Below are 57,671 nucleotides of genomic sequence, written 5' to 3'. Positions count from 1 at the left end.
AATGCTAAATATTTTTAATACTCATACTGATATTAAAAATATTTAGCATTTTTTAAAATAGAGAATATAATAATATTTAAAGAGTATTTAAGAGAAAGGATTGCCAAAGGTATGGAAAGAAAAATACTTCATGTAGATATGGATGCATTTTTTGCTTCTGTAGAAATAAAAGATAATCCCAAATTAAAAGGAAAGCCTGTTATTGTAGGTGGAATTAGTGAAAGAGGAGTAGTTGCAACTTGTTCTTATGAGGCAAGGGCTTATGGAATAAGGAGTGCTATGCCTGTCTATATAGCTAAAGCAAAATGCTCCAAGGCAATTTTTTTGCCTGTTAGAATGTATAGATATAAAGAAATTTCATCTAAAATATTTGATATATTTTATTCCGTAACTCCTTATGTAGAACCTGTAAGTATAGATGAAGCTTATTTGGATATAACTCATTTAAATAAAGATCCCATTAAAATAGCCCTTCTTATAAAAGAAAATGTTTTAAAAGAATTAGGACTTACACTATCCATTGGTATATCTTATAATAAATTTTTAGCAAAACTTGCATCAGATTGGAATAAACCAAATGGTATTAAAGTAATAACGAAGGAAATGGTACCCAAAGTACTTTTTCCACTTTCAATAAATAAGGTTCATGGACTTGGAAAAAAATCTGTTAAAAAACTTAATAATATAGGTGTTTTTAATATTGAAGAGTTATATGCATTATCAAAAGATTTTATTATTAATTACTTTGGAAAATCTGGATTGGAGATATATGATAGAATACGTGGAATAGATAATAGAAAGGTAAATACTTTTAGAGAGAGAAAATCTATAGGAAGGGAAATAACTTTAAAAAAAGATACAAAAAATAAACAACAATTAAAATGGTATATAGAAAATTTTGCTGAGTTTATAGAAAATACATTGGAAAAGGAAAATATGCAAGGAAAAACTATAACTATAAAATTAAAAACCACTTCTTTTGAAACTCATACTAAAAGTAAAACATTATTAAAATACATATGTAAAAGTAGAGAAATACAGGAATATGGGAATGAGATGTTAAATGAAATAGAATTGGAATAACTATATCATCTTTAGAACATAAAAAAGAAGAACAATTAAGTTTATTTTAAACTCAAGGAAATTTAATATGGATTCAAAATAAAAAAACCATACTTTAATAGTATGGTTTTTGGTTGCGGGAACAGGACTTGAACCTACGACCTTCGGGTTATGAGCCCGACGAGCTACCAACTGCTCCATCCCGCGTCATTATTAACTTTATAGTTCCAACTAACTTATGAACTAATTATAACCTATATATTAAAATAAGTCAAATAAAAAGAAAATTTATTAAAAGATTTAAAAGGTAAAAAAATATATAGATTTTATGTTTTAAATCTTTTATAATAACTACATAAATAAATATCTAGCTAGGGGTGCCGATTTTCATTAGGCTGAGAGATAGTAAAACTATTAACCCTTTTAACCTGATTTGGATAATACCAGCGTAGGAAAGCTTATTAATATAATACTAAGAGAAATTGTATATTCATATAATTTATTTTTATTAGTATTTTTATGTGTAATTAAAAGTTATGTTCCTAAATGGACATAACTTTTTTATTTTAAGATTTTTTTAAAATAAGTTTTTTCATTGTTGGAGCAGATATTAAAGAAAGGTGAAGTAATTATGAAATTTACACAGTATTTGTTTCAAAAATCAGAAAAAATATGGGAGGAGTATTTAAATCATCCCTTTATAAAAGAGTTAGCAGAAGGGTGTTTACCAAGAGAAAAGTTTCAATACTATCTTATTCAAGATTATTTATATCTTAAAGAATACTCTAAATCATTTTGTGTCGGAATTATAAAGGCTTCAACTATGGAAGAAATGAAATTTTTTTATAATTCCATAAAGGGAACTATGAATGATGAGACAGAAGTGCATATTAAATACTTAAAGAATTTTGGATTTGAACCATGGCAAGTTGAGAAGATGGAATCAAACATAGTTAATACTAGTTATACAAGCTATATGTTATCCAAATCATTAGAGGGAAATATAAGAAAATGCGCTATTGCTACATTGCCTTGTACATGGAGTTATAATTATATAGGAAAATATATTCAAAAAATTTATAAAGAAAAATTAGATAATAATTTTTATAAACCTTGGATAGATTCATATGCATCAAAAGAGTTTACTGATTTCACAAATGAATGGTTAGATTATGTAGATAAAATTTGCACTGATATAACTGAAGATGAAAAAAAAGAATTATTAAATATTTTTATAACATCTAGTAAATATGAAAAACAATTTTGGGATATGGCTTATAATAAATAAGACATTTAGAGTAATTAGGGAGAACAAAAGATGATTAATATTATTGGTTTGATAATATCTATAGGATTATTAGGAATTTATATAATAAATTTAATAAAATATAAATTTACAACTAATATGATAGTAAAAATAGGGGTAATTAGTTCTCTATCTTTTGTATTATATTTAATTCACTTTATAAGATATCCTCAGGGCGGGGGAATAACGTTGTTTTCTATGCTTCCTGTAATGATTCTTTCAATATTATATGGAAATATACCAGGAGTTACAGGTGGTTTAATTTTTGGATTACTTAAGTTGTTAAATGGAGCAGTTATAGTACATCCATTACAATTTTTGTTGGATTATATTTTAGGAACAATGGCATTAGGGGTAGCAGGAACTTTTGGAAAAGACAAAAAGTATAACATTATATTAGGAAGTTTATTTGCTACAGGATTAAGTCTTTTGTCCTCTGTAATATCTGGAGTATTATTTTTCGGGCAATATGCTCCAAAAGGAATGAATGTTTGGTTATACTCTATCATATATAACGGATCTAGTGCAGGAGTAGAGGCAGTATTAACTACAATACTTATAGCAATAATACCTATAAAAAAGTTTATAAAATAAATAATTGTATAAAGTTTATTTGTTATGATGTACATAAAGTTATAAATATATAGAAAGAGTAAGAAGTTAATTTTCTTATTCTTACTATATATTTTTTATTTTATGGCCAATATTATTTCAATAACTTATATGTAAAGTAATGTAGACAGAAATAATATATAATGTTAAAATATTCATAAAAAATTAACAGAATAATAATGGGGGAACAAATATATGATGGAAGAGGATGTAATAATAAAGATTCGAGATCTTTATATGATTTTTGGTACGAAACAAGTATTAAAAGGAATCAATCTAGATATTCATAAAGGGGAAATTATAGGATATATTGGTCCTAATGGGGCAGGAAAAAGTACAACAGTTAAAATAATGTTAGGACTTTTAAGAGATTATAAAGGAAGTGTTGAAATTTTTGGTGAAGATATTTTAAAAGGAAATGGAGAATATAAAAAACATATAGGATATGTACCTGAACTCTCAGAGTTATATGACAGCTTAACTGGTAAAGAATATCTTACATTTGTAGGAGAGTTATATGGTATAGAATATAATACAGCATTATATAAAAGTAGACAACTTATGAAAATATTAGGAATGGATAATGCTTTTAATTCTAGAATTTTAACATACTCTAAAGGTATGAGACAAAAAATATTACTAATAGCAAGTCTAATACATGATCCAGATATATTATTTTTAGATGAACCTTTAAGTGGATTGGATGCAAATAGTGTAATGATAATAAAAGAGATATTAGCTAATTTAGCAGCACAGGGGAAAACAATATTTTATTCATCACATATAATGGATGTGGTTGAGAAAATAAGCAGTAGGATATTACTTTTAAATAATGGTGTAATAGCAGCAGATGGAACTTTTGAAGAACTTAAGGAAAAATCTCATGAAGGATCATTAGAAAGTATATTTAATGAATTTACAGGTTTTACTGAACATAAAGAGATAGCAGAACAATTTACTTCTATTATACAAGGAGTGAATTAGATATGAAGGAATTTAAGAGTTTAAAGTTTATAGACAAGTTTAAAAGTGTTTATACTAAGTTTGGTGTAGATTATGATATTATGAGGTCTATTGTAAAAATTAAATTAACTATGGACAGAAGAAAGGTTCCAACAGTTTTTAATAGGCAAAAAAATAGTGATAAAGAAGAAAGTAAAATGGAATCTTCTATAGTTCTAAATGGTTTTATGGGGATTATCTTAGCCTTATTTATAGGATTTAAAATTAATATATTATGGCAGATGACTGTTTATTTTTTTATGCTTATGTTTTTTGTTCTAACAATATTTATGTCGGATTTTTCAACAGTTCTTTTAGATGTTCGTGATAAAATCTTAATAGGAACTAGAGGTGTAGATTCTAGGACATTAAATGCAGCTAAATTAACTCATATACTTATATATATGTTTAGTTTAACATTATCTCTTACAGGAGTTTCTATATTAGTTTCATTAAGATATGGTGTGTTTTTTACCTTAGTATTTTTACTAGAGATAATATGTATAGATATATTTATGATAATAATAACTACTTTTGTTTATTTCTTAGTTTTAAAGTTTTTTGATGGAGAGAAACTAAAAGACATGATAAACTTTGTACAAATTATTTTAAGTATATTTATAACACTTTTTAGTCAATTGGCAGGTAGAATTTTTGATGTTGTAGATATACAAGTTAATTTTACAAGTAAGTTATGGCATTACTTTGTAATTCCAATGTGGTTTGCATCACCGCTTACAATGATTGAATCAGGAGAAATTAAAGGATATTTAATAGCACATACATTATTGGCAATAATTATACCTATAGTTTCAATTATTATATATTGGCAACTGACACCTAAGTTTGAAGAATATCTAGAAAAATTAAACAATAATACATGCAAAAGTAAAAAAGAAAAAGAGAAATTTTCATTTAGAATAAGTAGAATAATATGTAGAAATAGACAGGAGAGAATATTTTTTAATTTTTCTTATAATTTATTTAGTAGTGAAAGAGAAATTAAATTTAGAATATATCCTAGTCTGGGTTTAGCTTTAGCTTTTCCATTAATAATGATCTTTCCAGCAAGTCATGAGAATATGGTTAAAGGCTTTGCACAATGGAAAACATCTATGAATAATTCAAAGACTTATTTATTGATTTATTTTGCTGTAATGTTGTTATGTACAGTTGCTACAAACATAAAATATTCGCAAAAATTTCAAGGTTCATGGGTTTATATAACTTCTCCAGTAGATGAAATTTCAAATATCTTCAAAGGTTGTTTCAAAGCTATATTTTATAAGTTTATATTTCCTATATTTATTTTACTTAGTATTTTGTGGGTATTTATTTTTGGGATAAAGGTTATTCCTCAATTAATAATAGTGTTCTTAGTAATTATTATATTAAATCTTTTCTCCTTTTATCTAATGGATAAGGCGTTGCCTTTTTCCGAAAGTGATAAAAGTATTAAGGCAGAAGGAGATGTGGCGCCTTATTTATTAGGAAGCATATTAACAGGTATTTTTGGAGGAGTTCATGCTGTATTTATATTTTTTTGGCCCATAGGTGTGTATATATATGGAGCAGTATTAATTTTAATAATTATTTTATCATGGAGAAAAATTTTTAATATACCTTTGGAGAAATTAATGAAATAAAATAAATAAAATTTTATAAATTACTTAAATAAAAAATATCTCTAGGAAATAATGACATTTCCTAGAGATATTTTTTTATTGAGCAGTACTAGTATTATTTGAATTATCTTGTGAAGATGTTGAAGTAGAAGTACTAGATTGTTTTTCTTTATTTGATTGTGGAGTACTTAAATTATTGGCAGAAGGTGATTTATTTCCATCTTCTGTTTTAGGAGAATCGCTATCTTTTTTAGTATCATCTGAACTACTAAAAAGATTTTTTATTGCATTCCAAATATCCACGAAAAATTGTTTTATTTTTGCCCAAAAACCTTTTGCTTCTTCACTTGTAAAAGTATCTTTTAATTTATTTGAGACATCATTTAGTTGATCTTTTAATTGAGAAAAATTTAAATCTAATTTATTAATTTTTCCCATTAATTTAGTAATACTATTAATATCTTCTTGACTTAAACTTTGTCCAACATTGTTTGTTACATTTACTACTATTTTTTCTATTTCTTTTTCAGTTTTAGGTTTTTCTTTAATTACATCTTTTTTTACTTCGTTTATTAAACCAGCTGCTTGATCTTGTCCAATTTTTTCACCTAATTTACCTGTAGTTACTAATTCTTCGTTAGCAACTTTCTTTTTATTCTCATCAAGTTTTTCTCCACCCTTACTGTTTTCAAAACCTTTTAATATTCCTGTAAGAGCGGCAGTACCTGATACATTAAAAGGTGCAGCAGCTTTAACATTAGCATTTTGTATACCAGCAGTAATCAACGCATTCTTTATCATGTTTTCAGTAACCCAATAAAGATTATGAGTAGATATAGTTAATCCATTTTTATTAGTTGGGTCTACATAAGAACAAGATATAGATTTTGTACCTAATTCTTTTTGAGATGCAACACCTTTTAAATATTTTTGTTCTTCTGTATTTGTAACTTCTAAAATATTAGCATCATTTTTGGTAACACCAAAGTATTTAAGCATTTCTTCCTTTTGTTCTTTACTTAAATCAGCTCCTATTGTAACAACTTTAAAAGCATCTGCATAAGCTTCCTTTACCGGTAAGGCTGTTAAAAAAGATAAAGAAAGTACGATAACTAAAAATTTGCTTATTAATTTGTTGAATTTCATTTTTAAGAAACTCCTTCCTTTTGTTGTCCATAATAAAAAATATTTAATTGTTAATAAAAAATATTATATCACATATGAAAATTAAAATAGTGTAAATAAGTTTACAAAAACTCTTAAAGTTATATTAAAAATATTACAATTAAATTAAGAAATTCTATAGGCACAAAACTTGTAAAGATTTCATATCATTAAAGTATAGGTCATTATAGATCTATAATGACCTATACAAATTTCATATTTTTAATTTCTAAATAAAACGGATAAGGAAGAGTGATATACAAATGAGCGAAAACGATAGTTCAATGGTACAATCATTTAATGATGATAATTGCGAAATAAATGTAGAGTCAAAGGTTTTAAGTACTAGTGATTGCGTAAAGGATAATGGCAAAGGGAAATATAAAATATCTAAAGTTTTAGGTAATGTAGAGACTAATACTGCAATTATCAATAAAGTAAATATACCTGGTGGATTTACTGAAATAAAAGGAATAAAAAGAGATGTCGTAGTTACACAAGCAAAATTAATAGGAGGACAATTATTTGTAGAGGGTTATATTATAAATAATATAAGTTATGTAACACCTTCACAAGGATATTCAAAATCTTGTTGTATGGCTCATAGAAATATATGGAATGATATAGATGTTAAAACACCATTCAGTATGGGTATCGATGCTTCTGACTTAGATGGAAAAATGCACATGAATAAATGTATAAAAACTGAATGTCCATATGCAAATAATACTATGAAAAATAATAGATGTGATACTGGTACTATGGGTTCATCTCTTTGTGAAAAGTTAAGCTATGAGAAAAAGGTATTTAATGAAATTCCTTATTGTGAATTAAATTCATTTGAAATTTCCGAATTAACTATAAATAAAATGCCTCAATGTGATAATTGTCATGATAAGTGTTGTGATGACTATAGAAAAGTATATTGTAGTATAGTTCAAAAAATAGTTCTTAAATTAGAGTTAAGTATACTAGTTGAAGGTTATAAAAAAATGCATCATTCTGAATACAATACAGAATTTTGTAATCCAGAAAGATGTCAAATGAACGTTGATACAGAATTTTAATAATAACTTTTAAAAGTTATTATTAATAAAATATTATAGCGCTGCTAACAAAGATATCTTTGTTAGCAGTTTTTTTATCTTTATTGTTAAAAAAAGTTTTATAAAAATACATAGTTAGAAATTAAAAAGTCTTAATAAGTTTAAATAAAAAGTATAATTTATGAATATAAAGTATATTTTTTTTATAAAATTAATTATAGTAATGAAATTAGAGGATTTTATGGATAACAACTTAAGTATTTTAATAATGATATTATTATATTATCAAGGAAGTAATAAAAAATTATTAAAAAATAAAATAAAAAGTATAGATAATTCAAAATGTAAATATCCATATGAAAATATGAGGGATATGAAAAAATTAAACGATAAATATAAAAACATTAAAAAAAATAGTGAAAATATAAGAAGCAATAAGGAAAAATATAAGCAAACAGATATTATAGATAGAGCTAAAAATAATAAATCAAATGGAAATAAAGATAAACAATATGAAAAAAGTTATGATAAAAAAATTGTATTTAAAGATAGAGAGATTGTTGATATTAAAACTAAAAGTAAGAAAGTACCTAAGGCAATAACAAAAAATTATACTAATATCAATAAATTAAAGTTAAACTTTATAAAAGATTTAAATATTAAAAATAAGGAAAGTTTATCTAAACAAAGTGAGGATATTGTAAAAGTACCAGTTTTGGTTACAGAGTTCAATATAAAAGAATTATTTACTATAGAAGTAGGGTTTAATAACAACAATATAATAGAAATATTAAGCACAAGTAATGAACTAAAAATTAAGCATGTTTATTTAAATATTAATAAATCAAATGGGTATAAAGGTGGAACTGTAATGTATGAGGGAGTATTGAAAACTACTATACATTATTTATCACCTACGTATGTAGAAAAAAGTTGTTTGGGGGGAGTACCTAAATATCATGTGGTTTTTACTAAATTTAATGGTTGTCAAAAAGTAAATATAAACAAATATACTGTAGAAAATCAAAATTATTTAAAAAATATTATAGTAAATATGACGAAGTCAGAGTTTTCAGTTCAAAGTATGGTGTGTAAACCTAAACATATAAATGAATATGTAGATTTTTATAATGAAGCAAAGTTATTGATATCAAGTAATTGTAAAATAGAAATTTATAGAGAAAAATTAGTTAAATTAAATGATAAAGGAGTTAAGAAAAAGTAAGAAACTTTATATCGAAATAATGGTATAATTTTGATAACTAACAGAATAAATAGGGGGATTTAAAATGAGAGTACTAGCAATTCAAGGGAGTCCAAGAGTTAATAAAAATACTGATATATTACTTGATAAGTTTTTAGATGGTATAAAAGATAAAAATGAAAAATGTAAAATTGATAAAATATTTTTACAAGAAAAAAATTTGCAATGGTGTAAAGCTTGTAATGCCTGTAAAAATAAAGAAATTGGACATTGTATTATAAATGACGATATGCAAGAAATATATCCATTAATTAGTGATGCAAACATACTTGTTTTAGCAACACCAGTTTATTGGTGGTCAATGTCTGCACAATTAAAAACTTTTATAGATAGAATTTATGGATTAAGCAATAAAAAACAACTCAAGGGGAAAAAATGTGTACTTTTAATGACTTACGGAGGAGCATTACCTAATGAAGGACCTAGAATTGTAGAAGAGACAATTAAAGAAATTTGCAATTATATAGGATTAAAACTTGTAGATGTATATGGGGTATGTACAGATGAGGAGGTGCAAGTTTCTGATAATCTTAAGGTCCAAGAGGAAGCTTATAAATTAGGGTATAATATTTAGAAAAAATTTATTTTAATATAAAAGAGATAAAAACTTAGAGTATGTTTTATTACACATTCTAAGTTTTTTTATTAAACTAATAAAATCTTAATAAAGATAATTATTTAATGAATCTTATATACAAGATGGAATGGAAAAATACATAAGTAAAACTTAATTTTGTAGAAAGTTAATTTTATAATATCAATAGCCAATGAAATTAACGTAATGAATAATATTAATATAATAAGAGGTTAGCTTACAATGTACCTATTATAAAACAAGGAATATATTATAATATATACTTTTAAATTAAGTACTATAAGACTTAATAAGGAGGAAGATCCTTGTTTGAAAAATTAATATATATAGTAGCCATAGTATTTACTATTTTTTCATTTTATAAAGATGATAAAAAGACTAAAGAGGCTCTTAAAGAAGCTATAAAATCTTTTGAAAATATATTGCCTACAGTTTTATGTGTAATGTCTATTGTAGGAGTAATGTTAGCAATTTTAGATAAGGAATTTATAGCTAAATTAATAGGTGATCAATCAGGAATTTTAGGAGTAATAATTTCTTCTATAATAGGTTCTATAACTATGATGGCTGGTTTTATAGCCTTTCCTTTAGGAGCCACATTAATAAAAAATGGAGCAGGAATGGCACAAATAGGGGCATTTATATCTACAATTATGATGGTTGGTATTTTAACTATGCCATTAGAAGCTAAGTATTTTGGTAAAAAAGTAACTTTTTTAAGAAATGGATTAGCATTTATGTTTTCATTTTTTGTAGCTTTAGTTATAGGAGTGATATTTAGATGAAAATAATAAAAAGATATAAAAATGTTATTATTATGGGAATAGTATTAATTTTATTAATTATATTTAAACCTGATTTTGGTAAGCATGCTATTAATATAACTTTTGATAATATATGGCAAATGTTAAAGGTTGTACCTCCAGTTTTTGTATTGATATCACTTATGGATGTATGGATATCTAAAGAGAAAGTTATAAAACACATAGGCTATGATTCAGGAATTAAAGGTATAATATTATCTTTTCTCTTAGGGTCAGCAACGGCAGGACCACTTTATGCATCTTTTCCTATAGCTAGAATGTTATTGAAAAAAGGAACTAAATTTTTAAATGTAATGATTTTTGTTGGATCTTGGTCTACGACAAAAATATATATGACTTTTATAGAAGGAGCTATTTTAGGATGGAAATTTACTTTAACAAGATTTTTTACAGATATACTAGGAATAATAATAATGGCATTTATTATAGACAAGTTTGTTAATGATAAAGATAAAAATAAATTATTAGAGGAAGTTTGATTTTCAGCATACAGTATCTTTAGCTTCTAAAAAGTAAATATTTCAATTATAATAAGAGAAATATTAGTTTTTTAGAATTTTTAACTTGGAGGAAAATATATGCTTAATAAGCTTACAGACAGAATTTATTATAGTGATTTTGTAGAAAAAGGTGATAGACCAGTTTTAGGATTAATTGTTGGAGATAAATATAGTTTAGTTATAGATGGTGGAAATTCAAGGGCACATGCACAAAAATTTTTAAATGAAGTTTCTAAGTTAGATATTTCACCATTGAAATATCTCGTACTTACACATTGGCATTGGGATCATGTTTTTGGTGTTACTACTATGGATTTAGTTAATTTGGTACAAGAAAAAACTAATGAAAAACTTAAATGGCTTAATACCCTAAAATGGACAAATGAGGATATTGATAAAAGGGTAAAAAGAGGAGAAGAAATAGAATTTTGTAGTGAAAATATAAAAATAGAATTACCTAATAATCATAGATGTGTAGAGATTCCTTTAGCAGATATAGTATTTAAGGAAAATATAAGGATGGATTTAGGAGGAATAAATATTAATATAGAACACTTTCCTTGTGATCATTCTGATGATTGTTGCATCATACATGTAGAAGAAGAAAAAGTAGTTTTTTTAGGAGATGCTATTTATCTAGATATGTATAATGAACCTTGGAGTTATAGTAAAGAGAAATTGTACCCTCTTTTAGATAAGTTAGAGCAATATAATGCAAATTATTATATACCAGCTCATCATCCTAAATATACAAAGGAAAGTTTTAAAAATTTTTCTAGATATATAAAAGATATAGGAAATATAGTAGGCAAAAGTGTTGAGTTAGAAGAATGTATAGAGAAATTCCAAAAAAGTTTTTGTAAAAGACCTACTGAAGAAGAAATAAATGATTTAAAAGTTTTTATAGAAGGAAATAGAAAAACTATAAAATAAAAAATTTATACACTAGGTATTATTAATTAGATTCTAGAGAAAACTATAATAGTAATTCTTATATTAAGTATTTAATTATTATAGTAATTGGAGGAATATAAATGATTAATAAAATATCAAGTGTATCAATTTATGTTGAAGATCAAGATATTGCTTTAGAATTTTGGAAATATAAAATGGGATTTAAAGTTAAAAAGGATGAAAAAATGGGTGAAAATTTTAGATGGTTAGAAGTAGCGCCAGAAGGAGCAGAAACACCTATAGTATTGTTCCCAAGAGAAGATTCAATAATAAAAGATTTAAAACCAATTATAATGTTTGAATGCGATGATCTTGAAAAAACATACAAGCAATTAAGTGAAAATGGTGTAGTTTTTGAGGGAGAACCTATAAAAATGCCATTTGGTAAGTTAACATATTTTCATGATGACTCAGGAAATAAATTCGGGTTAAAAGAAAAATAAATAATAAAATAAAGTAAAAATAAAAGCTATGGAATATAAAATAGAATTTATATATTTCATAGCTTTTATTAAGATTATTATATATCTATGTAAAAGTTAATTTATTTTTATAATACCATTTTCATGAATTCTTCCTTTATCAACAGTACCACTGCCACCTGATTGTATCATACTAAGATCTTTAGAAATAAATTCATAATATTCTTCATTAGTATTTTTATCTACATAAGGTTTTTTATTATCATCTGTAAAAAGAGTTATACCTAATCCTTGATTTTTGGAATTATTAGGATCAAGTAATTTAAAACTAAATGTATAGTCATCTTTACTTACTGAATAAATATTATATTTGCCTTTATAATAATGAATATTTATATATTGAGAAGCCTTTATAAAAGTAAAAGCATGTTCTTTTGTAGGTTTAGAAATGGTAGTTTTATTTGGTGTTTCTTTAAGGGCATCTTTCCTTTCATTAGTTTTAACAACATTTGTATCGTTTATTTTTTTTGTTTTAGATATAAGTGTTGAATTTTGTTTATTATTATGTAAATTATTTTTTGATACTTTAGAATTAACGTTAGTTTTGACTGAATTAATTTGTGAGGAGTTTGATTCTTCATAGTCAATGAATTTAGTATCTTTATTACAATCATTTTCTATAGTTTTGTAATTTTGTTTTATTTTAGTAGTATTTAAATTAGTATTTTTAGAAACTATATTTTTATAAATAAAGGTTCCTGCACATGAACTGATAATTACTACGCCTAAAATTATTAATGAAATCTTTCCTTTTGACATAAAAAAACCCCTTTGCTTTTTATTCTTATATAATTATACAACTAAGTTTACTGAAAAAAGTTACAATGAGGTAAAAAGGATTAAATGCTAATCATTACAGGTAATAAAAAAAATCTAAATCTTAATAATAGAGATAAAGAACATTTTAAAATTGTATTATGAAAGGGGATATAAAGATGAGAAAAGTACAATATAATGTATCAGGTATTGTTAATTCTACAACAAAAACACAATTACGTAATGCTTTAGACAAAATAGAAGGAGTTCAAGAAGTATCAGTGGATCAAGGTAGAGCATCAGTATGTGTTGGATATAATGAACCAGCTAATGAGGAAGAAATTAAAATGGCAATAGACAAAATAGAAGGTTGCGATATAGAATAATTAAAAAATATAAAAGCTCAGGATTTTTTTCTTGAGCTTTTATAAATTAATAAATTTTTACATAAATTAATTTATTTTAGAAAAAGATAGTGATATAATAAAATCTTGTTAAAATATGAACAAACCACTTCAAAAATAAAATGAAATTTATAAAATATATAATAAAATTTTGAAAATGTATAAATTTGAAAGGAAGTATGACCATGAAGATTTTAGCATATGGTGTAAGAAAAGATGAAATAGAAAGTTTTAAAAAATATGAAAAAGAATTCAATCATGAAGTTAAATTAGTAAAAGAACATTTTATTACTGATAATGCAGGACTAGCTAAAGGATATGAAGCTATTTGTGTTCTTGGAACTTCAGAAATTAATAGAGATGCAATGAGAATTTTAAAAGAATTAGGTGTTAAATATGTAGGTAATCGTTCAGCAGGAATTAATAATATAGATTTTAAAGCGGCAAAGGAATATGGCGTAAGAACATATAATGTGCCAGCATATTCTCCAAATGCTATAGGAGAATTTGCTGTAACTTTAGCATTAGCTTTAACAAGAAATATTCATAAGATTATAAGAAGAAGTGATATACAAGATTTTTCTTTAAACGGATTGATTGGTACAGAAATACAAAATCAAACCATAGGATTTATAGGAACAGGTAAGATAGGACTTAGTGCAATAAAAGCTTTTTCAGGATTTGGAGGCAAATTAATAGGGTATGATATATATCCTAATGAAGAAGCAAGTAAATATATTGAGTATAAGACTTTAGAAGAAGTATTTCAAGAATCTGATATTATTTCTATGCACTGTCCTTTAACAGAGGATAACAAACATCTTATAAATAAGAATACATTAACTATGATGAAAGATGGAATTGTGATAATAAATACATCTAGAGGTGCATTAATGAATACGGATGATATAATAGAAGGAATTAAATTAGGAAAAATTGGGGGACTAGCAACAGATGTATATGAAGATGAAGAAGGAATATTCCATGCTGATCATAAAAATGAAATTATAAAAGATGAGAGATTCCTAGCTTTAAAATCTTTCCCAAATGTTATAGTAACACCTCATTGTGCCTTTTATACCGATGAGGCAGTAGATAATATGGTTAAATATGCTTTAGAAAATTTATATGAATTTGAAACTAAGGGTTGTTGTAAAAATGAATTAAACAAATAAATATATAGTTTTTAGCATGTTATTTTATAAATTTATAGAATAACATGTTTTTTTATTGTAAAAAAATAAAAACTTGTATAAAGTATAGTAAACTGCAATAAATTATATTAATTTCAAGTAAAATGAATGAAAAACCTTCAAAATATTATTGTACTTACTTTAGAATATAGTGTATTATAAATGTGGTGAAAGAATTTATTCATTTAAAGATTTAATTAAGAAAAATGTGAAAAATTAAATAATTAAGATAAACTTATATTGGAGGGATTTTTTTATGGATTACAGAATAGAAAGTGATTCAATAGGGGAAAAGCAAGTTCCTAAAGAAGTTTATTATGGGGTTCAAAGCTTAAGAGGATGTGAGAATTTTAAAATAACAGGACGTAAAATGCATACTGAATTTATAAAAAGTCTTGCAGCCGTAAAAAAAGCATCAGCAGTTACTAACTATGAATCAGGAGTTTTAGACAAAGATAAGGCTAATGCTATAGTTGAAGCTTGTAATGAAATATTAGAAGGAAATCTACATGAACATTTTATAGTTGATCCAATTCAAGGTGGTGCAGGAACTTCAGCAAATATGAATGTAAATGAAGTTGTTGCAAACAGAGCAGGAGAAATTCTAGGTGGAGAGAGGGGAGCTTATGATATAGTTCACCCTAACGACCATGTAAATATGGGTCAATCTACTAATGATGTTATTCCAACAGCTGGGAAACTTACAACTTTTAGATTACTTTGTAAGGTTGTAGATAAGTTAAGAGAATTAGAAAAGGCTTTAGAAGATAAAGCAAAAGAATTTGATGATGTTATCAAAATGGGAAGAACTCAAATGCAAGATGCAGTACCTGTTAGATTAGGTCAAGAATTTAAAGCATATGGTTCAGCGATAAAAAGAGATATTAATAGATTAGAAAAAGCAAAAGAAGAAGTTAAAGTTGTAAATATGGGAGGTACTGCTATAGGAACAGGAATAAATGCTGATAGCAATTACTTCAAAAATATAGTTGCAAATTTAGCTAAAGTTACAGGTGTAGATTTTAAACAAGCTGATGATTTAATAGATGCAACTCAAAATCTAGATGCCTTTGTTTCAGTTTCAGGAATATTAAAAACTTGTGCAGTAAACTTATCAAAAATGTCAAATGACTTAAGATTAATGTCTTCAGGTCCAAGATGTGGTTTTGGAGAAATTAATCTTCCAGCAAAACAAAATGGTTCTTCAATTATGCCTGGTAAAGTCAATCCAGTTATACCTGAAGTTATGAGTCAAGTTGCATTTAATATTATAGGAAATGATGTTACTATAACTATGGCGGCAGAAGCAGGACAATTAGAATTAAATGCTTTTGAACCTGTAACATTCTATAATTTATTTGAATCTCTTGATACATTAACTCAAGGAGTAGACACTTTAATTAAAAATTGTATTCAAGGTATTACAGCTAATAAAGAAAGATGTACAGAGTTAGTTGAAAACAGTGTTGGTATTATAACTGCAATATGTCCACATGTTGGATATAAGGAAGCTGCTAAAATAGCAAAAACAGCTATTAAAACTGGAGAATCTGTAAGACAAATAGCAATAAAAGAAGCTATTTTTACAGAGGAACAATTAAATGAAATTTTACAGCCTAAAGAAATGACAGAACCAGGTATAGCAGCTAAAGAACTTATGCATAAATAAAAGTGTAAGCAATAAAACATAACGTATTATTAAAATATTATGAAAATTATATAAACCTAAAAAAAGGCTATGTTAGAAAAAGTAAACAGATTCTATTTACTTTTCACATAGCCTTTTTATATTAATTAGGAAGAGTGAGCATTTTTATAGTTTGAATTACATCTTCTCGTACTCCTGACAATATTAATAAATCTCCATTTTTTAATTTAGTATCAGCTGTAGGCATTATTTCAATATTATTACGAATGATTATAAAAATTCTACAACCTATAGGAAACTTACATTCTATTAGAGGTTTATTTAAATACTTTTCATTACAAGGGATAATTTCACGTGTTATTATTTTTTCTTCAGGAATAACTTCTGGTATTGTCAAATCATTATTCTCATATAATTTCTCAAAAAGAATAGGGAATAATATGCAAGATATAACTGTTGTTAATATAAATGCTGAGTAATCAGATGATGTAATAAATTTAAGGTTTAAAGCCATTTGAGCACCAACAATTATTAAACTTAATTGTGCTGATAATAACATAGATGATGCTAGTGCATTTCTAGTTCCAAATTTTTTTCTTAAAAGTATTGATGGAACTAATTTAACTAAAAAGAAAATTAATAATAGAATAGGAATTTTAATTAATGCACTAGGATTAGAGAATATAGTCTTTAAATCTAAATTTACTCCAACCATTATAAAAAATATAGGAATTAAAAATCCATATCCAATTACATCTAGTTTGTGGGTAATTTCTTCTTTTGCTTTACCAACTACTAAAGAAAATATTATACCAGCTAGAAATGAGCCTAGAATTATTTCAGTGTTTATTTTTTGTGCTATGGTAACTAATATAAGAATTAGTGCAAAGGCTCCTCTTATGCTAACATGTAAATTTTTAAATGCTAAAGTAGAAAAATCATGAATATGATATATTTTTTTAACTACTAAATATAATAAGAAAGCTGCACCAAAGACTATGAGAAATAAGAAATTTTTATAACTTAAACCATATAGTTCTGTGGATGCTATAAATGATAGTCCTATAAGACATATAAATTCACAAATAAGGGAATAAATTAGTAAAGTTTGTCCTAAATTACTGGTTAACATACGTTTTTGTTTTAAAAAGGGGACTATTAAACCAGGAGCAGATGCAGTAAATAATAATGTAAAGAATAATGTACCTTTAGTTATTCCGATAAATTTCAGTGTAAAAGATAAAAGTCCCGCTACTACAAAAGAGATAATGAACATTACAATTCCTAAGCTTAATTTTGAATTACCTTTATCTTTTCTGTCCTTTATGTGAACATCTCCAAAATCTATTTCTAGACCACTTAAGAACATTAAATAAGCTATACCTAAATCTGATAAAAATACAATCCAAACATCTTGATTTATTAAATTTAAAAAACTTTTACCGAAAATGATTCCAATGAATATTTCACCAACTTGATAAGGAATTTTTACTTTTTTTAACTTGTCAACTAAAAAAGGCGTTACAAATGCTAGTATAGTAAGAATTAATAACGAATCGTAGTTTATATGCATTTTCAATATGTCACCTACCTTAAAGGGTTTTTAAATTTTATATAATTGAAATTCTTTACATTGGTTATTATATTAGCATATTTTAAATTAAAAATTAAGTTTTTTTTGTTATATTAATTTAAATTTAAAATATATAAAAAGCTATAAGTTTAAAAGTAACTCATAGCTTTTTAAAGATATTTATTTTTGTCTTTGTTTAGGTACAATTCTTATTCTAAAAATTAAACTTTTTAAGGCCTTCCAATTAAAAGGAATAAGAGGATATAAATAAGGTTCTCCAGTAAAAGTTTTATTTGTGGCTATAAGTATTAAAGAAAGTATAATTCCTGCGAAAAAACCATAAGTACTAAATAAAGATGTTAATATTAAAATAAGGATTCTAAGAAATTTTATGGCATATCCTAATTCAACACTAGGTTGAGAAAAACTTCCCAAAGAAACTATAGCCATATAGAATATACTTTGAGGAATAAGCCATCCTGTGTTTATAGCAAATTCGCCTAAAATTAAAGCACCAATTACAGATAAGGACATACCTAAAGAACCGGGTGTATTCAATGATGCCAATTTTAAACCATCTATAGCTATTTCTAAAATTAAAAATTGAATTAAAAGAGGAACAGGATAAATCTTTTGAGGTAATAAAAATTTTAAAGCATCAGGCAAAATATTACCTTTTTCTACAATTAACATATATAATGGCGTAAGAAATAGTGTAATAAATAGTATAAAATTTCTAATAAATCTTAAAAAATTACCAGTTATAACTGGTAAATAATAATCATCTACATCTTGCAAAAAATCAAATAAACTCGTAGGTAATAGCATTGCAGTAGGAGAATTATCTACTAAAATTATAATTTTACCTTCAGTTATATGTGCAGCAGCCACATCAGGTCTTTCTGTGTATCTTACCTTTGGAAAAGGATTATACCATGTTGTATGAGCAATGGTTTCAACTAAACTTTGATCACCCATGGTTAAGGCCTCTATATCTAAATCATTAAGTTTTTTTACTATAAAATCTAAAGCTTTTTTATTTTCTATTCCATTCATATAACCAATGGCTACATCGGTTTTAGAAATTTTTCCAACAGAAAACATTTTAAACACAAGTCGAGAATCTCTTACCCTTCTTCTAATTAAAGCGGTATTAAAGACTATGGTTTCCACAAAACCATCTTTTGGGCCCCTTAAGGACTTTTCTTTATCTGGTTCTTGTGGACCTCGTGCAGGATAAGTTCTGAGATCAAGCATAATAGCTTTGTCAAATCCTTCTACTAACATGGCAGTTTGACCACTTAATACTTGATTTACTAAATTCATAACATCATTTTCTTCTGCTACTTCAACATAAGGAATGGAATGTTCCATAAACTTTTTAGGACTGTCTAAAAGATCCATTTCCTTTTCTGTTATATTAAAGAATCTAGTCATTAAAAATTGCATAATATCATCTTTAATAAAACCATCTATGTAGTACATATAAGTAGTTTTGCCACCAAACTTTAAAGTTCGTTCTATTATATCAAAACTTTCTTCAATTTTAAGTACGCCTCTTATGGCCTTTATAGTTTCATTGAGGTCTGATGAAATTTTCATTTTTTCACTTCCTTGATTGATATCTTAAAACAAATTTAGTATTTCCAATTGTATTAGGTAAATATTCAAAGTAGATAATAAAAAATCCTATAAAATAGATTTTTTAAAGTCGTCTATTCTATAGGATACATTTTAATTAATTAATATTTAAGAAATTTTTATTTTTATACTAATTTTATTTAGCAGGAAGAACTGCTTTACCATATTTACTTTCTATAAAAGTTTTACATTCATCAGAGTTTAAAACTTTTATAAGAGATGCAATTTTTTTATCATTTTTATTATCTTCTCTAGTAGCTAAAACATTTACATGCTTTTCTATATCTTTTATGTTTTCAAGAAATAATACATTTTTTGTATCTAATTTTGCTTCAAGTGCATAGTTACCATTAATTATAGCAATATCTACTTCATCTAATAATCTAGGTAATTGAGCTGCTTCAGTTGCTTTTATTTTAATTTGTTTTGGATTTTCAGATATATCTTTTTCTGTAATATTTTCAGCATTTTTATCTTTAAGTTTTATTAATCCTTGTTTTTCTAAAAGTTTTAAAGCCCTAGTTCCATTAGAATTATCATTAGGAATGGCTATTGTAGAACCATTTTTTAATTCAGTAATAGATTTTATTTTTTGTGAATAGGCAGATAGTGGTTCTGCATGAACTTTAGCAACAGGGACTAAGCTAGTACCATTTTTTTCGTTGAAATTATTTAAATAGGGTATGTGCTGAAAGTAGTCTGCATCAAGTTCTTTTTCATTAAGAGCTTTATTAGGAACCACATAATCAGTAAATTCTTTTATTTGTAATTCGATTCCTTGATTATGAAGTTTATCCTTTGCAAATTTTAAAATTTCTGCATGTGGGGCAGGGGATGCACCAACTATTAAAGTCTTAGATGAATTTTGACTTTCTTTATTAGTACCACATCCTACTAAAGTTATAGTTAATAAAAGTGTTGAGATTAAAGCTACGATTTTTTTCATATAAATTCCTCCTAAAATTTTATCTTTTATCAAATTTTTTTGTAAAATAGTTTCCTGTGCTCTGAATGATTTGCACTAGAATTATTAAAACAACTATAGTTATTAAAATTATTTCATTGTTATATCTCATATAACCTTCTCTTATGGCGTAATCACCAATACCTTCACCTCCTATAGCACCAGCCATAGCAGAATATCCTATTATGTTTATAATTGTTAAAGTTATTCCAGATATAAGGGAAGGCAATGCTTCTTTTAACATAACCTTAAATATAATTTCAAAATTATTGGCACCCATAGAAAGAGCTGCTTCAATGAGCCCATATGGAACTTCACCTAATGATGTATCTATGATTCTAGCTACAAAAGGAGTAGCGGCTATAGAAAGTGGAACAATTGCGGCTGTAGACCCAATAGTAGTGCCAACTAATATTTTAGATATAGGAAATAGTGCTACAATTAAAATAATAAAAGGTACTGATCTAAAGATATTTACAATAGTATCTAAAATTTTATTTATTCTAGAGTTTTCTAATATATGTCCTTTAGAAGTAACCCGCAAAATTATTCCTAAAGGTAATCCTAGAATCAGAGAAAATAAGGTTGATATAGATACCATATATAAGGTTTGTAGTAATGGCTTTGGTATAGAATATAAGATTTCTAAAATGTTTTTCATGTTAATCACCTCTTTTTTTAACAAATTTTTTATGAATATAATTTAGAATTTTGTATATTATTATTTTTAGTTTGGCAAGTTATTAGAAAATGTTTTGATGTTTTGCTTTTAGGATTAGTAAATACATCTGAAACATATCCATCTTCTGCAATGATTCCTGATTCTAAGACTGCTATTTTATTACAAAGTTTTTCTATAACGTCCATTTCATGTGTGATAACTATTATAGTAATATTAAGTTCTTTATTTATTTTTTTTAAAAGTTTTATTATAGAATCTGTTGTAATAGGATCTAATGCTGAAGTTGCTTCATCGCAAAGAAGGATTTTAGGATTGTTAGCAAGGGCACGAGCAATTCCTACTCTTTGTTTTTCACCTCCAGATAAATTTGATGGATACATGTCTTTTTTGTCTTTTAAATTAACTAAATCTAAAAGTCCTAAAACTTTATTCTCTATATCTTTTTTAGATAGCTTAGAAAGTTTTAGAGGAAAGGCTATATTTTCGTATATTGTGGAGTTCATAAGCAAATTAAAGTGTTGAAAAATCATTCCTATTTTTTTTCTTACACTTCTTAAATTTTTTTTAGGTAATTTATTTATATCAAAATAATCAGTGCTTTCCTCATATAGATTTTTTATTAATATTTCACCTGAAGTAGGTGATTCTAATGCATTTATACATCTTAAAAGAGATGATTTGCCTGCGCCACTTAATCCCATTATTCCAAAAATGTCTCCTTCTTTTATATGTAAGTTAATGTTTTTTAAAGCCTCAATTGAAGTATTTTTATGAGTATATACTTTGCTTAATTTTTTAATTTGAATCATAGGTTTATATCTCCTTTATAATAAAATTTGAAAATAAAAAAACCTCTTTGAAGAAGAGGTTTAAAAAAGTTTCTCATCTTCGGGTAATAAAATTACCACTCTGGAATTAGCACCTTACATAAAATATGTTGGTTGCTGGGTTTCATAGGGCCAGTCCCTCCACCTCTCTTGATAAGGGTAATATTAAATTTTTAGTAAAGTTCATTAATTTTTTTATGTAATAAAAAAATCCTCTTAAAAGATAAGAGGATGAATTATCGTTTTCTCTTATCTTTGGATAACAAGGTTATCACTCTGGAATTAGCACCTTGCATTAAATATGCGGGTTGCCGGGCATCATAGGGCCAGTCCCTCAGCCACTCTTAATAAGAGTCTTTATTAAATTAGTTTATATTATAATTGTTAAAAATTATTCTGTCAATAAATATTTTAAAAATTTAATTATTTAAATAACCATTGACTAAATTGCGATAATTAATTACAATTTAAAATGATAGTCATTATCATTGAAGGAAGGGAAAGTTATATGTTCAATAAAAGATTAATTGAGATGGCACGTGAGTCTAAAAAGTGGATTTTTTCAACGGTGTTTATGAATTGGATAAGCCTACTTTTAAATATAGTTATGATTATGAGTCTTGGATTTTATTTAGAGAATTTATATAAAAATTCAGTAACTAAAGAGCAAGGTATTCTTGTGTTTTGTGTTGTAATTGTAGCTATAATAGGAAGATATATTTGTGACTATAAGGCTACAAAATCGTCTTATAAAGCTTCAGCTAATGCTCGTATTAAACTTAGAAATAATGTTTACAGTAAATTAATATCATTAGGCGTTCATTACAATGATAAAATTTCTTCTTCAGAAATAGTACAAGTAGCAGTCGAAGGAATAGAACAATTAGAAGTGTATTTTGGAAGATATTTACCACAGTTTTTTTATAGTATGATAGCACCTTTAACATTATTTATAGTATTGTCTTTTATAAGCATTAAAACATCAGTAATATTAATTTTAAGTGTACCATTAATTCCAATTTCAATTGTACTTGTAATGAAACTAGCTAAAAAGCTTTTGAGGAAATATTGGGGTATTTATATAAACCTAGGAGATTCATTTTTAGAGAATCTTCAAGGTTTAACAACGCTTAAAATATATAGTAGAGATGAAGACAAAAATAGAGAGATGAACCAAGAAGCAGAGAATTTTAGAAATATAACAATGAAAGTTTTGTCCATGCAATTAAATTCTATAACTGTTATGGATTTGATAGCATTCGGAGGAAGTGCTTTAGGAATAATAATCTGCCTTATGGAAGCACAAAAAGGTAATATAAGTTTTGGGGGAGTATTTTCTATAATCTTATTATCATCAGAATTTTTTATTCCAGTAAGACAACTAGGTTCATTTTTCCATGTAGCTATGAATGGTATTGCTGCATCAGAAAAGATTTTTAAAATAATTGATCTTGAAGAGAAGTTATATAAAGATAATAAAATTATAGGTTTTTGTAACAACAATATAGAATTAAAAAATGTAAATTTTTCTTATGAAAAAAATAGAAAGATTTTAAAAAATGTTTCCATAAGTATAAAGGATAAGAATTTAACTGCATTGGTTGGAACATCGGGATGTGGTAAAAGTACGATAGTAAGTTTAATAATGGGGTTATTTAAAGAGTACGATGGAAGTATAACTATGGGAGAACAGGATTTAAAATTATTAGGAGATGAACAAAGATTTAATGATATAACTTTAGTTTCTCATAATAGTTATATATTTTCAGGGACTATAGAAGAAAATTTAAAAATGGGTAAAATGGATGCTACGGAAGATGAACTTATACAGGTTCTTAAAAAAGTAAATTTATATGACTTTGTATATTCTATGCCTAAAAAGTTAAAAAGTGAGATTAAGGACTCAGGAGCAAATTTATCTGGTGGACAAAGGCAACGTTTGGCCTTGGCAAGAGCTTTATTGCATAATAGTAGGGTGTATATATTTGATGAGGCTACTTCTAATATTGATGTAGAAAGTGAAAATAAGATTATGGAAATAGTTTATGAACTTTCAAAAATTAAGAATGTTATAGTTATATCACATAGACTTTATAATATTAAAGATGCGGATAACATATATGTTATGGAAAATGGTGAAATTATAGAACAAGGAATGCATAAAGAATTAATGGATAATGAAAAAGTATATAGTAAATTAGTTAATGAACAAGAAGAATTAGAATGTATAGGGGAGGAAAATTATGCGTAGATCAGGTATGACTATAATGGGTAAATTAATAGGATTATTAAAACCTCTATTACATATAATGTTTATAACTATTACAATGGGGGTATTAGGTTTTTTAAGTTCTATTTTTATAACCATATATGGAGGAAAAGGCATATTAAATATAATGGGTTTATATAAAGATACGACCTTAAAAAATATTTTTATAGTTATTATTACTTGTGGATTATTAAGAGGAGTACTACGATATTTAGAACAATATTCAGGACACTATATAGCTTTTAAATTATTAGCTTTATTAAGAGATAAGGTTTTTAAAAAATTAAGAGAATTGAGTCCGGCTAAATTGGATGGTGAAGAAAAAGGAAATTTAATTTCTATTATAACCAGTGATATCGAATTATTAGAAGTATTTTATGCACACACTATAGCACCTATATGTATAGGTTTTTTAACATCCTTGATAATGGTAATATATATTTCCAAAATTAATATAAGTTTAGGTATAGTTGCATTATTTGCCTATATTATAATAGGTTTTTTTATTCCATATTACACATCAAAATTAGGAAAGGAAAGTGGAATAAGTTATAGAAATTCCTTTGGGAAAATGAATAGTTTTGTTTTGGATTCATTAAAAGGAATAAGAGAAATATTATTTTTTAATATGGGTAAAAAGCGATTAGAAGAAATAGATAAACGTGGACAAGAGTTGAATGATCAGTTACAAACTATAAAAAAACATGAGGGTATAGTACGAGGACTCACGGATTCTATAATTGTTAGTTTTATAGGAATTATGCTATTTGTAGGTAGTAGATTATATTTAAGAGGAATTATAGGATTTCATGAAATGATAATTGCTATTATAGCTCTTGCTAGTTCTTTTGGACCTGTAGTTGTGCTTAGTAATTTATCAAACAATTTATTGAATACTTTAGCAGCAGGAGATAGGGTGTTAAATTTATTAGAGGAAAAACCTGTAGTAGAAGAAAATAAAATGGGAAGAACAGTAGAGTTTAATAAATTAGAGGTAAAAGATGTATTTTTTAAATACGATAAAGAAAATATTTTAGAAAATATAAATATGGAGATAAATAAAGGAGAAGTCGTTGGATTAATTGGAGAAAGTGGATGTGGTAAAAGTACACTTTTAAAATTGCTTATGAGATTTTGGGATGTAAGTAAGGGCAAAATTGAAATTTCAAGTACAAATCTTAAATATGTAAACAGTAAATCTTTAAGAAATCTAGAAAGTTTAGTAACACAGGATACTTTTTTATTTAATGATAGTATTTTAGAAAATATAAGAATATGCAAAAAAGATGCTACTTTAGAAGAGGTAAAGGAAGCTGCTAAAAAAGCATCTATTGATGGGTTTATCGAAAGTTTAGAGAATGGATATGATACCAAAGTGGGAGAACTTGGTGATAGACTATCTGGTGGTGAGAGACAAAGATTGGGTCTTGCTAGAGCATTTTTACATGATGGTGATTTAATACTGTTAGATGAACCAACTAGTAATTTAGATAGTTTAAATGAAAAAGTAATTTTAAAATCTTTAAAAGAAAATTCAGGCAATAAAACAATAGTTATAGTATCTCATAGGGCATCTACAGTCAATATTGCAGATAAGATATATAAGGTGGAAGATAAAAATATTAGCCTACAAGTTTGATAATATAATTATATAGGCAATTGACCTAATATCTTGAGGTGTTGGAAGAAGTAAGGCAATATATTTTAAAGATTGATATGATATAACATTAGAGTTATTAGAAATCATATAAAATATTAAAATTTTTATGTATTAAGAGACATATATTAGATTATTATTGTTAAATTTTTTAATAACATATTTACAATAATAAAATTATGTCTCTATTTTTTATGTAAATATATTAGATTAATATAAAGATAATTTATAAATTTATATCAATATATAGTTAAATAAAGTAATTAGTTTAAAAATATGGTAAAATTAATATAAGAATTTATTTAAATATATATATGAATTTAAAAGTTCAACATCTATAGGAGGGATGTTATGGGGAATGTACATGAAATAAGTATTTATGATGACTTAAACGAAAAAATGCTATTACAGATTGATGATAATATAAAAAATTCAGGTGAATATGATCTAAGATGCTTGTTCATAGATGAAAGTATTCCATATAGTAATAAAGTCATATATGCTGAAACTTTAATTAATCTTATAATTGGTTATTTGAATAATAATATTACATATAAAAGTGTAATGGATTATATTAAAAAACATAAAATAATACATTATTATAATGTATTTATAATAAAGATGAACTTTGTAGTCAAGGAAGAAATTGTTAATATATATAAACTTAAAAAATTTTGTGAAAAACTTTTATATACAGGTACACATAGTGAAGAGGTGAAATTAGGAATAAGTTTGGTTAGATTTTGCTATTTAAAAAATATAGAACAAATTAAAGGAATTTTCAGTAAAAGTGCAGAGTATTTTTATTATATAATTGATTTAGCAAAGCAATTTAAAGGGGCTAATGAGTATATTTTTAATTTAGCACAGAACTCATACGGTGCGGGAAAAGTTATAGCTGTTTTTTGTTTAGAATATTTAAATGATGATATAAAAAAATGGGCCATAGAAGAGGGATATAAAAATGATGTTTATGAAGAACTCTTAGTTGATTTTATATTTATGAATATAGATATTTCTAACTATTTTAATGATGATGATTTTAATTCACAAAAACTTCTTTGTGTATCTAAGCTCCTTAGAAAGTTTCTTCAAAATAGAAGTTTATTTGAATATGAGTATATACATGTTATTTTAGAAGATTATCTTTTCTATGTAGAAAAAATGGGAGAAAGTTTTGAGGAGTTAAGTAATGTTATTACTATCTTAAAAAGTATAAGAAATAGAAATAATATAGACTTAAATTTAGTAAAAAAGACGGAAGAGTATATAATGAATTTTATTTTTGAAGATAAATGGAAAAAAGTATTTTTGGAAGCTATAGAAAATACTAAAGGTAAAGGAAAGGAAATAGTAGAAATAGCTGAAGTATTACAAGTTGAATTAAATTTTTATAATTTATTAGGATACCTAAATAAAAATAAGTCTGATCTGTATATTTATATTTATATAATCAAAGGTAAAGATTTAGAAAGTAAGCATAAGCTTTTAAAATATTGTAAAGATACTTTAGAGTTTAGCAAAATTTTATCAGGGCCTAAGGAGTTAGGTAATGAAGATATAGATATAGAAAACGTAGAAGATTGTTGTTTTGATGCTATAATTAATAATCTGCAAGAGATAGATAAATTAAATATAGAATTAAATTTAAAAGCACTTAAATGTAGGATGAATAATACAAGAATGGCAGCTATAAAAAATTTAAAAATAAATAAGAATTTATTAGAAAAAGATGACATAGAAATTATTGAAAATATATTAGAGATTGAACCTAATGAAATTATTAGAAAAGAATTAGAAAAAATTATATATGATTATAACAATAAAGATAAAAAAATTAAAAAAGTGAATATGTCTAAAATAAAGGTTATGCCTAATGTTAAGGACATTTATTTGTTTTCTACAAATGTTTCAGGTATAAGATATGTAAAGACAGAGTTTATAGAAAGTAATACAAAAAAAGATACCTTAGTTTTTTTTAAGAGGGAATTAAATAATCCTTATGATAGTAATGCTATACAGGTTGTTTCAAATACTGGATATATAATTGGGTATATATCTAAAAGAGATAACTTTATTCTTAAAAATTTAATAGATGGAGGAAAAATATTGTATGGCATAGTTAAAGAAGTTAACTTTCAAGAATTTTATTTAAGAATTAGGATTTATCTTAGCTATCAAGATTTTATAGATCAAGTTAGTGAATTAATGGAACTTATAGATCAGAAAGAAGGACTTTTATTAAACTAAATAAGCTTTAATTTTATCTTATTATCTGAATTAATGTAACAATAGAAATTCTCAAATACTATAATATATAGAAGTATAAATTGGAGGATTTTTATGTGTAAAAAAGAATATTTAACTACTAGTACAGGGGCACCTGTAGATAATAATCAAAGTTCTCTAACAGTAGGGGCTAGAGGACCAGTATTACTTCAAGATATTTATCTTTTAGATAAGTTAGCTAGCTTTGATAGAGAAAGAATTCCGGAAAGAGTTGTACATGCTAAAGGAGCAGGGGCTCATGGATATTTTAAAGTGTATAGGCCTATGGCTAAATATACAAGAGCAAAGTTTCTTCAAGATCCGAATAAAAAGACAGATGTATTTGTCAGATTTTCAACGGTTATAGGATCTAAAGGATCTGCAGATACGGCAAGGGATCCTAGAGGATTTGCAGTTAAATTTTATACAGAGGAGGGAAACTATGATTTAGCAGGAAATAATATACCAGTATTTTTTATAAGGGATGCCATAAAGTTTCCGGATATAATTCATTCATTAAAGCCATCTCCAGATACAAATTTACCAGATCCAAATAGGTTTTGGGATTTTATTTCTAATTCTCCTGAAGCTACTCATATGATTGTCTGGTTATACTCAGATTTAGGAACTAGAAAAAGTTTTAGGGCTATGGAGGGATTCGGAGTTAATACTTATGTATGGGTAAATGAAAAAGGAAAAAGGGTATATGTAAAATATCATTGGAAGCCAGCATTAGGAAATAAAACTATACCTAGACAAGAAGCAGAGCTTTTGGCAGGAATCGATCCCAATGTAGCTACTAGAGACCTTTATGATACTTTAAATAGTGGTAAAACTGTGGAATACGAACTTAATGTCCAACTTATGAATATGGAAGACGAAAACAACCTGGATTTCGATCCTTTAGATGATACAAAGGTTTGGCCAGAAGATAAATATCCTCTTATGAAAGTCGGAAAAATGGTTTTAAATAGAGCACCTGATAACTTTTTCGAAGAAGTTGAACAAGCTGCTTTTTGTCCATCAAATTTAGTTCCAGGAATTGAGGTATCTAATGATAAGATGTTACAAGGAAGAGTTTTTGCATATGCAGATACTCAAAGACATAGGATAGGACCAAATTTTAATCAATTAAAGATAAACATGCCTAAGGTTCCAGTATGTAATGATGAACAAGATGGAGCAATGAGAATTTATTCTAATAAAGGAGCTGTTAATTATGAACCTAATAGCTTAGCAAATGGATGGCCAAAAGAAGCTCCAACATATCCAGAAGAACCTGAATATGTTAAAGGTAAACTTGAAAAAAGAAAAATACCCTTAGCAGATGATTTTAAACAGGCAGGAGAAAAGTATCATTCTTATACGAAAGAAGAAAAAGATCACTTAATAAGTAATTTAGTAGATGATTTATGGTGTGTAGATAGGGAAATACAGTTAAAAGTTGTAAAAAATTTTACTAAAGCCTCTAAGGAATTTGGAACAAGAGTTGCTAAAGGACTTAAAATTTTTTGAAATTAAAGAATAAAAGCTGATCTAGTATTAGATCAGCTTTTATTCTTTAATCAGTGTTAATTAGGATACAATTTCAGAAATAAGTTCATATTATTAATTAACAATAAAACCAAAAAATATTGTAGTAGCTATATTCATAGATAAGCCTATAAATATTTCATAAGGAATTAATTTAGTTCGTTCTTTAATATTCATTTTAACACTATCGGCACTTATGTGAAATAAATTTCCGTGTGGTAAATCATCAATTACAGAAACACCAGTGTGGACCATTTCAGCGGCACAAACTGGTTTAATTCCTAAATGTAAAATTTGATTATTAAAAACAGTACTTGTAACTACAGAACCGGCAGTAATGGAAGCTGTAGCACCACCCATTAAAATACCACATATGGAAGCAACCCATTCTTTTGGAATTCCTATTATATTTACAATAGTAATTAATGATACACTAAGAGAGGAGTGAGATATAAGTCCTGCAATAGTGCCTGTTCCTAATAATAAAATTGCCGTACCTGTCATTCTGTTTAATCCTTTAGAGCAGTAAGTTAAGAAATTTTTAGTTTGTCCCATACAAATAGATGCAATTAATCCCCCTAAGGGTAAAATAATCATGGAGTCTATTTGAAGATGTAGTATGGAATTTAAAGCTAAAAGAATTATAACTACAGCTGGTCCAATAATTGATAATTTAAAACTTGGTAAATTATCATTTGCTAAATTTAACGCATTTTTATGTATAGTATCGCCTTTATCCCTAAGTTTATGGGCAATAAAGAAAGTAATTACTATTGCTACAATTGCCGGCAATGAACCTTCTAACATAACTTTTGATAAGTCTGTATGAAATCCATTAGCAATTGCAATAGTATTAGGATTTGGTGACATTACGTTTCCTGCTTTAGCGCCACCTAGCATAGCTAATAATACTGAGGCTTTAGATAATCCGGATTTTCTGCCCACAAGTAAAGCAACCGGTGCAACAGTTATCATAGTTACTGGAATTACTACACCTACAGCACAAATAATACAAGAAGCTATTATTATAGCTAGTAATGACAAATCTTCTCCCAAAGTAATTATAATAGTATCTGATATTTTATTAGCGGCTCCAGTCTCAATTAATACGCCACAAAATACACCAGCAGTTAAAACCCTAATAACAGCTGGAATCATACTTTCTGCTCCATCAATTATAACGTTTATAGTATTAGGTAAGGTTGCGCCACCAACTAAACCACCAATAAGAGCTCCTAAAACCATGGCATAAAATGGATGAACCTCTTTAAATATAAGAACTATAGCTATAATTAAACCTAAAATTGCACCTAATGTACTAATTTCTATCATAGTGATCTCCTCTTTAATTATCGTTGTTTTTTTATTAAGATCTCACAAGATAAAATATTATCATAAATTGTAGAATTTTAATAGGTATTAATTGGATATAGATATCCTTTTTATGTAATATAGAGCAATAGGATAAGTGAGAAAAGAATTAACATTCAGAAAAATGTGATAAAAACAACATAAAATTAATAATAAATTCTATAAAATCATAAGAAATAATAGATTTATTATAAAATTATACAAGATTATTGTAATTTAAACATAAATATGGCTAATTAATTGTAAAAAATTAAGTTAAATTTAAAATATTAAATATAGAAAAAATCAATGTTAAAATTAAGTTAAATTTAGGATGAAAAAATGTATTATAAGTAAGAAAATGCATGTAATGAATAAAATTACATGCATTTTCTTATCTTATTTACAGAATGTTTCGCAACTAGCTGTTTCAGGATTTATTTTTACGGTAGGAGCAACACAAGCTTGATTTTTATTATGTCTACAATTTTGCGCATGACAAGAAATAGCCTCAGTTCCTACTTTGGTAAAAGTCTGATCTACACTGTTTGTAAAAGAAGGAGTAGCTTCATATTTATTTTGAAAACTTTCACAACAGGTATCACTAGTAGTAGTTGCAGTATTACCTGCTATTTTTATTTTACATGAATGACATTCGCCAGATTTATTAAAGTAGCAGTTTTCTGATTCACAATGTAATGGATTGTTTGACATAAAAATTCCTCCTTTGTTTATAAAAATTACAGTAATAGTATTTGTTAAAAAAGTTTTTTTAGTAGTGGTAAATTAAGTTATCTAATAAATCCTTCCAAGGGTCCAAAAGGATCTTTATCAAGCCTAATAAGAGCTTGAGTAAGTTCTTCTGTATGTTCTTTTTCTTCGTTAGCGATTCGTTGTAACAAGTTTTGGATTTCTTTATCATCGATCTCTTCTATAATACTTTCATATAGAAGTACAGCCTCCAATTCTCCTTTTATATTATCACGTATTTCTTTTAGTACAATTGAGGTATTATCTTTTCCTTCATAAGGACGTGTTTTTAAAGGTTTGTTTTTAATTTCAACGTGGCTTATAGAATCTAAAGATTTTTCAAATTCTACACAATCACATTTTCTTAAAGCTTCTAAAAACATTCCATAATGTCTTTTTTCATCTAACATTATATGGTAGAGCAATTTTCTTAAATCAGGTATACTTACTTCGTTTATTGCTTTTGCATAACCATCAATGGCTACAAGTTCTGCTATTAAAGATTCTCTTAAAAAGTTAGAAACAGAAAATGCTTTACCTTGTGGTTGTCCAGGTGTTGTATAACTCATAAAAAGCTCCTTTCTAAAATAAAACTTATTTTAAATACTTTTATTTCCATAGTATGTTTTAATAAAGCAAATAGTGCAAAATAATATTAAAATTATATTTATTGATATATAAATTAAAATTAAATAAAATTTAGAAAGAACAGTTTAATTCTATTTAATAAAAGTTACTCTAGTTGAAAAAAAGTATTAAAGTACTATAATTATATAGGATTAAATGAAAGGGAATTTAGAGGAATGAAGAAGATAAATGGAATAATGTATGCAATTTTATCGGCTATAGGTTTTGGAGTAATGCCTATATTTGCCAAAGTTGCATACCAAAATGGGAGTAATACAACAACAGTATTGGTGTGTAGGTTTTTAATTTCAGCCATTATTTTATTAGGATATTTTTTAATAACAAAAAAAGATTTTAGAATAAGTAAAAAACAAATGATAATACTGTTCCTTATTGGTGCAGTAGGATATACACTTACATGTATTAACTTGTTTTCATCTTATAATTATATATCGGTTGGACTAGCAACCACTCTTCACTTTGTATATCCAGTAGCAGTAGTAGTAATAAGTTATTTTGTCTATAGAGAAAAAGTAGGATTTAAAAAGTGTATTGCCCTAGGCGTAGCTATGATAGGAGTTTATCTTTTAGTTAGTGGAGATATAGGTAATATAAGTTATAAAGGCGCTTTTTTAGCCATATTTTCAGGTATAGTTTATTCTGGATGTTTAGTTGGAATGAATAATGAAGAAGTTAAAAAATTAGACAATACTGTGTCTGCCTTTTACTTTTCATTGTCTTCTGGCATTATACTTTTAATAATGGGCTTAATTAGGGGAGATTTAATGATTAAATTTAGTGGCAAAGTTATTTTTTCTATGTTAGGAATTTCAGTTATATCTACAATTATTGCCATGATTCTGCTAATAAAAGCTATTGAAATTATAGGTGCGTCTACAGCATCTATCTTAGGAACTTTTGAACCTATTGTAAGTATGATTTTAGGTATAATAATGTTTAAAGAAACATTAACTAAAATGGGAATTATAGGAAGTATATTAATCTTAGGGTCAGTATTAATAATAGCTAAAGAAGGATAAAAAATTAAATTATATATTAAGTACATAGTAGAGAAAAAAGGTAAGATGTATAATCAAACCTTTTTTCTTTTTATTTATTGTAAACCTAAAATAAAAAATATGTTTACAATGTAAGACTTTTAATATATTATATTTATAAAAAATTAATATTTTAAAATGACAAATTATATGGAGGATTTAAAATGAATAAAACAAGAAGTTTGATATTGGTTGCATTATTTGCTGCACTAACGGCTATAGGTGCTTTTATAAAAATACCCATTCCATATGTTCCTTTTACTTTACAGTTTTCATTTTGTGCTTTTGCTGGAATTTTTTTAGGATCTAAGTTAGGAGCTTTGTCACAAATGATTTATGTATTTATAGGATTAATGGGAATACCAGTTTTTACACAAGGGGGAGGTCCTACATATATACTAAAGCCTACATTTGGATATCTTATAGGATTTATTGTAGGTGCTTATGTTATAGGAAAAATAGCAGAAAAAATAAAAGAGTTTACAGTAATAAAAACCACATTAATTATTATAGCAGGTCTTTTCTTTGTTTATTTATTAGGAATAATACATCTTTATTTCATTCAAAATTTATATTTAGGAATTAATTTTAGTATATGGTCTACTATATATTATGGAATGATAATTTGTTTAGGCGGAGATATACTTTTAAGTTTTATATCAGCAATTATTGTGGTGAGAATTATTCCTATATTGAAAAAAAGTGGAGTTCTTAATAATAACATTAAATAGTATTGATAAAAGCTAAAAAATGTTATATTGGAGGATTAAAATGAAAAAAATAATTTTAAATATAGAAAATAAGATTAATAGTGGGGAAGAAATTAATTTAGAAGATATTAATTTCTTGGCTAAATTAGATAATGAAAAAGATTTAAACGAATTATTTAATGCGGCCAATAGAATACGTAAGAAGTTTAATGGAGATAAGATTGATTTGTGCTCGATAATGAATGCAAAATCAGGAAGATGTTCGGAGAATTGCAAGTTTTGTGCCCAATCTGTGTACTATAAAACTAATGTAAGTTGCTATGGTTTAGTTAAAGAAGAAGATGTTATGAAATTAGCTAAGGAAAATGAGGAAAGTGGAATAAATAGATTTTCTTTAGTTACCAGTGGAAGAGGATTAAAGGGAGAAGAATTTCATAAGGTTTTAGACATATATATAAAATTAAGAAAAAAGACTAAATTAAATTTATGTGCTTCCTTAGGAATTTTAGCTTATGATGAATTAGTCAAGTTAAAAGAAACAGGCGTTACAATGTACCATCATAATTTAGAAACTAGTAGAGAATATTATGAAAAAATATGTACAACTCATTCTTATGATGAAAGAATAGAAACAATAAAATCTGCTAAAAAAGCAGGATTAAATGTTTGTTCGGGCGGAATTATAGGTATGGGTGAATCTATGGAAGATAGAATAAAGTTGGCTAGTTTACTTAAAAAATTAGAAATAAAATCTATACCTATAAATGTTTTAAATCCTATAAAGGGAACACCACTTGAAAATATAAAAACTTTAAGTCAAAAAGATATATTAAAAACTATGGCAATATTTAGGTTTATAAATCCTACGGCTTATATAAGATTGGCAGGAGGAAGAAATTTAATTGATAACTTTGGAGAAAAATGTTTTAGTGTAGGAGTTAACGCAAGTATTTCGGGCAATTATTTAACTACTTCAGGAAATAAAATTGTAGATGATATTGAGATGATAAATAGATTGGGACTGCAGGTGAATTTAAATGAGTAAGGGAATATTTATAGTAGGAACAGATACAGATGTAGGAAAAACTATTATAAGTGCAGGAATAATGTATTTATTACGTTCAAATGGATATAATGCAACTTATTTTAAAGGAGCATTAAGTGGAGCAATAGAGGAAAATGATAAGTTGATACCAGGAGATACTAAAGAAGTATGTGAACTTAGTAATCTTAAGGAAGAATATAGTGATATTACTCCTTATATATATAAAACACCTGTATCACCTCATTTAGCAAGTAAATTAGAAAATAACATTATAAATAAAGAGGTTATGTTAGATAAATATAAAATTTTGAAGAAGAAATATGATTATATCGTTGCAGAAGGTAGTGGCGGTATAATTTGTCCATTAATTGATACTAAAGAATCTATATATCTTTTAGAAGATTTCATAAAAGATTTAGGCATGAATGTGGTTATAGTTACTAGGGCAGATTTAGGAACAATTAACCATACTATACTTACAGTTAAGTATATTCAAGGTTTAGAAACAAAAATTAAAGGAATTATAATTAATGGATATAAAAATAATATATTATGTGATGATAACATAAAGATTATAAAGAAACTAAGTAATCTTCCTATTATAGGAATAGTAAATCATATAGATAATATCCATAATGAGAATTTAAGAAAAGATAATATTAAGTTAGAAATAGAAAGATCAATAGATATAAGAAAAATAATTTCTATTATGGATGAAATATAAAGTTTAGGAGAGAAATAGTATGAATATATATCAACAGAAAGATTTAAAATATATATGGCATCCCTGTGCTCAAATGAAAGATTATGAAGATTTTCCACCTATAGTTATTGAAAAGGGATCAGGGTGTTGGCTTTATGACGTAGAAGATAATAAGTATTTAGATTGTATTTCATCTTGGTGGACAAACACCCTAGGGCATAGTAATAAGAGAATTAATGAAGCTATAAAAAGTCAAATTGACAATATAGAGCATGTAATTTTCGCTAATTTCTCTAATAAACCAGCTATAGAACTTTCAGAAAAGTTAGTAGAGATAACTCCTAGTAGGTTAGAAAAAGTATTTTTCTCTGATAATGGTTCTTCAGCAGTAGAAATTGCATTAAAGATGAGTTTTCATTATCATCAACAAAAGGGGAGTAAGAAAAAGACTAGATTTATAGCTATTAGTGATGCATATCATGGAGAAACGCTGGGAGCATTATCAGTATGTGATATAGATTTATATAATAAGATTTATAAACCATTACTTTTGGATACATTAAGAGTAGAAGGACCCGATTGTTTTAGATGTAAGTATAAAAAAGATAGAGAAAGCTGCAAGGCAGAATGTTTTAAAAATATGTATGAAACCTTAGAGAAAAATGCAGAAGAAATTTGTGCAGTAATAATAGAACCTATGGTTCAAGGTGCAGCAGGTATGAAAATGTATTCTCCTATATATTTAAAAAAACTTAGAGAAATTTGTGACAAGTATAATATACATCTTATTGCTGATGAAATTGCAGTAGGTTTTGGAAGGACAGGTAAAATGTTTGCCTGTGATCATGCTGAAATTAGCCCTGATTTAATGTGTCTTTCAAAAGGGTTATCAGCAGGATATATGCCTATGTCTATAGTTATGGCATCTAGAGATATTTATAATGAGTTTTATGGAGAATATAGTGAGCATAAGGCGTTTTTACATAGTCACACCTATGCAGGAAATGCTATGGCATGTGCTATAGCGCTTGAGAATCTTAAAATTTTTAAAGAAGACAATATTATAGAAAGAAATATAGAAAAAGGGATTTTTATAAAAAATCTAACAAAAGAAAGATTTAAAGATCACCCATATGTAGGAGATATTCGTAATATAGGAATGATTACAGCCATAGAATTAGTTAAGGATAAAGAACTAAAATTAGGTTTTTCAACAGATAAAAGGATAGGATATGAAATTTATAAAATAGCACTTAAAAAAGGATTAATACTAAGACCTATAGGAAATACTTTATATTTTTTACCACCATATGTAATAAATAATGAAGAAATAGAATTCATGATTAATACTTGTTTAGCAAGTATTAATCAATATTTTAATTTATAATCACAAGGATGTAAAAAAGAATTATTAAGATTCTTTTTTACATCCTTGTTTTATTATTTGTTTTTTATCCAAGTAGAATAAGGAGTTTTAAAATCCTCTTTCATGTTCTCAGTAGTATAATTATAGAAGTTTTTTAGAAATGTTGCTCGAGAAGTGTTTCCAGTTACTATATCTATACCGCCTATATCTTTTTGATGTTTTAAGATTTCATCTAATGAAAGATTATTTTTATTATTCATCATTTCATATAAAGACATGAATGTTGTAGTTCTTCCTTGACCTTCCTTACAATGAAAATATAAATAAGCATCTTCAGGTTTGCTTTTTATAAAATTTACAAATTCATCTACTATTTCAGGACTAGGGATATATCCATCTATTACAGGAAATCTCACATAATTAATATTATTTTGTTTTACTAATTCAGCTTCGGATTGGATTGTGCCAGTATTGACTGTTTTAACTAGATTACCTTTTTGATTATAGATATTTAAAGTAGAATTATTTTTTAAAGTATTCAATTTTTGAGTTTCCCTATTTAAAATAGATTCGGTAGTAAATGGATAGTTTTTATTCGAAATTTTTGTGTATATACTTATAGCAGTATTATCATTAAAACCATGAGATTCTTCTCGTAAATCTACTATATAGAGGTTATCTGAGGTTATTTTGTTTTGTATATTTTTTAATTGAGAAGGAGTAAATTGTTTACCACCGGCTATCTTTAGTTCTGGAATAACTCTAAATCTAGTTGGTAAGTCGGTTGTAGAATTTGAATCTGAGACAAGTAATTCTGTATTGCTTTGCCAGTTTCTAATATTATTTTCATTAAAATTTTTTGCAGTTGACAGTGCAAGAACTTCAAGTGGTATAGAATTAAAAGTAAAAAGTAATGTAAATAAAAAAATTAAATTTTTACAAATACGTTTCATTTAATATCTCCTTTCAAAAACTTAGTTTATATTAGTATTTCCTAAAATTCAAATAATTTATACCCAAAGAAAAAGCTCATAGAATCTTTAAGGAGATTCATATGAGCTTTAAAAATTAATTAATATTCTAAATTAGTTTATAGAAGAAGCTGAAAATTGACTATTATATAAGTCGGCATAGAAGCCACCTTTTTTAATAAGTTCTTCGTGGTTTCCTTGTTCTATAACATTTCCTTGGTTCATTACAAGAATTAAATTAGCATCACGAATAGTTGATAATCTATGTGCGATAATAAAGCTTGTTCTACCATTACTTAAATTATTCATGGCACTTTGAATATAATGTTCAGTTCTTGTATCAACACTACTTGTAGCTTCATCTAGTATAAGTATACTTGGATTTGCTAAAATTGCACGAGCAATAGTTAATAATTGTTTTTGTCCTTGAGAAATATTTGAAGCTTCCTCATTTAATACGGTATCATAACCATTAGGAAGAGTTTTTATAAAGTGATGAGCATGTGCGGCTTTAGCTGCATTTATGATTTCTTCATCTGTAACTTCTTCTTTTCCATAGGCTATATTTTCCTTTATACTTCCATTAAATAACCAAGTATCTTGTAAAACCATTCCGAACATATTGCGTAAATCACCACGTTTAAAGTCTTTTATATTTATTCCGTCTATAGTAATTTCACCATTATTTACTTCATAAAACCGCATTAAGAGATTTATAAGAGTGGTTTTACCAGCTCCAGTTGGACCAACTATAGCTATTGATTCACCAGGATTTACATGTATATTCATATCTTCAATAAGAGTAACACCTTCTTTATATCCGAATTGAACATGATTAAATTTAACTTCACCCTTAGGAGTTTCTAAAATTTTACAATCCTTATTATCAGGTTTTTCTTCTATTTCATCTAAAAGTTCAAAAACACGTTCAGCAGATGCAATAGTTGATTGAAGTATATTAGCAATATTGGCAGTTTGATTTATTGGTTGTGTAAATTGTTTTGAGTATTGAATAAAAGATTGAATATCTCCTATACTTAGGGTATTCTTAGCAGCTAATACACCACCTACTACAGAAACAAGTACGTAGCCAATATTGTTTATAAAGTTCATCATAGGCATGATGATACCTGATATAAATTGTGCTTTCCATCCAGCTTGATAGAGTCTTTCATTTATTTCATCAAATTTATTAATAGATTTTTCCTCATATCCAAAAGCTTTAACAACTTTATGACCAGTGTACATTTCTTCAATATGGCCATTTAATTCCCCAAGTTCTTTCTGTTGAGCAGAAAAAAATTTTTGAGAACGTTTAATAATAGGTCTAGTTGTAATAATACAAAGGGGTAAAGTAATTAAGCAAATAAGGGTCATACTAACACTTATTGAAAACATCATAGCAATAACTCCTATAATAGTAACAATAGCAGTAATTAATTGAGTTAAGCTTTGTTGTAATGTACTACTTATATTATCTACATCATTAGTTACTCTACTTAAAATTTCTCCATGAGTATTAGAATCAAAATATTTAAGTGGAAGTCGTGAAAGTTTTTCATTAATTTCCTTACGAATAACTAATACTGTGTTTTGAGCTACACCCGCCATAACATATTGTTGCATATAAGAAAACAATGAGCTTATAATATAAAAACCTATTAAAAGTAATAAGATTTTTCCAAGTGCAGTGAAATCTATTCCAGCGTTAGGTATTCCTTTAAATTTTAAAATCATACCTTTTACTATTTCATCAGTAGCATGTCCCATAATTTTAGGACTAATTATAGCGAATATGGTACTAAGGGCAGCTAAAATAAATATTAATATTAATCTAAATTTATGAGGTCTAAGATATTTTAAAAGTCTCTTTAGAGAACCTTTAAAATTTTTAGCTTTTTCTACAGGCATTCCCATACGAGGACCACCATGCATTTTTTTTGGTCCGCCGATTCTATTATTGCTCATTCTCTAATTCCTCCTTTGATAGCTGTGAAGAAACAATTTCATTGTAAATATCACAAGACTTCAGTAACTCCTTGTGAGTTCCCATTCCAACTATTTTTCCTTCATCTAAAACAATGATTCTATCAGCATCTATAATTGAGCTTACTCTTTGAGCAATTATAATTACAGTGGAGTTTTTAGTTTCATCTTTTAAAGCAGCACGTAATTTAGCGTCTGTTTTAAAGTCAAGAGCTGAAAAACTATCATCAAAAACATATATTTCCGGTTGTCTAACTAAAGCACGGGCAATAGCAAGACGTTGTTTTTGTCCACCAGAAACATTAGTACCACCCTGAGAAATATAAGATTCAAAACCATCCTTCATGTTAGATATAAATTCTGTAGCTTGTGCAATGGAAGCTGCATGTTTTAATTCTTCTTCTGTTGCATCTTCTTTTCCATATCTTAAGTTATCTTTAATGCTTCCACTAAATAATACTGCCTTTTGAGGCACAAAACCAATTTTATTTCTTAATATGTTTTGGTGCATTTTTCTAATGTCAACATTATCTATAAGTAATTCACCTTCAGTTATATCATAAAATCTAGGAATAAGACTTGCTAAGGTAGATTTACCAGAACCAGTTCCACCTATAATAGCGGTTATTTCTCCAGGTTTAGATATAAAACTTATATTTGATAGGGCAGGGGATTCTGCACCAGGATATGAAAATGAAACATTTTTAAACTCCACATATCCTTTTATATTTTCACAAGTTTTAGGAGCATCTATATTTTTTATAGAAAATTGAAGATCTAAAACTTCATTTATTCTTTCAGAAGATGCAGATGCTCTTGGAAGAAGTATAAACATCATAGAAAACATTAAGAATGAAGATAAAATTTGCATTATATATTGGATAAATGCCATTAAATCTCCGATATTCATTGAAAGATTATCAATCTGAATTCCACCAAACCAAAGTATAGCAATCGCCGAAAGATTTAATATAAGCATCATTATAGGCATTAAAAGAGCCATAAGTTTATTAACTTTAATTGCTGTATTTGTAAGATCTGAGTTTGATTCATCAAATCTAGTTTTTTCAGTATTTATTCTATTAAAAGCACGTATAACTCTTATACCAGTAAGATTTTCACGAACTATTAAATTTAATTTATCAAGTTTAACCTGCATAGATTTAAATAGTGGAATACTCTTTTTACCTATTAATCCTAAAATAGACATTAAAAGTGGGATAATAACTATTAGAATTAATGATAATTTAGCATTTTTGGATACTGCCATTATAATACCACCAATACACATTATAGGAGCAGTAACCATCATACGTAAAAATATTGTTAACACTTGTTGAAGTTGATTAATATCATTGGTTGTTCTAGTTATAAGAGATGCGGTTCCAATTTTATCTACTTCACCTAAAGAAAAATTTTCGACTTTAGAAAACATGTCTTTTCTAAGATCTCTACCAAATTTAGTAGCTATTTTAGAAGAAATGAAACCAGCTATTATGGTGCATATAGCACTAAAAAAAGCAACTCCTAGCATAATGGCTCCAATTTTTAAAATATAGTTAGTATCACCTTTAACTACACCACTATCAACAATTTTTGACATTAAGTTAGGTAAATATAAATCACTTAATGATTGAAAAAATAGTAGTAGTAGAACACCAATTAAAGGTGTACTATAGGGTTTTAAAAACTTAAGTAATTTTTTCATTAATTACATCTCCTCTTTTGATAAAAAGTAATTAAAAGTTTTTAAGTATCTAGATTATCCTTAATTTTATGCAACAGATTGCAGAAGGATATTTTTTCTTCTTCTGTAAATCCCTTAAGACAATCTTTTTCTAAATCTTCCATAATGATTTTTACTTCATTACAAATTCTTTTACCCTTTTCGGTAATATGTACTCGTGTAGTTCTTTGATCTTTTTTATCGGGTTTACGATATATAAGATTATTCTTTTCCATTCTATTAAGAGTAACAGTCATAGTAGCTGGTTTAACTTTGATTTTATCTGCGAGTTCCTTTTGACTTTGACCATCTTTATGAATTAAACAAAACAATATAGGTGGTTGCCCTGGATGCACACCGGCTTTTTCTAGAGAGGAATGCATATGTACAAAGTGAAGCCTTACTACTTGGAAAAAAATATGATACATTGAATCTTTTGAGTAAACATCCATTAAAAATTTCCTCCATTTTTAAATAGTTAGCCATCTAATAGTTAGACACCTAATTATTAGATAATATTATATTTTTTTTTAATAGTCAAGATTAACTATGTATTTTAAAGTTTAAAAATTAAATTTAAAAGGCTGTAAAGAAGTAAATATATAGAAAAATTTAATTATTAATTAGTATATATATTAGATAACATAAAGTATTTATTGCTTAACAGTTGAGAGTATGATATAATCAAAGAAACTGTTAAATAAGTTTACAGTAAAAATATACAAGATTTAATAATCTGATTTGAACATTACCTTTGTAGGCATATAAGTAAATCAATTTTAAATCTTATATAATAAAAAGGAGAAATGTTTAAATGGCAGATAAGACTTTAGTATGTAAAGATTGTGGAAAAGAATTCGTATTCACTGAAGGTGAACAAGCATTTTACAAAGAAAAAGGATTCGAAAATGAACCTCAAAGATGTGTAGATTGTAGAAGAGCTAGAAAACAACAAAGAAATAACAATAGATAGTAAACTGTTATAGTTGTAAATAGGATGTCTTAAAATGATTTTAAAAATTATTTTGAGACATCTTTTTTTATAAAAATTAGTTGATTAAAAATGGATAATAATAAAAAAAATACTATATTTATTTTTAAAAATAATTTTATATTAAAAAATAATTAAAAAATGCAAAAAAGCACAAAAAAAGATATTATAAAAAAGATACTATATTGTAAAAAAATAATACATATGTAAAAATAACAGTAGAATATAAAGAAAGATAGGAGAAAAATAAAAATGATTATGCGGCTAAAAAAATTTCATTTTTTATATATGACCACAATACTGTTGTTTTTGTTTTTAGCCTTTAGCCAAATAGTATACGCAAAAAACTATAAAGAACTTACTTGTAAAAATTTAACCATAGAAAATGGATTAAAAGAGTCTACAGTAGAAAGTATAATTCAAGATCATAACGGATATATTTGGATTGCTACAGGTGCAGGATTACAAAGATATGACGGAGAAAATTTCAAAATATATAAAAGTAATTCTGAAGTTGAAAGTGCAAAGAGTTTATCATCAAATTATATAACCATAATTTTAGAAGATAGAGATAATGAATTATGGATAGGAACTAGTAATGGGCTTAATAAATTAGATAATAAGAGACAGAACTTAACTAAATACTTTCCAAATCATAAAAATTCAATTTCTAATTATAATGTTTGGGATATAATACAAGATAGAAATAATAATATATGGATAGCTACAGAAAATGGTCTAAATTATTATAATAAAAAAAATAAGACATTTAAGCATTTTTTTCATAATGAGAATGATAAAAATAGTATAAGTGATAACTTTATATCTACCTTATTTGAAGATAAGGAAGGAATTATTTGGATAGGAACAAGGAATGGTTTAAATAGTTTTAATCCCCATACACAAGAATTTACTAGATATTCAAATAAGTTAAGTGATGAATATATCACTAAAATACATGGAGATAGTTACAATAATATATGGATAGGCACTAGATTAGGTGGTATAAATAAATACAATAAAAAAGAAAATAAATTTAAAGTTTATAAAATTTCAAAAGATAAAAAAGCGTTGCCGTCAAATTATATTACTACTATGTATGAAGATATACAAAAAAATTTTTGGATCGGAACAGAAAATGGATTATGTAAATATAATAAAAAAGATGATAATTTCATTGTATATAAGAAGAAATATGGAGATATGCACAGTTTAGTTAACAATCATATTTTAAGTATAGGTGAAGATAGATCAGGAATGATTTGGGTTGGAACTAATGGTGGTATAAGTTTTTTTAATCCTAACTTAGAATTTAATCATTATAAAAAAGAAAGTAATAAAATTAATACACTAAGTGATGATATGATTAGTGGAATTTATTTAGATAAAAATAACTTATTATGGATAGGAACTAATAATGGGGGACTTAATTGTATTAATAGAAATACTGGAAAAATAGAATGTTTTACAAATAACCCTAGTAATGAACATAGTATAAGTTCTGATTCAGTTACATCAGTAATAGGGGATAAGGATGATAACATATGGGTAGGAACAAATTATGGTTTAAATAAATATGATAAAAAAGCTAAGAAATTCATTAGATATTTACATAATGAGTCTGTAAATAGTCTAATAAACAATGAGGTTAGATGTTTATTAGAGGATGATACGGGAGAAATTTGGATCGGAACTAAAAGAGGAGTAGATTCATTTAATAAAAAAACTAATAAATTTACTCACTATAATTTTTTATTAGATAAACATAAAATTAATGATTATTATATTTTTACAATACATCAAGATAAACAAGATAAAGATATACTTTGGTTAGGATGTTCTATAAATGGAGGAATAATTAAATTTAATAAAAAAACTAAAGGGTTAGAACAATATAAGGAATACAGCAAAAATGATAAAATCTTTAGTCTTAAAAATATAAAATGTATATCGGAAGATGAAAATAATAATTTATGGATTTGTACAAGCAATGGACTAAACAAGTTTAATAAAAATAATCAAAAGTTTACTACATATAAAGAACGTAATGGAATCTGTAATAATTATGTTTATGGAGTTTTATTTGATAAAGAAAATAATCCTTGGATTAGTACTAATGGAGGAATTGCTAAGTTAGATATAAAATCAGATACCTTTATTAATTTTGATATTAGCGATGGATTGCAAAGTAATGAATTTAATGATGGGTCGTATTTTAAAAGTAGTAGTGGAGAGATGTTTTTTGGTGGTATAAATGGAATTACTAGTTTTTATCCGGAGAACATAAGTAAAGATAATTTTAGAACTAAGGTTGTAATTGAAAATTTAAATGTACAAAATAAGTACATTATTCCTAATAATAATATAAAACTTAAGTACAATGAAAATAATATTTCTATGGAGTTTTTCTATCCAGACTATAAAAATATATCTAAAATTCAATATGAATATATGCTAGAAGGAATAGATAAAGAATGGATTTTTGGAAGTCACAGAGGATATTGTAATTATTTAAATTTGCCTTCTGGGAAATATGTTTTTAAGGTTAGAGCAAGAAATGGAAATGGAATATGGAGTGAGGAGGAAAAAATAAATATAGTGGTTGCAACTCCACCATGGGAAACTTTAACGGCTTATAGTATATATATAGTAATGTTTATAACTGTACTTTATATAATATGGAGATACATAGATATTTTAGAACGTAAAGTTCAACAAAGAACTACGGAGTTAAACAATAAACTAATAGAAAACGATATCCTATATGAAAAAAATTTAGAAATAGAAAAATTTAAAAACACCTATTTTGTAAATTTATCTCATGAACTTAGGACACCATTAAATGTAATTTTGTCTGCAGTACAATTTTTAAATAAATGCGCTGAAGAAAATATAATTATAGATAAAGAAAAATTTCAGGATTATATGAGTATAATTAGAAAAAATTCAAAGAATCTTTTAGGAATAATAAATGATCTTATTGATTCATCTAAAATGGAAAGTGGAACTTATGTAATAAATTTCATGGAAACAGATATAATATATTTAGTTGAAGAAACAGCGCTTTCTATGAAAAGTTATGTTGAAAGCAAGAATATTGAACTTATTATAGATCCAGAAGTGGAAGAAAAAATAATAAAATGTGATCCTGTAGAAATTGAGAGATGTATAATAAATTTAATTAATAATGCAATTAAATTTACACCTAGCGGCGGATCTATATGGGTAAGTATTTATGATAAACATGATAAAGTTGAGATTTCTGTAAAGGATACAGGTATAGGAATTTCTAAAGAAGATCAAAAAGTTATATTCGAAAGATTTTTCCAAATAAATAATAATATAAAAGATAAAAAAGTAGGAAGTGGAATAGGACTTGCTTTAGTAAAATATGTAGTTGAATTGCATAATGGAACTATTAGAGTAAAGAGCGAAGAATTAAACAAGGGTTCTGAGTTTATAATTACTTTGCCTACTAATCAGCATGATGAATTCTAAGATAGTTTATCTAGGTATATTTATAAATATACAAACATATAAATTTTATTATTAAATAAAAATGGTGTATCTAAATGATACGCTTTTTTTATTATCTAGTTTGGAGAGTAGATGAATTATGAATAATAAAAATGATATGTTAGAAATAAATAATTATATAAATGAATTAATGGAAAAAAATCAGAAAAATTTAATGTTTCTAGAAAATGATGATATTAATAAAATCTATGAATTTGCCTTATATAAAGGATTAAAGGCAGAAACGGTAAAAAAACTAATTGACCATAATAGAGAAAAATTCTTTATTATAAACTCAGAACAAGAATATAATAAATTAGGAGATAGACCTTTTGGACAATGTTTTCATCACATTACTGATAAAGATTATAGTGAAAATAAGTTTATAGATAAATTTAAAAGAATTCATAAGATAGAAAAAGATAAATTCTTGTTTTCTTTAAATCAAGAAAATGTAGAAAGTAGCAAAATAAATGAAAGTATGATTATTAGTAGTAAAAATATATATGATAGTAAAATTATTGAGGTAATTCCTTTAAATAATATAAAGAAATTAAATTTTTCCTATGCACCATTAATATATAAGAATGAATTACATGCTATTAAATGTATAAAAATAAGTTGTAATAAAAATAGTGAAGAATTAGAATTAAGTACTTATTATATAGAAAATATAATTAAATTTGGAGAGTTTCTAAGAAGATTAATTTTTATTTATAATCATGAACTTATAGTAGAAAATAGATGGGAGCTATTACAAGATGAAGATTTAGAAGGAAATATACATAAAGAAGAATTCGAAAAAGATGTAAGTAAATATGAGGGAAGTTATGAAGAGATATTAAAAAATAATGAAGTTTATTTTAGATTGAAAATTTTTAGTAATTTAACTATAGAAAATAAAATAAATGAAGCATATAAGACAGTATGCTTTATTACTAAGAAAAAGGTTATCATTCATTTAAACAATAAGGAAAAAGTATCATTAATTTTAAAGAAAAGTATTTTAGATAAAGTTAATGTAGAAAAAACAGAATGTTTAATTTACTGGATCAATACTGGAGATTATGGAGAAGGTATTTTAATAACGGATAAAAAGGTATACTATATATGTAAAGAAAATTACTGGAGTTTGAGTATAAAGGAAATACAGTTAATTTTATTAGTGGAAAATAATATTTGCTTTGATAATCTATGTGCTTTTATAAATATGGAATACAAACAGGATATAAGAGAAATTTTTTATTTTATAGAATATATAATTTTTACGTTAAAGTTTAAGGAAACATTGGAAAAAAATAATTTAACTACATATACAAAAATAGATAAACTTAATAAAGAAGAGTATTATGATTTTATAAAAAAAATATTGTGTAGGTTAGATAAAAGATTTCGAAGATATATAAAAATGGCATTTGAAAATGGCAATCGAAAATATATTGGATGGTATTTGAGGCTGGAAAGTAAAAGTGATTATGGAGAAATACCATTGATAATAATAAATAATTCTTGGAATAGGAAAAATGGATTTTTAATAACAAATAAAAATATTTATTTTAAAGATATTTTAAAAGAATCATGGAAAATATGTCTTTTAGATATAAGAAAAGTGCACTATGATCTTAGAGGATATATATATATTAATGAAAAACAGGTAAGTATAAGGGGAAGAGAAAAAAAATATATAAAGATAATAAGCAGTTTTATATATTTTTTTTCAAGTATTTTAATTGGAATTGAGCTTAATAATATGGATAAAGAACTTATAGAGGTTTTAAAAAATTTGGATATAGAATTTGATTAAACAATGGAGGAATATGTGAAAGAAGGATATGTGTTAATAACAGGGGCTACCTCTGGAATAGGATATGAACTTTGTAAAGTATTTGCACAAAATGGACATAATTTAATTATACATGGGAAGGACTTAAAAAAACTTGAAAAAGTAAAGTGTTTATTAAAAATAAATTCTAATAATAAAATTAAAATAGAAAGTATAAGTGCAAATTTATTAAATTTACAAGAGATAGATTTTATGGTTGAGCTTATAAAGAGTAAAAAATGGGTCATTAAATATTTAGTTAATAATGCAGGTATAGGATCATTCGGTTCTACGAAAGATATAGATATAAATAAGGATATGAACATAATAGATATAAATATACGAGCACTAACATATTTAACAAAGATCTTTTTAGATGAAATTATTAAAGAACAAGGAGGAATACTTAATGTATCATCCACAGCTGCATTTTCACCAGGTCCTTATATGAATGTATATTATTCATCTAAAACTTATGTTAGGTACTTTACTGAGGCATTAAGGGAAGAATTACAAGGCACAGGAGTAAAGGTTAGTGTGTTATATCCAGGAGCTACTAAAACTAATTTTCAAAACAAAGCACAGATTAAAAAGGCAAAGTTTACAAATTCAAATTTAATGAAAAGTGATAAAGTTGCAAAGATAGGATACAAAGGTTTTATGAGAAATAAGGTAGTTATAATTCCAGGAATTAAAAATAAAATTTTAGTGTTTTTTTCTAAAATTTTGCCTAATAAAATTTTATGTAGAATTATAAAAAAAGCTAATAATGGTTAAAGTAAATAATGGAATTGAATTATTTTTATTGAAATATTTCTATAGTATGATATAATAAACTTTTGTATGGTAGTTTATGAGCGTTATGATTAAAATTAGAAAAGCCTTTAATTTTGATGATGCGAAAATTGTTAAAGTCGAGCTTAAAAATCCTTTTAGAGTGCTATTTTGGGTTTGGGGTTTTTAGTTTCGGCTTTTTTAGTTAAAAACAAATTAACCCTATAGTTCAATAAATAGAAGGAGAACAAAAGAATGACAAATGTTAGATTTGAAAATCTGAATATATCAGAAGAAATGAAAAAAGCTATAAAGGATATGGGATTTGAAGAAGCAACTCCTATACAAAGTCAAGCTATTCCTTTAGTATTAGAAGGAGAAGATATTGTTGGATTAGCACAAACAGGAACTGGTAAAACAGCTGCTTTTGGAGTAGCTACTTTAGATAAAATTGATAAAGCTATAAAAGGTGTTCAGTTAATGGTTCTTTGTCCAACAAGAGAATTAGCTCTTCAAGTATCAGAGGAGTTTGAAAAACTTTGTAAATATAAAAAGGAAGTTAAGATAATTTCAGTATATGGTGGAGACCCTATAAGCAGACAAATAAGAGCATTAAAACAAGGTGCTAATGTAGTTATAGGAACACCAGGTAGAGTAATGGATCACATGAGAAGAGGTTCTTTAAAATTAGACAAATTAAATACTTTAATCCTTGATGAAGCAGATGAAATGTTAAACATGGGATTTAGAGAAGATATAGAAACTATTATAGGTAGCATAGAACATGATATACAGAAATTACTATTTTCTGCAACAATGAAAAAAAACATTATGGAAATAGTTGATACATATTTAAAGAATCCTAAAAAGGTACAAATTAAGAGTAAAGAAGTTACAACTCCAAATATAACTCAAAAATATATATGTATAAAAGAGTCAGATAAAGAAGAAGCATTATGCAGAATCATAGATTTTAAAAATCCTAAAGTAACATTAATTTTCTGTAATACTAAGAGAAAAGTAGATGAACTTTTTGATTCTCTTCAACAAAAAGGATATTTATGTGAAAAAATTCACGGCGATATGAAACAAAATGTTAGAAATACAGTTATAACTAAGGTTAAAAAAGGTGACATAAAAGTTCTTATAGCAACAGATGTAGCTGCAAGAGGACTTGATATAGATGATGTGGATATGGTATTTAATTATGATGTACCAACACATGAGGAATATTATGTACATAGAATAGGAAGAACTGGTAGAGCAGGAAGAGAAGGTACATCTATAACTTTAGTTTCTAGAAGAGAAATGAGAATTTTAAAAGATATTATGAGATATACAAAGAAGCAAATGGAAGAAGAACAAATTCCAAGTGCTAAAGATATAGAGAATTTAAAATTACAGGAATATATGAATAAAATAAAAGAAAAATGTAATTCAAAAGTTACTAAAAAATATTCAACAATTATAGATGAATTAATTGAAGAAGGATATTCTATAATTGATTTATTAGCTGCTATGATTGATTTAGAAGTTAATATAGGTGATATAAAAGAAATAGTTGCAGAAAAAGAAGAAAAATCTTCAAATAGAAAAAAATCTACTAATAAAGGAATGAAAAGATTCTTTATTAATATAGGTAGAAATAAAAAGGTTAAACCTGAAGATATATTAAAAGCATTAGTAACAGGTACAGATATTAAAGGAAAAGATATAGGTACTATTGATATGTATGATAAATTTAGCTTTGTAGAAGTAAATGATAAGTTTGCTAATGATGTATTAAATAAAGCTTCTAAAAATAAAATTAGAGGTATGAGAATAAATATAGAAGTTGCAGGCAAAAAAAAATAATATAAAATTTTAATAATGGTATAAAATAGTTAAAAATGAAACCCTTTTTTAACTATTTTTTTTTTGTAATAGTATATAATAAAAGTGGCTTTTGAATTATATGTCTATTTTGGAGGGAAAAAATTGTATTATGGAATTAGTAAAAGACGTAGACGACTAAATAAAAAGAGAATAGTATTAGCTGTAGTTAGTATTTTATTTATTATATTTACTATTATAAAGTTAACTAATTTTATTGTTAAATATATGAGAAAATCCAAACAGCAATTCATTAGTGAAAAGTCCTTGATTATTGCTAGTTCGCCTAAAATTAAATTTAACGGAAAGACCACTGGTATTAAAGATAAAAATAACTTATATAAACTTAACATGATAACAGTAAAAAGTAAAATATCAGATAAAGATTTTTTTAACCAAGATGTATTTTTAGGAGATTCTATAACTGAAAGTATGTCTTATTATAATGTTTTAAAACCTAAGAATGTGTTAGGAATTAGAGGGATGACAGTAATAAAAGCCAAAGAAAAAGTTGGAACATTAAAAAAACTTAATCCTCGTAATATATATATATTATTTGGAGCTAATGATTTAGAAGGGGGAATAAGTTCAGACCAATTTTTGAAAGATTATAGTGAACTTGTTAAATTAATAAAAAATCAAATTCCAAATGTTAAAATATACGCTCAATCTGTGTTATATGTGAGAGCTGATAAAGCTAAACAAAATAAATATCTGACTAAACAAAGAATAGATAATATAAATGATTCTTTAAAGAAAATGATACAAAATCAAGGTGGAAAATATATAAATATAAATCCAATAGTAGAAAATTCAAAAAAAGACTATTACGAACCAGATGGAATACATGTTATTTATGATTTTTATCCTGTATGGGCAAAATTAGTTAGAGCTAAAATTTAGTAAAAAAATAGTATGATATATAACAAAAATATACAATTTAAAGTTTAAGGAGGAGCTTTATATGAATAATAAAGTTATAAGAAAAGTAGTAGCATTATTAGCAATTGTTTGTATAGGACTTTTAGGAGGATGTTCATCAAAAGGGAATGAAGAAGTAAAAGAGGTTTCTATGAATACAATAGTAGAAAAGGTAAAAGGTGCAATAGATAGTAAAATGTTTATGGAAGAAAAAGAAGAAGGATTAGAGAGATTCTATGACATCAAAAAAGATGATATAGAAGAATTTGCATTATTTTTACCTTCTAAAAATATTCAAGCAAATGAAATAGCTATTTTAAAATTAAAATCTTCTGAAGATGTAGAAAAAATAAAAGAAAAAATTAATAAAAGAATCGAAGATCAATCTAATGCATTTAAGCAATATATTCCAGAACAATATGATATTATAAAAAACAATGAGATTGTACAAAAAGGGAAATATATTTTATTTGTAGCAGATAAAAATAAGGATAAGGTTAAAAGTGCTTTTGAAGAAAGTTTTAAATAATAATTGCATTTTAAAATTATAATTAATTAGGGAGTAAGAAAATGATTTTTAGTAGTCTTTTATTTATATTTATATTTTTGCCAAGTACATTAATTATTTATTATTTATCCCCTAAAAAATTTAAAAATTTGGTTCTTCTTATATCTAGTTTAATTTTTTATGGATGGGGAGAGCCCCTATATATTCTTATAATGCTTTTTTCTACAGTATTTGATTATATAAATGGTTTAATGATTGATAAATATAGAAAAAATAAGCACGTTTCTCGTGCTGTTTTTTTGTTATCAATTATAGTTAACTTGGGAATATTAGGTTTTTTTAAGTATTATGGATTTTTAATAAATAATATAAATGATTTATTTAATTTAAGTATTAAAATTAAGCAATTGCCTCTTCCAGTTGGAATTTCTTTTTATACGTTTCAGACAATGTCCTATGTAATTGATGTATACTTAGAAAAAGTAGAAGTGCAGAAAAGTATTATTTCTTTTGGAACATATGTTACAATGTTTCCACAGTTAGTGGCAGGTCCAATTGTTAAGTATGGAGATATAGATAAGCAGATTAATAATAGAAAAGAAAGTTTCTTATTATTAACTCAAGGTATAGAAAGATTTATTATTGGTCTTTCTAAAAAAGTTCTTTTAGCTAATGGTATTGGGGTATTATGGAATATTATAAAAGTGACGCCACTTAAAGAATTATCTGTATTGTCCTCATGGATAGGAATAATGGCATTTACATTTCAGATATACTTTGATTTTAGTGGGTATTCAGATATGGCTATCGGGCTTGGAAAAATGTTTGGTTTTGATATTATGGAAAATTTCAACTATCCTTATATTTCTGCAAGTGTAACGGAATTTTGGCGTAGATGGCATATATCATTAGGATTATGGTTTAAAGAATATGTATACATACCACTAGGAGGAAATAGGAAGGGAAAATTAAAGCAATTTCGAAACCTTTTTGTAGTATGGTTCTTAACAGGATTTTGGCATGGAGCAAATTGGAATTTTATAACTTGGGGTTTGTATTTTGGTATATTTATATGCCTAGAAAAAGAATTTTTATTAAAATTTTTGAACAATAAACCTAAATTCATAGGACATATATATACGTTAATAGTAGTTATGATAGGTTGGGTACTATTTGAGTTAGAAAACACTGGACAAGCATTAAGTTATATAAAGACTATGTTTGGATTAGGAAAAGTACCTTTTATAAATAGTAGTTTAAAATATTATTTAAGTACAAATTGGATTTTAATAATATTTCTTATAATATGCTCTACCCCTATACCTAAAAAGTTATTTAAAAAATTAAGAGCAAGAAACAGTATATGTATAAGTATAATTTTATCAGTTTTTATGTTGATATTATTAATGTTATGTGTAGCTTACTTGGTAAATGAAACATATAATCCTTTTTTATATTTTAGATTTTAATTATAAGTATAGAGGAAGAGAGGGGTTCCATTGAAAAAACAAGATAAGATTTATTATGGTGTTTTAGGTGTAATTTTTATAGTTTTTATAATAAGTATTGGAATCTTTGAATTTACAAAACAGGATAAAACATTTTCAGACTTAGAAAATAGAATGTTAGCTCAAAAACCTAAGTTTTCTTTTAATAATTTAATTAATGAAGATTTAACAAAGGATTATGAAAAATATATTTCAGATCAATTTCCATTTAGGAACTTTTGGGTTAAGATAAAGGCTAAAAACGAGGTTCTTTTAGGTAAAAAAGATAATAATGGTGTTTTTATCGGTAAAGATGAATATCTAATTGAAAATTTTAAAGGTGAAGAAGAAAAAAGTATTTGTAATAAAGTTGAGTATATAAAAGATTTCTGTAAAAAAAATCCTAATGTAAAAAAATATTTTATGCTAGTACCTAATTCAACTAAGATATTACAAGAAAAGTTACCTCAAAATGCACCTGTAAAAGATCAGTATGAATATTTAAATAAATTTGAAGAAGCACTTAAATATGATATTACTTTTGTTCCATTAAAAAGAATTTTTGAAGAGAAAAAAAATGAATATATTTTTTATAAAACTGATCATCATTGGACGACTAAAGGTGCCTATTATGCTTATGTTGAATTTGCAAAACAGGTGGGAATTAGGCCACTAGAGAATCATGAATTTAACTTAATGAGAAAAGTAAATGGATTTTATGGAACTCTATATTCAAAGGTTTTATTAAATAGCATAAAATCCGATACTATAGAATTATTTGAGACAAAAGAAATTCAAAAATATACAGTAAAAATAGATAATGAACCAGAAAAACAATCAATTTATAATCTAGATAGTCTTAAGAAAAGGGATAAATATTCAGTCTTTTTTGGGGGCAATCATGGTACTGTAAAAATTAGAAATGAAAAATCTCAAATAAATAAAAATATTTTAATTATTAAAGATTCGTATGCTAATAGTTTTGTACCATATTTAATTCCTCATTATAATGAGGTTACAATGATCGATTTGAGGCACTATAGAGGAAATCTAAGTGATTATATTAAAGAAAATAATATAGATGAAATTCTACTTTTATATAATATAAATAGTTTTTCTAATGATAATTCAATAAAAAATATAAAATGGTAGAAATAAGCCTTACCCAAAGTCAAAAAAATATGATAAAATGTTGAAGGTAGAACTTTGGGAGGCAAGAAAGAATGATTAATAAACAAGAACCATATGTGGTAGTTTTAGGAGCTTCAATAGTTGATATTTTTGGCTTTTGTACTAAAAAATATATGCAGTGCAATTCTACACCAGGATGTGTAAAGACATCTCTTGGAGGAGTATGTAGAAATATTGCAGAAAATATGGCTAGAATAGGTGTGAAAAATAAGTTTATATCCGTTTTAGGTGATGATAACAATGGTAGGGAACTATTAAGACATTCAAGAGAAGTTGGATATGATATGGAAGATTCTTTAATTGTAAAAGGATATAGTACACCTACATATATGGCCATATTAGATGAGCAAGGGGAAATGGTATCTGCGGTAGTTGATATGAAATCTATAGATAAATTAAACAAAAAATTTATAGATTCAAAAGCACATATTATAGAATCAGCAGAATATACTTTTTTAGATTCTGATAACCCTGAAATTTTACAATACATATTAGAAAAGTTTAAAGGAAAAACAAAATTTGTATTAGATCCTGTTTCAGCATGTAAGGCCAAGGGTGTAAGACACCTTGTTAAGTATTTTCATACAATAAAACCAAATAGATATGAAGCAGAAATGCTTTCAGGTATTAAAATTAATAATGAAGAAGACTTAAACAAAACAGTAAAGTATTTTCATGATTTAGGAGTAGAAAATGTATTTATTAGCTTAGATGCAGATGGAATTTTCTTTTCAAATGGGAAGGAAAAAGGTAAGTTTAGAGCTAATGATGTAGTAGTTAAAAATGTTACAGGAGCTGGAGATGCATTTGTAGCAGGTATTGCTTATGGGTATATGAATAATTTATCAATAGATGATACAGTAACATATGCTATTACTTTAGCAAGTATTGCTATATCTCATGAAGATACTATACATCCAGAAGTTAATCATGAGTTTGTTATGGAATATATGAACAAACTACAATGGGAAAAAATTAAATATTAAAAAATTAATATGAAAAACAAGGGATTAAAAGTATAGTTTAATACCCTTGTTTTTGTTTAATATCTTTTTAAGTTTTGATTTTTTAGATAAGGTAAATATGGCAAAGAATAAAATTGTTAGGGGAATTAAGAAAATAATAATGAAATCTAAAATGAATTTATATAGTGGGGTTATATTAAGTCTATAAATTTTAATATTTTTAGGTGCAATTACTATATTATCTTTTCCTACATGTATCCTATTTATTGAATTTATAAAGAACTCTTTATTAGCATTTTTAATTAATGAACTAATATTAGGCAGTATAAAATGTCAATTACTAATAGATACTATTTTAGTGTTATTTTGTTTAATGTTAGCATTATTTTTGGTTATAGCTAAGGCTAAAATTGTAGAAAATTTTTTTATAAAGACAAAAATTTATAAAAATGTTATAATGTTTGAGGAAAAGAGAGGTGTTAACATGAGTGATATAGCAGGTAACGGTTGTGATATATTAGTTCCATTTAATGAAAGAAAACCATTAAAAGAAGTGGAACGAAGTATTATTAAAACATATAGAAAACATATTTGGTCAAAATTTATAAAAGCTATTAAAGATTATAAACTAATCGAAGATGGAGATAAAATCTTAGTAGCTATTTCTGGTGGAAAAGATAGCATGTTAATGGCTAAATTATTTCAAGAATTACAACGTCATGGACAAATGAAGTTTGAAGTACGTTTTGTATGTATGGACCCAGGATATCATCCTGATATTAAAAAGTTAATGTTAGATAACTGTGAGTATTTACAAATTCCTATTGAAATATATGAATCAGGAATTTTTGATATAGTTGATGAAATGGCTAAAGATTACCCATGTTATATGTGTGCTAGAATGAGACGTGGTGCATTATATTCAAAGGCAAAAGAATTGGGATGTAATAAAGTATCTTTAGGACATCATTTTAATGATGTAATAGAAACAACTCTTTTAAATGTACTCTATTCAGGAAATTTTAAAACTATGCTTCCAAAATTAAATTCTACCAATTTTGAGGGAATTCAATTAATACGTCCTATGTATTATATAGAAGAAGAGTATATAAAAAAATTTACTCAAAGAAGTGGTATATGGCCATTAAACTGTGCTTGTATGGTAGCGGCTAAAAAGATTGGAAATAAACGTTATGAAATAAAAGATTTAATATCTGAACTTAAAAAGAATTTTAATGATGTAGATAAATCAATTTTTAGAGCTGCACAAAATGTTAGTATGGATTCCATATTAGGATGGCAAAAAGATGGAATAGATCATTCTTTCCTTGAGAATTTTGATGAAGAATAAAATATAAAATAAAAGCTACTTATAAAACATGGATTTTAAAATGTACCCTTTGTCAAGGACGTTTTAAAAAAGACTATATGATAAGATGATTTCTGTATTGAACAGGAGTCATCTTATTTAAGTTCCATTG

General features: G+C 25.9%; 49 protein-coding genes, 1 tRNA gene and 3 riboswitches. Of the genes, 35 read left to right on the top strand and 15 right to left on the bottom strand.

The features are described from left to right. Positions 1 to 111 precede the first annotated feature (111 nt). Positions 112 to 1,083 (top strand): DNA polymerase IV, encoded by a 972-nt coding sequence (locus QOZ93_RS10935; protein ID WP_422723884.1) that lies wholly within the window; start codon positions 112 to 114, stop codon positions 1,081 to 1,083. Positions 1,084 to 1,193: 110 nt separating this feature from the next. Here the strand turns inward: QOZ93_RS10935 and QOZ93_RS10930 are convergent. Next, positions 1,194 to 1,269, bottom strand: a tRNA-Met gene (locus tag QOZ93_RS10930). Between the two features lie 156 nt (positions 1,270 to 1,425). Further along, positions 1,426 to 1,534: riboswitch (TPP riboswitch) on the top strand. 159 nt (positions 1,535 to 1,693) lie between these two features. On the opposite strand from QOZ93_RS10930, the gene tenA reads away from it, so the two are divergent. The 4 genes from tenA (at position 1,694) to QOZ93_RS10910 (ending at position 5,628) form a co-directional block, all read left to right on the top strand. After that, positions 1,694 to 2,350 (top strand): thiaminase II, encoded by a 657-nt coding sequence (gene tenA, locus QOZ93_RS10925; RefSeq protein ID WP_307356441.1) that lies wholly within the window; start codon positions 1,694 to 1,696, stop codon positions 2,348 to 2,350. Between the two features lie 30 nt (positions 2,351 to 2,380). Then, positions 2,381 to 2,962 (top strand): energy-coupled thiamine transporter ThiT, encoded by a 582-nt coding sequence (gene thiT, locus QOZ93_RS10920; protein ID WP_307356439.1) that lies wholly within the window; start codon positions 2,381 to 2,383, stop codon positions 2,960 to 2,962. Positions 2,963 to 3,178: 216 nt separating this feature from the next. Further along, positions 3,179 to 3,964, top strand: a complete 786-nt coding sequence (locus QOZ93_RS10915) for an ABC transporter ATP-binding protein (protein ID WP_307356442.1) — start codon at positions 3,179 to 3,181, stop codon at positions 3,962 to 3,964. A gap of 2 nt (positions 3,965 to 3,966) precedes the next feature. After that, on the top strand, positions 3,967 to 5,628 hold the full coding sequence (locus QOZ93_RS10910; protein WP_307356438.1) for an ABC transporter permease: 1,662 nt from the start codon (positions 3,967 to 3,969) through the stop codon (positions 5,626 to 5,628). Between the two features lie 75 nt (positions 5,629 to 5,703). Here QOZ93_RS10910 and QOZ93_RS10905 read toward each other — a convergent pair whose 3' ends face one another. Further along, positions 5,704 to 6,753, bottom strand: coding sequence for a DUF1002 domain-containing protein (locus QOZ93_RS10905; protein ID WP_307356437.1), 1,050 nt, complete (start codon positions 6,751 to 6,753; stop codon positions 5,704 to 5,706). Between the two features lie 281 nt (positions 6,754 to 7,034). Here QOZ93_RS10905 and QOZ93_RS10900 point away from each other — a divergent pair, with 281 nt between their 5' ends. From QOZ93_RS10900 to QOZ93_RS10870, 7 genes are all read left to right on the top strand, one after another. Further along, positions 7,035 to 7,838, top strand: a complete 804-nt coding sequence (locus QOZ93_RS10900) for a hypothetical protein (RefSeq protein WP_307356435.1) — start codon at positions 7,035 to 7,037, stop codon at positions 7,836 to 7,838. Between the two features lie 220 nt (positions 7,839 to 8,058). Further along, on the top strand, positions 8,059 to 9,042 hold the full coding sequence (locus QOZ93_RS10895; RefSeq protein WP_307356433.1) for a hypothetical protein: 984 nt from the start codon (positions 8,059 to 8,061) through the stop codon (positions 9,040 to 9,042). A gap of 64 nt (positions 9,043 to 9,106) precedes the next feature. After that, entirely contained in the window at positions 9,107 to 9,655 is a 549-nt protein-coding gene (locus QOZ93_RS10890; protein WP_307356432.1) for a flavodoxin family protein, read from the top strand. A 326-nt stretch (positions 9,656 to 9,981) separates the two neighbouring features. Then, positions 9,982 to 10,461 (top strand): permease, encoded by a 480-nt coding sequence (locus QOZ93_RS10885; RefSeq protein WP_307356430.1) that lies wholly within the window; start codon positions 9,982 to 9,984, stop codon positions 10,459 to 10,461. Further along, positions 10,458 to 10,979 carry a permease gene (locus QOZ93_RS10880; protein WP_111941168.1) on the top strand — a complete coding sequence of 174 codons (522 nt, stop codon included), beginning with the start codon at positions 10,458 to 10,460 and terminating at the stop codon, positions 10,977 to 10,979. The genes QOZ93_RS10885 and QOZ93_RS10880 overlap by 4 nt, the downstream gene beginning before the upstream one ends. A 99-nt stretch (positions 10,980 to 11,078) precedes the next feature. After that, complete coding sequence (locus tag QOZ93_RS10875) at positions 11,079 to 11,933, top strand: MBL fold metallo-hydrolase (protein WP_307356427.1); 855 nt, start codon at positions 11,079 to 11,081, stop codon at positions 11,931 to 11,933. Between the two features lie 101 nt (positions 11,934 to 12,034). Continuing rightward, complete coding sequence (locus QOZ93_RS10870; RefSeq protein ID WP_307356426.1) at positions 12,035 to 12,397, top strand: VOC family protein; 363 nt, start codon at positions 12,035 to 12,037, stop codon at positions 12,395 to 12,397. Positions 12,398 to 12,493: 96 nt separating this feature from the next. On the opposite strand, the gene QOZ93_RS10865 is transcribed toward QOZ93_RS10870, so the two are convergent. Next, complete coding sequence (locus QOZ93_RS10865) at positions 12,494 to 13,195, bottom strand: hypothetical protein (protein WP_307356424.1); 702 nt, start codon at positions 13,193 to 13,195, stop codon at positions 12,494 to 12,496. A gap of 176 nt (positions 13,196 to 13,371) precedes the next feature. On the opposite strand from QOZ93_RS10865, the gene QOZ93_RS10860 reads away from it, so the two are divergent. The 3 genes from QOZ93_RS10860 (at position 13,372) to QOZ93_RS10850 (ending at position 16,458) form a co-directional block, all read left to right on the top strand. Then, complete coding sequence (locus QOZ93_RS10860; RefSeq protein WP_111941176.1) at positions 13,372 to 13,578, top strand: heavy metal transporter; 207 nt, start codon at positions 13,372 to 13,374, stop codon at positions 13,576 to 13,578. A 203-nt stretch (positions 13,579 to 13,781) separates the two neighbouring features. Then, the gene (locus QOZ93_RS10855; RefSeq protein ID WP_307356423.1) at positions 13,782 to 14,771 is read left to right on the top strand and encodes an NAD(P)-dependent oxidoreductase; all 990 of its coding nucleotides are present in this window, start codon (positions 13,782 to 13,784) and stop codon (positions 14,769 to 14,771) included. Positions 14,772 to 15,045: 274 nt separating this feature from the next. Then, positions 15,046 to 16,458 carry an aspartate ammonia-lyase gene (locus QOZ93_RS10850; RefSeq protein ID WP_307356420.1) on the top strand — a complete coding sequence of 471 codons (1,413 nt, stop codon included), beginning with the start codon at positions 15,046 to 15,048 and terminating at the stop codon, positions 16,456 to 16,458. A 121-nt stretch (positions 16,459 to 16,579) separates the two neighbouring features. On the opposite strand, the gene QOZ93_RS10845 is transcribed toward QOZ93_RS10850, so the two are convergent. From QOZ93_RS10845 to QOZ93_RS10825, 5 genes are all read right to left on the bottom strand, one after another. Beyond that, complete coding sequence (locus QOZ93_RS10845; protein WP_307356419.1) at positions 16,580 to 18,016, bottom strand: cation:proton antiporter; 1,437 nt, start codon at positions 18,014 to 18,016, stop codon at positions 16,580 to 16,582. 174 nt (positions 18,017 to 18,190) lie between these two features. Next, positions 18,191 to 19,612 carry a spore germination protein gene (locus QOZ93_RS10840; RefSeq protein WP_307356417.1) on the bottom strand — a complete coding sequence of 474 codons (1,422 nt, stop codon included), beginning with the start codon at positions 19,610 to 19,612 and terminating at the stop codon, positions 18,191 to 18,193. 175 nt (positions 19,613 to 19,787) lie between these two features. Continuing rightward, complete coding sequence (locus tag QOZ93_RS10835; RefSeq protein ID WP_307356416.1) at positions 19,788 to 20,597, bottom strand: MetQ/NlpA family ABC transporter substrate-binding protein; 810 nt, start codon at positions 20,595 to 20,597, stop codon at positions 19,788 to 19,790. A 19-nt stretch (positions 20,598 to 20,616) separates the two neighbouring features. Continuing rightward, on the bottom strand, positions 20,617 to 21,276 hold the full coding sequence (locus QOZ93_RS10830) for a methionine ABC transporter permease (protein ID WP_307356415.1): 660 nt from the start codon (positions 21,274 to 21,276) through the stop codon (positions 20,617 to 20,619). Between the two features lie 29 nt (positions 21,277 to 21,305). Further along, a complete protein-coding gene (locus QOZ93_RS10825; RefSeq protein WP_307356413.1) occupies positions 21,306 to 22,106 on the bottom strand; it encodes a methionine ABC transporter ATP-binding protein in 801 nt (266 codons plus the stop codon). Positions 22,107 to 22,176: 70 nt separating this feature from the next. After that, positions 22,177 to 22,284, bottom strand: a riboswitch (SAM riboswitch). Positions 22,285 to 22,370: 86 nt separating this feature from the next. Next, positions 22,371 to 22,478: riboswitch (SAM riboswitch) on the bottom strand. Between the two features lie 154 nt (positions 22,479 to 22,632). Between QOZ93_RS10825 and QOZ93_RS10820 the strand changes: the two genes are divergently transcribed. The 4 genes from QOZ93_RS10820 to QOZ93_RS10805 all read left to right on the top strand — a co-directional run bounded on the left by QOZ93_RS10820 (position 22,633) and on the right by QOZ93_RS10805 (position 29,833). Next, the gene (locus QOZ93_RS10820; protein ID WP_307356411.1) at positions 22,633 to 24,375 is read left to right on the top strand and encodes an ABC transporter ATP-binding protein/permease; all 1,743 of its coding nucleotides are present in this window, start codon (positions 22,633 to 22,635) and stop codon (positions 24,373 to 24,375) included. Beyond that, a complete protein-coding gene (locus QOZ93_RS10815; RefSeq protein WP_307356410.1) occupies positions 24,368 to 26,032 on the top strand; it encodes an amino acid ABC transporter ATP-binding/permease protein in 1,665 nt (554 codons plus the stop codon). The genes QOZ93_RS10820 and QOZ93_RS10815 overlap by 8 nt, the downstream gene beginning before the upstream one ends. Before the next feature lie 369 nt (positions 26,033 to 26,401). Further along, on the top strand, positions 26,402 to 28,300 hold the full coding sequence (locus QOZ93_RS10810) for an HIRAN domain-containing protein (protein ID WP_307356408.1): 1,899 nt from the start codon (positions 26,402 to 26,404) through the stop codon (positions 28,298 to 28,300). A 93-nt stretch (positions 28,301 to 28,393) separates the two neighbouring features. Beyond that, the gene (locus tag QOZ93_RS10805; protein WP_307356407.1) at positions 28,394 to 29,833 is read left to right on the top strand and encodes a catalase; all 1,440 of its coding nucleotides are present in this window, start codon (positions 28,394 to 28,396) and stop codon (positions 29,831 to 29,833) included. A 93-nt stretch (positions 29,834 to 29,926) separates the two neighbouring features. Here the strand turns inward: QOZ93_RS10805 and QOZ93_RS10800 are convergent, their stop codons facing one another. The 3 genes from QOZ93_RS10800 to QOZ93_RS10790 form a co-directional block, all read right to left on the bottom strand. Further along, positions 29,927 to 31,183, bottom strand: a complete 1,257-nt coding sequence (locus QOZ93_RS10800) for a GntP family permease (protein ID WP_307356406.1) — start codon at positions 31,181 to 31,183, stop codon at positions 29,927 to 29,929. A 417-nt stretch (positions 31,184 to 31,600) separates the two neighbouring features. Beyond that, positions 31,601 to 31,915: a DUF1540 domain-containing protein gene (locus QOZ93_RS10795; protein ID WP_307356404.1), complete on the bottom strand. Its 315-nt coding sequence runs from the start codon at positions 31,913 to 31,915 to the stop codon at positions 31,601 to 31,603. Positions 31,916 to 31,992: 77 nt separating this feature from the next. Continuing rightward, positions 31,993 to 32,520 carry a ferritin family protein gene (locus tag QOZ93_RS10790; protein ID WP_307356403.1) on the bottom strand — a complete coding sequence of 176 codons (528 nt, stop codon included), beginning with the start codon at positions 32,518 to 32,520 and terminating at the stop codon, positions 31,993 to 31,995. 234 nt (positions 32,521 to 32,754) lie between these two features. On the opposite strand from QOZ93_RS10790, the gene QOZ93_RS10785 reads away from it, so the two are divergent. From QOZ93_RS10785 to bioA, 5 genes are all read left to right on the top strand, one after another. Next, positions 32,755 to 33,618 (top strand): DMT family transporter, encoded by an 864-nt coding sequence (locus tag QOZ93_RS10785; RefSeq protein WP_307356401.1) that lies wholly within the window; start codon positions 32,755 to 32,757, stop codon positions 33,616 to 33,618. 182 nt (positions 33,619 to 33,800) lie between these two features. Then, the gene (locus tag QOZ93_RS10780) at positions 33,801 to 34,367 is read left to right on the top strand and encodes a biotin transporter BioY (protein WP_307356400.1); all 567 of its coding nucleotides are present in this window, start codon (positions 33,801 to 33,803) and stop codon (positions 34,365 to 34,367) included. A 40-nt stretch (positions 34,368 to 34,407) separates the two neighbouring features. Continuing rightward, positions 34,408 to 35,391 (top strand): biotin synthase BioB, encoded by a 984-nt coding sequence (gene bioB / locus QOZ93_RS10775; RefSeq protein WP_307356399.1) that lies wholly within the window; start codon positions 34,408 to 34,410, stop codon positions 35,389 to 35,391. After that, positions 35,384 to 36,115, top strand: coding sequence for a dethiobiotin synthase (gene bioD / locus QOZ93_RS10770; protein ID WP_307356398.1), 732 nt, complete (start codon positions 35,384 to 35,386; stop codon positions 36,113 to 36,115). The genes bioB and bioD overlap by 8 nt, the downstream gene beginning before the upstream one ends. A gap of 19 nt (positions 36,116 to 36,134) precedes the next feature. Further along, positions 36,135 to 37,481, top strand: a complete 1,347-nt coding sequence (gene bioA, locus QOZ93_RS10765; protein WP_307356397.1) for an adenosylmethionine--8-amino-7-oxononanoate transaminase — start codon at positions 36,135 to 36,137, stop codon at positions 37,479 to 37,481. 53 nt (positions 37,482 to 37,534) lie between these two features. Here bioA and QOZ93_RS10760 read toward each other — a convergent pair whose 3' ends face one another. The 4 genes from QOZ93_RS10760 to QOZ93_RS10745 all read right to left on the bottom strand — a co-directional run bounded on the left by QOZ93_RS10760 (position 37,535) and on the right by QOZ93_RS10745 (position 42,595). Continuing rightward, on the bottom strand, positions 37,535 to 38,413 hold the full coding sequence (locus QOZ93_RS10760) for a fused DSP-PTPase phosphatase/NAD kinase-like protein (protein ID WP_307356396.1): 879 nt from the start codon (positions 38,411 to 38,413) through the stop codon (positions 37,535 to 37,537). Between the two features lie 132 nt (positions 38,414 to 38,545). Next, the gene (locus QOZ93_RS10755) at positions 38,546 to 40,399 is read right to left on the bottom strand and encodes an ABC transporter ATP-binding protein (protein WP_307356394.1); all 1,854 of its coding nucleotides are present in this window, start codon (positions 40,397 to 40,399) and stop codon (positions 38,546 to 38,548) included. After that, complete coding sequence (locus tag QOZ93_RS10750; RefSeq protein WP_307356392.1) at positions 40,389 to 42,125, bottom strand: ABC transporter ATP-binding protein; 1,737 nt, start codon at positions 42,123 to 42,125, stop codon at positions 40,389 to 40,391. Before QOZ93_RS10750 ends, QOZ93_RS10755 begins: the two co-directional genes overlap by 11 nt. Before the next feature lie 41 nt (positions 42,126 to 42,166). Further along, positions 42,167 to 42,595, bottom strand: a complete 429-nt coding sequence (locus QOZ93_RS10745) for a MarR family winged helix-turn-helix transcriptional regulator (protein ID WP_307356391.1) — start codon at positions 42,593 to 42,595, stop codon at positions 42,167 to 42,169. Between the two features lie 362 nt (positions 42,596 to 42,957). Between QOZ93_RS10745 and QOZ93_RS10740 the strand changes: the two genes are divergently transcribed. From QOZ93_RS10740 to QOZ93_RS10690, 11 genes are all read left to right on the top strand, one after another. Further along, positions 42,958 to 43,116: a zinc-ribbon domain-containing protein gene (locus QOZ93_RS10740; RefSeq protein ID WP_111941222.1), complete on the top strand. Its 159-nt coding sequence runs from the start codon at positions 42,958 to 42,960 to the stop codon at positions 43,114 to 43,116. Between the two features lie 270 nt (positions 43,117 to 43,386). After that, positions 43,387 to 46,632, top strand: a complete 3,246-nt coding sequence (locus tag QOZ93_RS10735) for a ligand-binding sensor domain-containing protein (RefSeq protein WP_307356388.1) — start codon at positions 43,387 to 43,389, stop codon at positions 46,630 to 46,632. A gap of 118 nt (positions 46,633 to 46,750) precedes the next feature. Next, entirely contained in the window at positions 46,751 to 48,454 is a 1,704-nt protein-coding gene (locus QOZ93_RS10730) for a hypothetical protein (RefSeq protein ID WP_307356386.1), read from the top strand. A 15-nt stretch (positions 48,455 to 48,469) separates the two neighbouring features. Next, a complete protein-coding gene (locus tag QOZ93_RS10725; RefSeq protein WP_307356385.1) occupies positions 48,470 to 49,249 on the top strand; it encodes an SDR family NAD(P)-dependent oxidoreductase in 780 nt (259 codons plus the stop codon). A 252-nt stretch (positions 49,250 to 49,501) separates the two neighbouring features. Next, positions 49,502 to 51,100, top strand: a complete 1,599-nt coding sequence (locus tag QOZ93_RS10720; RefSeq protein WP_307356384.1) for a DEAD/DEAH box helicase — start codon at positions 49,502 to 49,504, stop codon at positions 51,098 to 51,100. Positions 51,101 to 51,223: 123 nt separating this feature from the next. Beyond that, positions 51,224 to 52,021 carry a GDSL-type esterase/lipase family protein gene (locus QOZ93_RS10715; protein WP_307356383.1) on the top strand — a complete coding sequence of 266 codons (798 nt, stop codon included), beginning with the start codon at positions 51,224 to 51,226 and terminating at the stop codon, positions 52,019 to 52,021. A gap of 61 nt (positions 52,022 to 52,082) precedes the next feature. After that, positions 52,083 to 52,568 carry a DUF4358 domain-containing protein gene (locus tag QOZ93_RS10710; protein WP_307356381.1) on the top strand — a complete coding sequence of 162 codons (486 nt, stop codon included), beginning with the start codon at positions 52,083 to 52,085 and terminating at the stop codon, positions 52,566 to 52,568. Between the two features lie 41 nt (positions 52,569 to 52,609). Then, on the top strand, positions 52,610 to 54,016 hold the full coding sequence (locus tag QOZ93_RS10705; RefSeq protein WP_307356380.1) for an MBOAT family O-acyltransferase: 1,407 nt from the start codon (positions 52,610 to 52,612) through the stop codon (positions 54,014 to 54,016). 30 nt (positions 54,017 to 54,046) lie between these two features. After that, positions 54,047 to 55,186 carry a DHHW family protein gene (locus QOZ93_RS10700; RefSeq protein WP_307356378.1) on the top strand — a complete coding sequence of 380 codons (1,140 nt, stop codon included), beginning with the start codon at positions 54,047 to 54,049 and terminating at the stop codon, positions 55,184 to 55,186. A gap of 71 nt (positions 55,187 to 55,257) precedes the next feature. Beyond that, on the top strand, positions 55,258 to 56,211 hold the full coding sequence (locus tag QOZ93_RS10695; RefSeq protein ID WP_307356376.1) for a carbohydrate kinase family protein: 954 nt from the start codon (positions 55,258 to 55,260) through the stop codon (positions 56,209 to 56,211). A 463-nt stretch (positions 56,212 to 56,674) separates the two neighbouring features. Beyond that, on the top strand, positions 56,675 to 57,541 hold the full coding sequence (locus tag QOZ93_RS10690) for a tRNA 2-thiocytidine biosynthesis TtcA family protein (RefSeq protein ID WP_111941244.1): 867 nt from the start codon (positions 56,675 to 56,677) through the stop codon (positions 57,539 to 57,541). The last annotated feature ends 130 nt before the right edge of the window (positions 57,542 to 57,671 follow it).

It is taken from the genome of Hathewaya limosa (assembly GCF_030815255.1).
Classification (GTDB): domain Bacteria; phylum Bacillota; class Clostridia; order Clostridiales; family Clostridiaceae; genus Hathewaya; species Hathewaya limosa.
The sequence above is the reverse complement of the archived record's forward strand: the minus strand, read 5'-3'. Positions and strand labels throughout refer to the sequence as shown.

Excerpts from the sequence above, each read along its gene's own strand:
- QOZ93_RS10710 (WP_307356381.1), top strand. The coding sequence starts at position 52,083 with ATGAATAATAAAGTTATAAGAAAAGTAGTAGCATTATTAGCAATTGTT.
- QOZ93_RS10690 (WP_111941244.1), top strand. The coding sequence starts at position 56,675 with ATGAGTGATATAGCAGGTAACGGTTGTGATATATTAGTTCCATTTAAT.
- QOZ93_RS10760 (WP_307356396.1), bottom strand. The coding sequence starts at position 38,413 with ATGAAACGTATTTGTAAAAATTTAATTTTTTTATTTACATTACTTTTT.
- QOZ93_RS10740 (WP_111941222.1), top strand. The coding sequence starts at position 42,958 with ATGGCAGATAAGACTTTAGTATGTAAAGATTGTGGAAAAGAATTCGTA.
- QOZ93_RS10720 (WP_307356384.1), top strand. The coding sequence starts at position 49,502 with ATGACAAATGTTAGATTTGAAAATCTGAATATATCAGAAGAAATGAAA.
- QOZ93_RS10905 (WP_307356437.1), bottom strand. The coding sequence starts at position 6,753 with ATGAAATTCAACAAATTAATAAGCAAATTTTTAGTTATCGTACTTTCT.
- bioA (WP_307356397.1), top strand. The coding sequence starts at position 36,135 with ATGAATATATATCAACAGAAAGATTTAAAATATATATGGCATCCCTGT.
- QOZ93_RS10735 (WP_307356388.1), top strand. The coding sequence starts at position 43,387 with ATGATTATGCGGCTAAAAAAATTTCATTTTTTATATATGACCACAATA.
- QOZ93_RS10890 (WP_307356432.1), top strand. The coding sequence starts at position 9,107 with ATGAGAGTACTAGCAATTCAAGGGAGTCCAAGAGTTAATAAAAATACT.
- QOZ93_RS10895 (WP_307356433.1), top strand. The coding sequence starts at position 8,059 with ATGGATAACAACTTAAGTATTTTAATAATGATATTATTATATTATCAA.
- QOZ93_RS10705 (WP_307356380.1), top strand. The coding sequence starts at position 52,610 with ATGATTTTTAGTAGTCTTTTATTTATATTTATATTTTTGCCAAGTACA.
- QOZ93_RS10695 (WP_307356376.1), top strand. The coding sequence starts at position 55,258 with ATGATTAATAAACAAGAACCATATGTGGTAGTTTTAGGAGCTTCAATA.
- QOZ93_RS10815 (WP_307356410.1), top strand. The coding sequence starts at position 24,368 with ATGCGTAGATCAGGTATGACTATAATGGGTAAATTAATAGGATTATTA.
- QOZ93_RS10790 (WP_307356403.1), bottom strand. The coding sequence starts at position 32,520 with ATGAGTTATACAACACCTGGACAACCACAAGGTAAAGCATTTTCTGTT.
- QOZ93_RS10820 (WP_307356411.1), top strand. The coding sequence starts at position 22,633 with ATGTTCAATAAAAGATTAATTGAGATGGCACGTGAGTCTAAAAAGTGG.
- QOZ93_RS10870 (WP_307356426.1), top strand. The coding sequence starts at position 12,035 with ATGATTAATAAAATATCAAGTGTATCAATTTATGTTGAAGATCAAGAT.
- QOZ93_RS10745 (WP_307356391.1), bottom strand. The coding sequence starts at position 42,595 with ATGGATGTTTACTCAAAAGATTCAATGTATCATATTTTTTTCCAAGTA.
- QOZ93_RS10880 (WP_111941168.1), top strand. The coding sequence starts at position 10,458 with ATGAAAATAATAAAAAGATATAAAAATGTTATTATTATGGGAATAGTA.
- QOZ93_RS10865 (WP_307356424.1), bottom strand. The coding sequence starts at position 13,195 with ATGTCAAAAGGAAAGATTTCATTAATAATTTTAGGCGTAGTAATTATC.
- thiT (WP_307356439.1), top strand. The coding sequence starts at position 2,381 with ATGATTAATATTATTGGTTTGATAATATCTATAGGATTATTAGGAATT.
- QOZ93_RS10755 (WP_307356394.1), bottom strand. The coding sequence starts at position 40,399 with ATGAGCAATAATAGAATCGGCGGACCAAAAAAAATGCATGGTGGTCCT.
- QOZ93_RS10935 (WP_422723884.1), top strand. The coding sequence starts at position 112 with ATGGAAAGAAAAATACTTCATGTAGATATGGATGCATTTTTTGCTTCT.
- QOZ93_RS10915 (WP_307356442.1), top strand. The coding sequence starts at position 3,179 with ATGGAAGAGGATGTAATAATAAAGATTCGAGATCTTTATATGATTTTT.
- QOZ93_RS10850 (WP_307356420.1), top strand. The coding sequence starts at position 15,046 with ATGGATTACAGAATAGAAAGTGATTCAATAGGGGAAAAGCAAGTTCCT.
- QOZ93_RS10750 (WP_307356392.1), bottom strand. The coding sequence starts at position 42,125 with ATGAAAAAATTACTTAAGTTTTTAAAACCCTATAGTACACCTTTAATT.
- QOZ93_RS10855 (WP_307356423.1), top strand. The coding sequence starts at position 13,782 with ATGAAGATTTTAGCATATGGTGTAAGAAAAGATGAAATAGAAAGTTTT.
- bioD (WP_307356398.1), top strand. The coding sequence starts at position 35,384 with ATGAGTAAGGGAATATTTATAGTAGGAACAGATACAGATGTAGGAAAA.
- QOZ93_RS10730 (WP_307356386.1), top strand. The coding sequence starts at position 46,751 with ATGAATAATAAAAATGATATGTTAGAAATAAATAATTATATAAATGAA.
- QOZ93_RS10830 (WP_307356415.1), bottom strand. The coding sequence starts at position 21,276 with ATGAAAAACATTTTAGAAATCTTATATTCTATACCAAAGCCATTACTA.
- QOZ93_RS10800 (WP_307356406.1), bottom strand. The coding sequence starts at position 31,183 with ATGATAGAAATTAGTACATTAGGTGCAATTTTAGGTTTAATTATAGCT.
- QOZ93_RS10810 (WP_307356408.1), top strand. The coding sequence starts at position 26,402 with ATGGGGAATGTACATGAAATAAGTATTTATGATGACTTAAACGAAAAA.
- tenA (WP_307356441.1), top strand. The coding sequence starts at position 1,694 with ATGAAATTTACACAGTATTTGTTTCAAAAATCAGAAAAAATATGGGAG.
- QOZ93_RS10875 (WP_307356427.1), top strand. The coding sequence starts at position 11,079 with ATGCTTAATAAGCTTACAGACAGAATTTATTATAGTGATTTTGTAGAA.
- QOZ93_RS10795 (WP_307356404.1), bottom strand. The coding sequence starts at position 31,915 with ATGTCAAACAATCCATTACATTGTGAATCAGAAAACTGCTACTTTAAT.
- bioB (WP_307356399.1), top strand. The coding sequence starts at position 34,408 with ATGAAAAAAATAATTTTAAATATAGAAAATAAGATTAATAGTGGGGAA.
- QOZ93_RS10840 (WP_307356417.1), bottom strand. The coding sequence starts at position 19,612 with ATGAAAATTTCATCAGACCTCAATGAAACTATAAAGGCCATAAGAGGC.
- QOZ93_RS10780 (WP_307356400.1), top strand. The coding sequence starts at position 33,801 with ATGAATAAAACAAGAAGTTTGATATTGGTTGCATTATTTGCTGCACTA.
- QOZ93_RS10910 (WP_307356438.1), top strand. The coding sequence starts at position 3,967 with ATGAAGGAATTTAAGAGTTTAAAGTTTATAGACAAGTTTAAAAGTGTT.
- QOZ93_RS10785 (WP_307356401.1), top strand. The coding sequence starts at position 32,755 with ATGAAGAAGATAAATGGAATAATGTATGCAATTTTATCGGCTATAGGT.
- QOZ93_RS10860 (WP_111941176.1), top strand. The coding sequence starts at position 13,372 with ATGAGAAAAGTACAATATAATGTATCAGGTATTGTTAATTCTACAACA.
- QOZ93_RS10825 (WP_307356413.1), bottom strand. The coding sequence starts at position 22,106 with ATGATTCAAATTAAAAAATTAAGCAAAGTATATACTCATAAAAATACT.
- QOZ93_RS10835 (WP_307356416.1), bottom strand. The coding sequence starts at position 20,597 with ATGAAAAAAATCGTAGCTTTAATCTCAACACTTTTATTAACTATAACT.
- QOZ93_RS10805 (WP_307356407.1), top strand. The coding sequence starts at position 28,394 with ATGTGTAAAAAAGAATATTTAACTACTAGTACAGGGGCACCTGTAGAT.
- QOZ93_RS10900 (WP_307356435.1), top strand. The coding sequence starts at position 7,035 with ATGAGCGAAAACGATAGTTCAATGGTACAATCATTTAATGATGATAAT.